We start from the raw sequence: 56,167 nt of genomic DNA on the forward strand, positions 1-56,167 counted from the left end.
CATTTCGGACTGATATACAGAAGCTTACGCTCCTCGTTTTCAGTCACATCGATCTCCAGAACGATGCCTGGTAGTTCTTCTGCGATCATCGCCAGGCGCCCCTGGGAAGATCGGTGCTGCTTTTCAGCCTCCCGCGTATCCGTGAGATCCACATGCACTCCGGACACACGGGTTGGAATGCTGCCGTTCTGAGAATCCGAAATCCAAACCGCGCGAATGGTGCGCAGCGCACCATCAGAACGGCGGATGCGAAACTCTCCGCGACCAACCTGCTGCTCTCCACGCCATACCCGTTCGGCCTCGGCCTTGATGGCGGGAAAGTCTTCAGGAAAGACAAGGGATTCCCAGTCAGAAATCGGCACTAACCCCTGTTCCTCTCCCTGCCCAACAAGGTCGGATTTGTTCAACCCGTAGATCGCCATCATTCCCGCATCAAAAAATGGCCTGGGATCGCCCCTTTTTCTCCGGAATCTCCCCATTCCGGACACCCGCATCGCCAGATCGAGGTTTTCAGCCACCTCATTTGAACTATTTACTTTCGCAGCAAGTCGGGTGGCAACTTCCAAAATCTTCCAGGTGATCAGAATGGTGATCACCCCAGTTACAAAGAAAACGAGAACGACCTGCCAGATCGCCGACAGCTGCAAAGGAACCGGTGAGAAATAGCTCAACTGGATAAAGGGGAAGAGGTACAACAGGGCATAACCAGCCATCAAGGCAAGCAGGGCTGATCGTGGAATCCTGTACCATGACCGGGCGATCGGCAGATAGCTCCCAGCCAACCCAAGCAGCGGGATAGAACACACCATAAAGGTATCAATACCGCTCATCGGCTCACCAATCGCGAGCCGGTAACTCACTGCGCAGACCGGCGCAAACAGGGCACCAACAGGGCCTCCCAGGTAGCCAGCAAACAGGAGCGTCCCGGATATCGCATTCATCACCACCTGTTGAGGTCCAACTGAAACGGAGGTCATGCTCAGGGAGACAATAATCACCCCAAAAAACACACCAATCAGAGCTCTCTGGACCTGATCTTTCCCTCTCAAAAACTCAGAAATGAGTGTCGCAAAGACCAGAACACCTGCCAGCGAAAGGGAAATCAAGCTTTGCAAAAAGAAGGCGAACATTAGATTTCCACGTTGGCGGGTTCTGACCCAGGATCGGGCCGATTAGAGCACCTATACCATTGTAACTGTCAATATTTTGCTCACAATAGTGTTGTGACGTCGCGATCACTCGCACCGAGTTACCCCCGAGGTAAGCGCAGAAAAAACCACAATATTTTAGAAAGTTGGCCAGAAGGTGGCGGTCTGTTCATGAGAGGTCTTGCCTCCAGCCCTGCCTGACGCCGGACTGATTGAGTAAACGTCACAGTTCACACCATCCGCCACTCTAGCGCGGTGGCCATGGTCTCAAACGGCATTCCATTGGAAAAGGTTGCTCAATACCTGGGTCACTCCAATGTAGCCATCACATATCGAACCTATGCAAGGTTTGCCCCCGGTCACCTTCATGACGCAGCAAAAATTTTAGATTTCACTCAGATCCGAAAAGCCCGCTAAAACGTTCTTGGGTTCATGGAACCTAGGAACACTTTGTAGAAAACGCTTCCCCAGAAAGGGAATTGATAATTTTCAAGGGGTTGAATGGTGGGTGATAAGAGATTTGAACTCCTGACATCTTCGATGTGAACGAAGCGCTCTACCACTGAGCTAATCACCCGTTGCGCTGGGTACTACCGTTAGGACTCACTCTGCGCAAGAGGGGCGTCAGAAGAAATATCCGCATCCTGCGCACTTTCTGCACCGTCCCGCGGTTGCTCCAGAGGCTGACGCAGCCGACAGATATGCACAGTGCCATTGCTGCGGGTTTCGCTGCGGTTCAGATGCAATTTTCCAAAAGGTTTGAGGTTGAGATCCCGCCCAGAGGCCACCGTCTCACCAAGAACGGCCAACATCGCCTCCACAACGGGTTTGGCGTCTTTTTTCTTCACCCCAGAACGCAGAACCACTTCTTCGATCAATGCCCGCTTGTTCAGGGGCGGCTCCTTGAGCACCGGTGATGCGGTGACAACAACCGGGCTGGGCTCCTGCCCTGCCGCCAGAGCCTGGGGAGGGGAAACTGTTTTGTCCGAGATATCCAACGCGGGTGATCCTTTGTTTGCCTGCTTAGGAGTTGTGGCCGTTTTTGTCTCGGCCAGTCGTGCCTTGGTTGCCGATTTTGATGGCAAGGTCTTGCGCGCCGTGGTTTTTCTCACCGCTGGCTTGCGACCGCCTGTTTTACTGCTGCTCATGATGCGCCTCAATTATTTGATTTTGCTTATCCATCATCTTGCATCAGGCTAGGCGGTCCCTCTGGGGAAGGCCAGCCACAAGGTTAACAAAAAGTTAACCTGTGACTTTTCCATAGTCAGCCCTCCCGTCCGACCCAACACCTGGCAGCGCGAGTTAAATACGTGGCAGAGCCCTGCGCGCGATCATTGTGCGCAGGGTAAAACTGGAGCGGGTATTTCGAATTCCGGAAACCCGCATCAGACGCTCTTCCAGGAAACGGTCAAAATCGCTCAGATCCTTGGCCACAACCCGCAGCAGGATATCGCGGGTTCCGGTCATCAGGTAGCACTCCATCACCTGATCAAACTTGCTTATGGCGCGCTCAAAGGCCTGAAGCGCATCGGTGGATTGATTGTCCAATTCCACCTCCACAAAGATCGTCACCGGCAGGCCCAGTTTTGCCTGGTCAACTTTTGCGGAATAGCCGCTGATCACCCCGGCCTCTTCCAGCATCGCAACCCGCCGTGCACAGGGGGTGGGCGACAACCCGACCCGCTCAGATAGCTCCGCCATCTTGATCCGCCCTTCGGCCTGTAAGATGGCAATAATCTTACGGTCCACTACGTCCATGGTGATTTCCTTCAAATTTCCACAATTTTTAGCCGGAACCTCCAAAAAAGAAAAGTTCGATATGCGAATTTGGCGAAAACCTTCAGTTGGCCTTGGCTAAACTGGCCCTTCATTCAGGAGGAGCCATCAGATGACAGTCACCGCCGTCGCAAGTACGACCCACGAAGAAATCTACCGCGTTGAGGACAAGGCCTGCGGGCTTGTTGGCTTTATCGCGCTGCATTCCACGCAGTTGGGTCCGGCGGCAGGTGGCCTGCGTATGCGCCCCTATGGCAGCGAAGAAGAGGCTCTGGTTGACGTCAAACGCCTGAGCGAGGGCATGACCTACAAGAATGCGGCGGCGGGTCTGGCGCTTGGCGGCGGCAAGGCGGTGATCATTGGTGATCCTGCGACGCAAAAGACGCCAGAGCTGCTGCGTGCCTTTGCCCGTGCCATTCACAGCCTGGAGGGGCGCTACTACACTGCCGAAGACATGGGCATGAGCCCCGCAGATATGGCCGTTCTAGCGCAGGAAACCCCTTATGTTGCGGGTCTAGCGGATGGAGAGTTTGCCAGTGGCGACCCCTCCCCCATTACAGCACGCGGCATTTTCAACGCCATCCGCACCGCCCAGGCCCATAAGAGCGGCAGCAAGGACCTGACAGGGCTGACCGTTTCGGTGCAGGGGCTTGGTCATGTGGGTTATTATCTTTGTGGCTATCTGCACGAAGCCGGAGCCAAGCTGATCGTCACGGATGTCACCCAAGCACAGATCGACAAGGCTATCGCCGAATTTGCGGCAACTGCCGTTGCGCCGGATGAGATTTACGGGGTTGAGGCGGATATCTTTGCCCCCTGTGCCATTGGCGGCATCCTCAACGCCCAGACTATACCGCAGCTCAAGGTCTCAATTGTCTGTGGTGGTGCCAACAACCAGCTGGCAGGCCCGGCTGATGCACAGGCCCTGCATAAAGCTGGTATTCTATATGCACCGGATTTTGTCGCCAATGGGGGCGGTATCATCAATGTCGCCACCGAAATCGAACAAATCACCAACCGCGCAGACTATGTCGCCGAGAAGCTCTCTGCTTTGGATCTGACCATGGCCTCCATCCTGAACCAGGCCAAAGTGGAAGATCAAAGCCCCGATGCGGTAGCCATCACCACGGTCCTGGCCAAAATGGCAAGGCAAAACGCCGCCTGAACCGGGTAGACCCATAAAAAGCGAGCCCTTGGCAAAGGGGCCAGAACGGAAAGAGTAAAACAAAAACACTACTAAAAAGGGCGGCCCTTTCGGGTCGCCTTCTTTTTTGGGGAACAGGGGCTCCGGTGGAGCGCCTGCAAATCAGGTCCGGACCTTAATGCGCCGGGGCGCCAGAGCCTCGCGTTCCGGCTTCCAGTGCAGCTTTTGCCGCAGCGGCTTCTTCTTCAGCCGCCTCATCCCATTCAATGGCTTCAGGCTGGCTCACCAACGCATGCTCCAGAACTTCGGAAACATGGCTCACCGGAATGATGGTGAGACCTTCTTTCACATTGTCCGGGATCTCGGGCAGGTCTTTGGCGTTTTCCTGTGGGATCAGCACTGTCTTGATGCCGCCACGCAGGGCCGCCAGCAGCTTCTCCTTCAAGCCACCAATGGCCAACGCATTGCCGCGCAGTGTTACCTCGCCAGTCATGGCGATATCCTTGCGGACCGGGATCTGCGTCAGCACCGAAACGATTGAGGTTACCATGGCCAGGCCAGCCGAGGGACCATCCTTGGGGGTGGCGCCTTCGGGAACATGGACGTGGATATCCCACTTGTCGAACTTCGGCGGCTTCACCCCGATCTTGGGCGAGATGGAGCGCACATAGGATGAGGCCGCTTCGATGGATTCTTTCATCACATCGCCCAGCTTACCCGTGGTCTTCATCCGACCCTTGCCCGGCAGGCGCAGCGCCTCGATCGACAACAGCTCACCTCCGACCGAAGTATAGGCCAGCCCGGTGACAACACCGATCTGATCTTCCTTCTCGGCCAGACCATAGCGGTATTTGGCGACGCCCAGGAATTCATCAAGATTCTCAGAGGTCACCGAGACGCTCTCAGCTTCCTTTTTGACAATCTTGGTCAGCGACTTACGCGCGACCTTGGCGATTTCGCGCTCCAGGTTCCGCACCCCCGCCTCGCGGGTATAGACGCGGATGATATCCTTCAGCGCGTCGTCGCTCATCTCAAATTCCTTGGCTTTCAAGCCATGGTTCTTGACCTGCTTGGAGACCAGGTGCTGCTTGGCGATCTCACGCTTTTCGTCCTCGGTATAGCCAGACAGCGGGATGATCTCCATCCGGTCCAGCAGCGGCCCAGGCATGTTGTAGCTGTTCGACGTGGTCAGGAACATCACATTGGAGAGGTCATATTCGACCTCCATATAGTGATCCACAAAGGTGGAGTTCTGTTCCGGATCAAGCACTTCCAGCATCGCAGACGCCGGATCACCGCGGAAATCCTGGCCCATCTTGTCAATCTCATCAAGCAGGATCAGCGGATTGGTGGTCTTGGCCTTCTTCAACGCCTGAATGATCTTGCCGGGCATCGAGCCGATATAGGTCCGACGGTGGCCGCGGATCTCAGACTCGTCGCGCACGCCGCCCAATGAGATGCGGATGAACTCACGCCCGGTTGCCTTGGCCACGGATTTGCCAAGCGAGGTTTTACCAACGCCGGGAGGGCCCACAAGGCAGAGGATCGGGCCTTTGAGCTTGGCCGAACGCTGCTGCACCGCGAGGTATTCAACGATGCGTTCTTTGACCTTTTCCAGACCATAGTGATCGGCATCCAGGATTTCCTGCGCCTTGCCCAGGTCCTTTTTGACGCGCGACTTCACACCCCAAGGAATGCCCAGCATCCAATCAAGGTAGTTGCGCACCACAGTGGCCTCAGCCGACATGGGCGACATGTTCTTCAGTTTCTTCAGCTCGGCATCGGCCTTTTCACGGGCTTCTTTCGACAGCTTGGTGGCGGCGATTTTCTCTTCCAGTTCGGCAATTTCGCCAGCCCCTTCTTCGCCGTCGCCCAGTTCCTTCTGAATGGCCTTCATTTGCTCATTCAGATAATATTCGCGCTGGGTCTTCTCCATCTGGGACTTGACGCGGGTCTTGATCTTTTTCTCGACCTGCAGCACGGACATTTCGCCCTGCATCAACCCATAGACCTTCTCCAGCCTCTCGCTGACAGACAGGGTTTCCAGCAGTTCCTGCTTGCGGTCGACCTCGATACCGAGATGGCCGGCCACCAGATCCGCCAGTTTGGCAGATTCAGTGGTTTCACCAACCGCCGACAGAGCCTCTTCGGGGATGTTCTTGCGAACCTTGGCGTAGCGCTCAAACTCATCGCCAACAGTGCGCACCAGCGCCTCGATGGTGGTGGCATCGCCGGGAATCTCGGTCAGATATTCAGCACCGGCCTCAAAATAGTCCTCGTTCTCAAGGAAATTGGTGATCTTGACGCGTGCATGGCCTTCGACCAGCACCTTTACGGTGCCATCGGGGAGCTTCAGCAGCTGCAGTACATTGGCCAGAACACCTGTTGGGTAGATGCCATCGGTCTGTGGCTCGTCCTCTGCCGGATCAATCTGGCTGGACAGCAGGATCTGCTTGTCATCGGCCATCACCTCTTCGAGGGCGCGCACAGATTTTTCCCGGCCCACAAACAGCGGCACGATCATATGCGGGAAGACCACAATGTCGCGCAGCGGCAGTACAGGATAGGAAGAATTAAGCGGCTCGGTCATACTCGGTCCTTTACTTGGCAAGAGCCCCCGGTCCCGACATTCGGCAACCTCTGGTGCTCTCCTCTTTAGAAGTCTTTATCTGGTACAGCGGTTAACATATTTCAACCGTCGCCCAACAAAGTTGGAGGACACATTGCCCGCAGCCTTGCCGAACCACAAGAGCGCTTTTGGGCAAAAGAGCAGCAAATCAATCTCCGCTACTCCGCGCGGTCAGACAGGTAGTACCCTGCTGCCTTTTGCTGCGCCAAATCCTCCTCCCCCAAGTAACCGCCGCTTTACTTAGTTAGAGGCTGCGCCTTGCACCGCTGGCAGCTCCGCGAGGTCAACCTGTTTTGACTTGCCGCTGTCCAACAGGCCAATGGTGGCCACGGCGCAGGCCAGGACGCCAAAAAAGATCACATGGGCCAAGTTTGCAGAAATCACGTTTTTCATCATTCATCTCCATTCACCGATTAACTGTCCCTCGATCAGAGTGTCCCTTTGCGGCAAAACCGCGGCTCCTTGGGGTCAGACAGTTGAAGAACCGCTCAAATTCATCTCAAATCAGCGGTCTTTGCCCCCCCCCAATCCAGCCGACGAGACGGTCTGCACCGCAGTTACCGAGGCCCGCCCAGCCCGCTTCCGCCCGGGACGCTTGCCTGGCCGACTCCCTGCGTCGTGGCGGTTTGATCCAGAATATTCTGCTGATTTTGCGCGTTCACGGAGTTCTCATAAGCAAACCCACCCCGTGCCCAAATCAAACTGATGACCAGAACTGCACAGGCCAGCCCCAAAGCGGCAGGCGAAAGGCCTTCCGGTCTCTGGCAGGCCTGTTTCCTATCGTGCGTGCTTAGATCAACCATAATCATTACCTCCATGTGCCAAAAACCAACCACAGAGTTCTTCAACAAAAAGGCAGCAATAAGGGCCGCACTCTCGCACGGCCCTGTTTTCTGCATCTAGTTTTAGTCAATCATACCAGATTGGTTTGGCTTACAGGATGGTTTGGTTACAGGGGCTCGATATCGCCCTGGGCACGCTGATCATGGAAGTCTTTCTGCCAGGCTTCAAATGTGCCTGCAGCGATGGCATCGCGCATGCCCTGCATGATGTCCTGGAAGTAATGCAGGTTGTGCCAGGTCAGCAACATGCCCGAGATCATCTCGTTGCTGCGGAACACATGGTGCAGATAGGCGCGGCTGTACTTTGAGCAGGCCGGGCAGCTGCAATTCTCATCCAGCGGGCGCGGATCATCCGCATGGCGGGCGTTCTTGATGTTGACCACGCCGTGGCGGGTAAAGGCCTGGCCCGTGCGCCCCGAGCGCGACGGCAGCACGCAGTCCATCATGTCGATGCCCCGCGCCACAGCGCCAACGATGTCATCCGGCTTGCCCACGCCCATCAGGTAACGTGGCTTGTCCTGGGGCAGGAAACTGGGCGCATAATCAAGGCAATCAAACATTGCCTCCTGTCCCTCGCCCACCGCCAGACCGCCAACTGCATAGCCGTCAAAACCGATCTTTGTCAGCGCCTCGGCGCTTTCCTCGCGCAGATCCTGCTCCAGACCGCCCTGCATGATGCCAAAGAGCGCATGTCCAGGTCGATCGCCAAAGGCCTCCTTTGAGCGTTCCGCCCAGCGCATCGACAGGCGCATGCTTTCAGCAATGCGATCACGGGTCGCGGGCAGCGCCGGGCATTCGTCAAAACACATCACGATGTCAGATCCCAGCAGCTGTTGGATTTCCATCGAACGTTCCGGCGTCAGCTCATGTTTGGAGCCATCGATATGGGACTTAAACGTGACACCCTTTTCCGTCAGCTTGCGCAGCCCTGCCAATGACATCACCTGAAAGCCGCCAGAGTCGGTCAGGATGGGGCGCTCCCAATTCATGAACTTATGCAGCCCCCCCAACCGGTCGATACGTTCTGCCGTGGGGCGCAGCATCAAATGATAGGTATTGCCCAGCAGGATATCAGCGCCGGTCTCGCGCACGCTTTCAGGCATCATTGCCTTCACTGTGGCGGCTGTGCCCACCGGCATGAAGGCCGGGGTACGGATGTCGCCGCGCGGCGTGGAAATCACCCCGGTACGGGCTTTGCCATCTGTGGCTTTCAGATCAAAGGTGATTTTCGGCGCCATTTTACTCTCCTTTGACTGCAGAACCCGGCGCATTTGCCTGATTACGCGCCCTTTGACAAGCCTCAAGCCATCTTGCCAGCCTGCCACGGGCGTACCATACATAACATAAGCCATAATCTTGAAGTCACGCCAGCGTGACCCCATATGTATGCAATAGTACACAACAATTTCTAGGAGGCTCCGGTGAACGAAGATTTTCTCATTGGTCTAATTTCGCAAAACGCCATCTATCTGCTCGGGGCGATCTTCCTGATCGTCATCATCTTCAAAGGCGTTCACATTGTTCCCCAATCGGAAAAATATGTGGTCGAGCGCTTTGGCCGCCTGCATGCGGTGCTTGGACCCGGCATCAATTTCATCGTGCCGCTGTTGGACAGCATTGCCCACAGGATCTCAATTCTGGAGCGCCAACTGCCCAGTGCCAGCCAGGATGCCATCACCAAGGACAACGTGCTGGTTCAGATCGACACCTCGGTCTTCTACCGCATCACCGAGCCAGAAAAGACCGTCTACCGCATCCGCGACGTGGATGCCGCCATTGCCACCACCGTGGCAGGCATTGTGCGGGCCGAGATCGGCAAAATGGACCTGGACGAGGTGCAATCCAACCGCGCCCAACTGATCGGCCAAATCCAGGAAAGCGTCGAGGATGCCGTGGATGACTGGGGCATCGAAGTCACCCGTGCCGAGATCCTGGACGTGAACCTCGATCAGGCCACCCGCGACGCCATGTTGCAGCAGCTGAATGCCGAACGCGCCCGTCGCGCCCAGGTGACCGAGGCCGAGGGCAGCAAACGCGCGGTTGAATTGTCTGCCGATGCCGAACTCTACGCCGCCGAGCAGATCGCCAAAGCCCGCCGCATTCAGGCCGACGCCGAGGCCTATGCCACTGAGGTGGTTGCCAAGGCGATCCGCGAAAACGGCATCGAGGCGGCGCAGTATCAGGTGGCCCTGAAACAGGTCGAGGCGCTGAATGCGCTTGGCAATGGCGAGGGCAAACAGACCATCGTGCTGCCCGCCCATGCAATCGAGGCCTTTGGCGATGCCTTCAAACTGCTGAAAGGTGGCAAATGATGGAACAGGTTGCCGCCTATTGGGAGCTCTGGTGGGTCTGGTGCGCTGCCGCGCTGGTGCTTGCCATCCTCGAGGTCCTTGCCCCCGGTTTTGTCTTCCTCGGCTTTGCCCTGGGTGCCTTGGCCTGCGGCATCCTGCTTGCGGTTCTGGGCAGCGGCGCCCTCGCCCTGCCCGCGCTGATCTTCGTCTTTGCGGCCCTGTCGCTGATCTCCTGGCTGCTGATGCGCCGCTATTTTGCCCTTCCCAAAGGCCAGGTGAAGACCTTTGACACGGATATCAACGATTAGAGCCTCTTCAAGGATATCTGCGCAGTTCCTTTGGCAACTCTCTCCAATCACAGCTGGTCGGTGTTGTTGGAGAGAGCAGTCACTCTGTGAGATGTCACATGCGTCCCGACAACCAACCAAGGGTCCCGCCTGCAGCGGACGGTCGCATTGAACCCAAATTGGGCTGATTTCTGTGATCCGGCGGTTCTGGCTTCTGCACTTCGCTGTGATCAACTCTGGTGTCTAAGAACGTCACAGGGAATCGCGGGGTCGTTTTTGTAGATCTCGGAAACGAAATGCGTCGTGTATCGGACTATGTTTTCGTCGCCGTCAAACAGTCGGTCGCAGACCTCTTGATACTCGACCATATTATGGAAGTTCCCGATAAGCACCGCGTCCAACTCACCTGTTACACCATACGCATACGCAATGGCAGGTTCTGCCTCAACGCGCTTGGAGAACGCCGCTCGCTTCGCGAGATTGTAATCTTTGGTCGTGGTTGTGATGATTGCCTGCAGGCCGCGCCCTAATTTGGCACTATCCACGAGATAGATGTTTTTGGTCAGAATGCCCGCGTTTTGAAGGTCTCGAACCCGTCGCAAACACGTTGAGGGCGTCGAATTGACTACTTCGGCCAATTCCGCGTTTGTTATGTCTCCGCGCCTTTGCAACGCCTCAATGATGCGAATGTTAAGTGAGTCCATAGAGAGCCTGCAATATTATGCCATTTTTCTGGTATCTTTGACCACATCATGCAGAGAAAACCTATAGCTACTATGGAAAACTTCTACGGCTGAACCGAACTGGAGAGATTACATGGCGTTCGAAATAGGCATTGGCCCAAACAACCGAAAATCCGTCTATTTTGACGCGACCGTTGCTGATGGTGTGGCGTGCTTCTCTATTTATAATCATATGCTTATCCCGGCTCATTTTGGAAACCCAGAAGCTGAGTATGATAGCCTGATGAACGGCGTCACGATGTGGGATGTCGCAGCCCAGCGCCAAGTTGAGATTTCTGGGCCAGATGCCGTGCGGCTTATTCAATATTTGACCACTCGCGATATTAGTAAAACAAAAATTGGCCAAGGACGCTACGTTCCGATCTGTAACCACCAAGGCCAGCTGATCAATGATCCGGTTTTGTTGAAGCTCGCGGCTGACAGGTTTTGGCTCTCTATAGCGGACAGCGATATAGAGCTGTGGGCAAGCGCCATTGCAGCCGAGCGCAAATGGGATGTGCAGGTGTTTGAACCGGACGTTTCTCCGCTCGCAATCCAAGGACCATTGGCCAAAGAGCTGGTTTCCAATCTCTTTGGCGATTGGGTCCAAGAGCTGACGTATTTTGGCTTCAAGCAAACTGAACTGCAGGGAATCCCGCTTGTGCTGGCGCGGTCTGGCTGGTCCAAGCAAGGTGGCTATGAGTTGTATCTGCAAGACGGTACGCGTGGCGTTGAACTGTGGAACATAGTTAAAGCAAAAGGGTCTGCATACGGAATTCGCCCCGGCGCGCCCAACGATCTAGAGCGTATCGAAAGCGGGTTGGTTTCATACGGAGCCGATGGGCGTTTGCAAGCGAACTCCTGTAATCCGTTCGAAATTTCTTTGGGCAAGTTGGTTGATTTTGACAAAGCAGATGACTTCGTCGGGAAAGCAGCCCTTCAGAAAATCAAGACAGACGGCGCGAAGCGCAGGCGTGTTGGCTTTGTTATCTCTGGTGCGCCTGTCCCTACCTGCCAGCATTCTCTGGACGTGCAAACCGCGAGCGGGAGTGCTGTTGGTACCCTGAGCGAATTTGTATTTTCCACCCGATTTTCAAAGAACATCGGTGTTGGAATGATCGCGATGGACATAGGAAATGATGCCACAGATTTGGTAATTCAATTGGACGGGGAAACCCGTCAAATTTCTGTTGAGCCGCTGCCCTTTTCTTTTTAGCTAGCGGCGTGGGAAGCCGCCATTCCAAGTGGTGCAGCGAATTCAAGTAAAGCCAACAGAACAGCCATTGTTGCTACCAGCACAGAGGTCCGTTTCTAGAACCTCCAGCTCCAACTCTCGGCTTTCTTTCGCTCCCTCTGGACCTCCCCCCACAGTTTCCCTATATAAACAGTCGGATTAACTGTCAGGGATCGACATGACCAACGCTTCCGAACCGCTCGAAGGTACGCCGCTGATTGCGCCGTCTTCCGTTGAACACCCGCTTTTCGACCAGATTGTCGCGGCCTGTCGCTCAGTCTATGACCCTGAAATTCCGGTCAATATCTACGAGCTTGGCCTGATCTACACCATCGACATCAATGATGAAAACGATGTGCAGATCATCATGACCCTCACCGCGCCCGGCTGCCCGGTTGCCGGTGAAATGCCGGGCTGGATCGTCGATGCGGTTTCACCCGTGGCAGGCGTCAAATCCGTTGACGTCGAAATCACCTGGGAGCCGCCCTGGGGCATGGAGATGATGTCGGACGAGGCCCGTCTCGAGCTGGGCTTCATGTAAGACCGCTCTGCGCAAGCCTGCCAAAGAGGTCACAAAAGCTTCACCGGATCGCGGCAAAGGTTTTACCTTTCGCCGCGATTTCTCTTTTGAAAATCAACTTCTTTGGAGACTTCCCTTGCGCAACCTACTTGCCCTTACGCTGACCGCCCTCACCCTGGCGCCTGCCGCCTCGGCGCTTGACGCAACGCCCTCAGATGCCGGCCTCAGCTATGGTCCGCGCCCGGCCTATTTGATCAACCTGCTGCCCGAGGGGGATTTGAAATCCAAACTGCAGTCCTGCGCCGCACAGACACCTGCCCGTAGTGATTTTTCCATCGGCCACCGCGGCGCGCCGCTCTTGTTTCCCGAACATACCGTGCAGTCCAATACCGCCGCCGCGCAGATGGGCGCGGGCATCCTGGAATGTGATGTGACCTTCACCAAGGATCTGCAGCTGATCTGCCGCCACGCCCAGAACGATCTGCACACCACCACCAATATCCTGACCACCGATCTGGCAGAGACCTGCATCACCCCCTTCTCTCCGGCCAATGGCGACACTCCTGCAACAGCCGAATGCCGCAGCTCGGACATCACCCTGGCCGAGTTCCGCAGGCTGGCGCCTAAGATGGACAGCTTTGACAAGACAGCCACCACCGCAGCAGCCTCGCAGGGCGGCGTTGCCTCCTGGCGCAGCACCCAATACGCGGATGGCGCCACCGCCATGACCCATGCCGAAAGCATCGCCCTGTTCAAATCCTTAGGCACAAAATTCACCCCAGAGCTCAAATCGCCAGCGGTGCAGATGCCTTTCAACGGCTTCACCATGGAGGACTACGCGCAAAAGCTGATCAATGAGTACAAATCCGTCGGCATCCCCGCCTCGGACGTCTGGGTGCAGAGCTTTGATCTCGAAGTGGTGAAATACTGGATCGAGAATGAGCCCGCGTTTGGTGCTCAGGCGGTCTATCTGGATGGTCGCTACAATGGCGATGTGCCCCTGGACCCCAGCAACCCCGTTAGTTTCAGCCCCAGCATGCAGGAACTGGCGGATATGGGCGTGAACTACATCGCCCCGCCCATGTGGTTCCTGGTCACCCTGGAGGATGGCAAAATGGTGCCCTCCGCCTATGCCATCGAGGCCAAAGCCGCCGGGCTCAAGCTGATCACCTGGACGCTGGAACGCTCAGGCCCCCTGACCACGGGCGGCGGTTGGTACTTCCAAAGCGTGCAGCCCGCCGTGCAGAATGCCTCGAGCTATTATGAGATCCTCGACGTTCTGGCGCAGGACGTCGAAATAGAGGGCATCTTCTCCGACTGGCCCGCGACCGTCACCTACTACGCCAACTGCATGGGGCTTTAAGACGCTCTAAAGCCATAAGAGCTATAATTTTGACGGGCCACATCCCCTTGTGGCCCGTTTTGCCTTGCACTGCCTCTTGAGCCTGCGCCCCTGCGCGCCTAGATAGGGTGTAACGCGCGCATTGGAGACACTCATGTTCGGCATTCCCGGCAAACAGGCTGTGACAATCACCCCGAAGGCTGCGGCCCAGATTACCAAGCTGATGACCAGCGGTGGCCATGCAGGCCTGCGCATTGGCGTCAAAAAGGGCGGCTGTGCAGGCATGGAATATACCATGGAATATGTCGACGAAGCGGACAAGAACGACGAGGTGGTCGAGCAGGATGGCGCAAGGGTTCTGATTGCACCGATGGCGCAAATGTTCCTCTTTGGCACCGAGATCGACTATGAAACCTCGCTGCTGGAAAGCGGCTTTAAGTTCAACAACCCCAATGTATCCGAGGCCTGCGGCTGTGGTGAATCCATCAGCTTCAAAGATGTCCCAAGCCTGTAAAACAAAGCAAATCTAGATAACGGGACAGGCGGGGATTTCCCCGCCCTTTCTTTGTCCGATTGCCCCTCCCGATCCGCGGTGCTACCACTTGGCCAGATTTTGAGCAGGGGAACGACAGATGCGGCAGAAACTGGCAGCGGGCAATTGGAAAATGAACGGCACGGGCGCAGTCCTGGCAGAGCTTGAGGCCCTGATCCAGGCGCAAGGCGCAGCCAAATCAGAGCTGCTGATCTGCCCCCCCGCCACGCTTTTGTCCCGTGCAGCAGAGATCGCATCAGGGAGCCACCTTGCCATTGGTGGCCAGGACTGTCACGCGGCCAGCTCCGGCGCCCATACCGGTGACCTCTCAGCCCATATGCTCAAAGAGGCAGGCGCAACTGCCGTCATTCTGGGCCATTCGGAACGCCGCGCCGACCACGGTGAGGGTAGCGAAGGGGTCGCTGCCAAGGCATCCGCTGCCTGGGGTGCGGGGCTTACAGCCGTCATCTGCCTGGGCGAAACCCTGGAAGAACGTGAAGCAGGCGAAACACTGCACGTCATTGGCACTCAGCTTGCCACCTCTCTACCTGATGGTGCCACCGGCGCCAATACCGTCATCGCCTATGAGCCAGTCTGGGCCATTGGCACCGGCAAGGTCCCCAGCCTGGAACAAATTGCCGAGGTGCATGATTTCCTGCGCGCCGAGCTGGCCACAAGATTTGGAGCCGACATGGCCGCGGCCACCCGCCTGCTCTATGGCGGCTCCGTCAAACCCAGCAATGCTGCCGAAATCTTTGCCACCTCCAACGTTGATGGCGCCCTGGTGGGGGGTGCCAGCCTCAAGGCGGCAGATTTCGCCCCCATCATCCAGGCCCTCGACGCCAGCTGAGACCGCAATCCCCCCTTTTCATTTGGCCCCAAATATCCCGGGGGAGCGCCCCAAAGGGCGCGGGGGCAGAGCCCCAATCCCCAGCACAAAAAACGCCCCGGAGATCTTCCGAGGCGTTTTTATTTTCTCTCAGATCACAGCACTAATTGGTAATGATCTCCGGCCCCATCAGTGCATTGGGGATCAATGTGCTGAGCCAGGGGATATAGGTCACCATGATCAGGAAGACAAAGAGCACAGCCAAGAAGGGCAAGGCTGCCCGAACCACCGACATCATCGGCATACCCGCCACCCCGGAGGTGACAAAGAGGTTCAGGCCTACCGGCGGGGTAATCATGCCGATTTCCATGTTGACCACCATGATGATCCCGAGATGGATCGGGTCAATGCCCAGCTCAATGGCAATGGGGAAAACCAGAGGTGCCACGATGACCAGCAGTCCGGAGGGCTCCATGAACTGCCCCCCAATCAGCAGGATCACATTGACCACCACCAGGAACATCACGGGGCCAAATCCGGCCGACAGCATCGCATTGGCAATATGCTGCGGCACCTGCTCATCCGTCAGCACATGCTTCAGGATCAGCGCATTGGCGATTACGAACATCAGCGTAACGGTCAGCTTGCCAGCATCAAACAGCGCCTTCTTGGTGTCCTTGTGACCCCAGACCGTCAGCAAGGCCATGGGCGCCTGCAGCACAGAACGCCGTGGCCGCTCTGCGGTCTCGGCCAGGGGCCCCATGTCGCGATACACAAAAGTAGCAACAAAGAAGGCATAGACAGATGCCACCGCTGCCGCTTCCGTTGGGGTAAAGATCGCATCTTCCTTGTAGAGCCCCAGTTCAGCGGAATACCAGGGGTAGCCATAGATGCCGACCATGATGATCACGATCAGGAACAGCCCCCAAAAGGCCTCGCGGAAGGAGGCACCAACCTCGCCCCAACCGGCCCAGTTGCCCTTGGGCATGTTCTTGATCCGGGCGATCACATAGATGGTCACCATCAGCATCACCCCGGCCAAAAGCCCTGGAATGATACCGGCCAGGAACATCCGCCCCACAGAAACATCCACCGAGGCCGCATAGACCACCATAACGATCGAGGGGGGGATCAGAATGCCCAGCGTCCCCGCATTACAGATCACCCCGGCGGCGAACTCCTTGGTATAGCCCGCCTGGCGCATCGCGGCGATCACGATCGAGCCAATAGCGACCACGGTCGCAGGAGAGGAACCGGAGAGCGCCGCAAACATCATGCAGGCAAAGACACCGGCGATGGCCAATCCGCCCTGAAAATGCCCGACGCAGGCAATGGAGAACCGGATGATCCGCTGCGCCACACCGCCCGTCGACATGAAGGTCGAGGCCAGAATGAAGAAGGGAATGGCCAGAAGCGTAAAGTGACCTTCAAAGGCTTCGAACAGGGTGCCGGCAACCGAGGCCAGCGAGCTGTCGGAATAGATCAGCAGAAACAGAACCGAGCTGAGACCCAGCGAGATGGCTATCGGCACGCCGATCAGCATCAGGCCAATCACCATGGCAAAGAGGAAAATCACGTCCATTAGTCTTCTCCCTCGGTGGCACGCGCTCGGGCCTCATCCAACTCGTCTTCGACCTCATGGCTGGCGACCAGCCGGTCTGCATCCCCGCGCAGTACTTGCAGCGCGGCTTGGGCAAAGCGAAACACCAGCAAGAGCATCGACAGAGGCAGCACCACATAGGGCACCACCTTGGGCAGTTTCTCGTAGGAATCGCCGTAGTTGATCAGATCTTCCAGAAACCGGAAAATGCCGATCATCGGCACATCCTGCACCTCATAAAAACTCTGGCTGCGGGCTTTCATATCAAAGCCGGTGGGAAACCAGCGCCCGGAGGTGGGGGGCAGGTCCGCAAAAACCGCCCAATAGTCATAGGCGCCTTTCAGCAGCAACAGGGAGAACAGCAGGCAGGCGCCAGCCGCGATCAGCGCGACAACCCGGCGCGGCCCCGGGGCCAGGATATTGACGATGGCATCCACGCCCAGATGGGTATGGGTTTTCACCGCATAGGCCGCGCCCAAAAGCACCAGCCAGGCAAACAGGAAGACCGTCAGCTCCAGCGCCCATAAAATGTTGGAGTTAAAGGCAAAACGTGCGATCACATTGGCAAATGTAATCAGCGTCATCAGCCCCAGAAGCAGCGCGATCAGCGTCTCTTCCAATGTGTTGATAAACCCGGACAGGCCGGTTCTTGCCCCCGACATAGTCATCCCCCGATACTGTTGAGAAAGCGTAAGCTCAGGCGGCGGATCCCCACGCCGCCTGAAGGTCCGAAGAGCCCCGACCTCATTGGATCATCTCTTCGGCTGCGGCCCGCCAATGGGGCGGGTCCGCTTGTTAGATCCAATCAATCAGTGATTGGCGTTGATCGCCTGTGCTGCGTCGATCTTGTCCTGACCAACGTCACCGGCAAACTGCTCCCAAACCGGCATCATGGTTTCAACCCAGGCCTGACGCTGTGTGGCATCCAGGCTACGGACTTCGCCGCCGGCTGCAATGATGGCGTCTTTGGCCTCATTGTTGACCTGCGTGGACTCGGCGTTGCGGGTCTGGGTCACTTCACCCAGGATCTGCAGGAACTGCTCACGCACGGGCGCATCCAGGCTTTCCAGCCAATCCACATTGGTCACAACCAGATAGTCGATGATGCCGTGGTTGGTCTCAGTGACACCATCCTGCACCTCAAAGAACTTCTTGCCGTAGATGTTGGACCAGGTGTTTTCCTGACCATCCACAACACCCTGCTGCAGCGCACCGTAGACTTCCGAGAAGGCCATCTTCTGGGGCGAACCACCAATGGCTTCCATCTGCGCCACCAGCACGTCCGAGGACTGCACGCGGAATTTCAAACCATTGGCATCCGTTGGTGCAACCAGCGGCACATTGGCAGACATCTGCTTCATGCCATTGTGCCAATAGGCCAGGCCCTGCAGACCACGGCGCTGCATGCTGTCGAGCAATGCCTGACCATCCTCGGAGGCCTGGAAGGCATCAACTGCGTCAATGTTCTTGAACATGAAAGGCAGATCAAAGAGACGGAACTCCTTGGTGAATTTCTCAAACTTCGACAGCGAAGGCGCGGCCAGCTGTACATCGCCCTGCAACATGGCTTCCAGCACCTTGTTGTCATTGTAAAGCGTCGAGTTTGGATAGACTTCCAGGCACATGGTGCCGTTCATCTCATCGTTGATACGCTGTTCCAGCAGCGAAGCCGCAATCCCCTTGGGGTGCTTGTCGGTGTTGGTGACATGGCTGAATTTGACAACAATTTCACCGTCGTCACAGGCGGCGCTCGCAGCGCCTGCGGTTACTGTCAGGGCCATCGCAGTGGCAGCAGCAGTTACAAATTTCATAGTCATTCCTCCCAGAAGTATCCTGAACCCCCACCTATGGCGGGCGCTTCCCCAACAGGATTGCCAGTTGTGAGGCTTTGCTCAAGAAGTGATTAAAATTTGCAGGATCATCAAAGGGTTTGCATATTTTTCAAACTGTTACTTGAAAACTGAGAGACCCAGCCCCATGCGCGATCTGGTAGCTGTGCGAGATTTCGCACAGGGTATACCGGGGTTGTGCGGTTTTTCGCACAACTTAGAGCAAAAGACCAACACCCAGGGATTCGCCAATCCTCTCTAAAGGCTGTGCCCCAACTAGGAGCGGCGATAATCTTCTGGGCGGATGCCATAGCGGGCCAGTTTGTCGTAGAAAGTCTTGCGAGGCAGTTTCAACGCCTCTGCTGCCGCCGCAGCGCGGCCATTGTGACGTCCCAGTGCCGCAATCAACAAGGAGCGTTCCACCTGAGCCATTTGCTCTGCCAGACCCAGCTCAGCAGCACCACTGACCTCATCCGGCATACCCAGCACAAAGCGCATGGCCGCCGACATCAGCGAGCGTGCATTGCCCGGCCAATCCTGCGCCATCAAGGCCGCCAGATGTTCCTCACTGATTTGTGGCGCATCAATTCCGGCCTGTTCAGCGGCCTGCGCCACATAGAGCCGGAACATCACCGGAATATCACCCGGACGTTCCGCCAGCGATGGGATACGCACCCGCATGCCTTCCAGCCGGTAGTAAAGATCCGCACCAAAACCGCCCGCCGCCACAAGAGCCGCCAAATCAGCAGTGCTGCCTGCGATCAACCGCGTCTCACCACCCTGTTCGATATAGTCCAGCACCGCGTATTGCAACGCTTCCGAGAGGCCCGAAACTTCATCCAGAAACAGCGATCCCCCCGCCGCCTGCTGGCAAAGCTCCTGCAAGTCTGCGGCCTTCAGCCCCGCAGAGGGGGATTTGACAAAGGGTGCCTGCGCCCGTGGGGACATCAAATGGATGACCTCTGCCACCTTGGAAATCCCGCTGCCTGCCGGCCCCGCCACCAGAACCTCTGCCCCGGTTGGAGCAACGGCCCTGACCCGCGCCCGCAGTTCATCCGATTGGGGTGAGGTTCCAAACAACAATCTTGACGCCGGATCGCCCTCTTTCAGCTGCTGTTTGAAATCACGGTTTTCCAACACCAGATGCCGGGTTTTCAGCGCCCTTTGCAGTGCTGCCAACAGGTCCGCCGTGACACAGGGTTTTTCCAGAAACCCAAAGGCGCCCTGCGTCATCGCCTTGACCGCCATGGGAATATCGCCCTCTCCCGTCAGCAGGATCACTGGCAGATCCTCATCAATGCCCTGCACATAGTCTAGCAGATGAAAGCCATCCCGCCCTGGCATGCGGATATCAGACAGGATCACCCCATCAAACTCAGCGGTAATCAGATCCTTTGCCGCCACAAAGGAGCCCGCCGTGATCGGTTCCAGATCATTCAACTCCAGCGTCTGCGCCAGGGCCTCCCGCAGCGCGGCATCGTCATCAACGACCAAGATCTTACGGGTCATGTCGCGGCCCCCTCATCCCAGCGGTCCAGCTCAACGGTGAACACTGCCCCGCGCGCACCATTCCTGCCGTGGATATTGCCGCCAAAGCTTTGCAGCAACCCGTAAGAGATCGACAGGCCCAGCCCCATGCCCTCGGAGCTGCTCACAACCTTGGTCGAGTAGAAGGGATCAAACATCTTCTCCGGTTCTTTGATGCCGGGGCCAATATCCGTCACAGCAACAGCCAGCCGTGTGCCTGCCTCCAGCGTTATACTGATGGCCCGATCTTCCTGCCCCAGCATCGCATCAGCCGCATTGTTGATCAGATTGACAAAAACCTGCGTGAGCCGCACTTCGCCCCCCCAGGCATAGATCGGATCATCCGCCTCTGGCGGGCTCCAGCTGAGCGTCACCGCATCAGTCTCCAGGCGCGAGCCGGTCAGCTCCACGGCGGTATTGATGACCTGCACCAGATCCACCCGCGCCATGGGCTCGTTCTCGTTGCGCGAAAAGGCCCGCAGGTTCTTGATGATCCGCGCCATACGGGCCGACATGCTAGTTATGCGGGACAGGTTTTCCCCCACTCTGTCAATTTGGCCGCGCTGCAAAAACGCCTCACCGTTTTCGGCAAACTGCTGGATCGCCATCAAGGGCTGATTCAGCTCGTGACTGATCCCCGCCGACATCTGCCCCAACGCCGACAGCTTGCCCGCCTGCACCAGCTCTTCCTGTGCCTTTTTCAACGCCGCCTCGGCCTCTTCACGCTCGCTTACTTCGCGCCGCAGCTGGCTGTTGGTGGATTGTAGCGCCCGCGTCCGGGTCTCAACACGGCTTTCCAACACAGCGTTGGCCTCAGCCAGGCTGCGGCGGCGCTCCATCGTCAGGAACAAAAAGGTGCCAAAGGCTAAACATAGGGCCCCCAAAGCAGCGGCCTGAAGCGATGCCAACCTACGGGCCGGAGCCACATCCACCAGGATCTGCCCGGTCAGCCCGATGATGGGCAGTGCCACCGTCAAATGCAGCGCACGGCTCGGCAGGTAAGCACTGCCAGACAGCTTCCAGATCTCATAGCCGCCCACAGATAAAACCTCATAGTCCAGCTGCTCCTCTGCTGGGACTACAGCTCCTTGCCGTTCCCCTGTCTGCTGCCAGAACAGTAGTTCGGGTCGGTTGGAAATAAAGACCTCGTCATGATCATTGGTAAAAAACACTGCCGGCAGGGATCCACGCCAAGTCTGCTCCACGTCCTCCACGTCGGCAACCACCACAAGAACCCCGGACACCCCTGCCCCCGGCGCAAAATTGGGCGCGGCATAAAAATAGGCACGCCGCCCGTTGCCCCTCAGCACATCCGAGCCAATGCCAAGTGCCCCTTGCATGGCTCGCTGGAAATAGCCTTCACCCGCGATATCGCCACCCGTGACCCCTTCGGCTGCGGCCAGCACTTTGCCTGCGGGATCTGCATAGAAAACATCCAGAGCCGAGGTTTTATCGGCGATGCTGCGCAGCACCCGGCGGGCTTCGACGCGCTCCGCCTCAGTCCCTAACTGCTCCAACACGGGGTGATCCGCTGTCAGCACCGCGAGTTCTTGGTAGATCTGCAACTGGGTGCTGACCCGATCAGAGGCCAGAGCAAGATCCGCAACACTGCGCTTGGCCAGGGAATCCAGCGCCTGACGATAGCCATAGATCCAGCTCGCTCCGACTATACAAAACACCGCCAAGGCAAATCCCAGCAGCAATGACCATCTTCGCATCACGTTTTGGCTCTCTCTTGACCCTTGGTATTTTTGCCAGTCTAGCAAGACTGCTCTTGCAAAGACCAGCCATCAAGGCAAAGTCGGGCCATGAAAACAGTCAGCCAATCCCCGACAGATCCAGCCTTTGTGCAAGACCCCTATCCGTTTTATGAAAAAGCCCGCGCCCAGGCTGGGCTGAACTACTGGCAAAACTACGGCATGCCAGCCGCCTTTCGCCGTGCTGCGGTGCATGCGATCCTGCGTGATCGCCGTTTTGGCCGAGAAATGCCGCCAGAAATGGCCAAACCGCCCCCCACACATCTGGCCCCCTTCCTGGCGGTCGAAGCCCATTCCATGCTGGAGGCAGAACCGCCCCGCCATACCCGCCTTCGAAAACTGGTGATGCGCGCCTTTACCTCTCGCGAGGTTCAAGCCCAGGAAACAGGGATCACAGCCCTTTGCCACAGCCTGATTGATGCCTTCCCAGATGATCCTTTTGACCTTCTGTCCGCCTATTGCACCCAGGTGCCCGTCATAACCATCTGCCGCCTGCTCGGGGTGCCTGTCGAGATGGCGCCACAACTCCTGAACTGGTCCCATGACATGGTGGCAATGTATCAGGCCGCCAGAACCAATGACACCGAGCATGCCGCCGCCAGGGCCGCACAGGAGTTCACGGATTTTCTGTCTGACTATGTGCAACAGCGGCGTTCAACCCCTGCTGAAGACCTCATCACCCGGTTGATTGCCGCAGAGGAAGAAGGCGACAAGCTCAGCAATGATGAACTGATCGGCACCTGTATTCTTTTGCTCAACGCCGGCCATGAGGCCTCGGTGCATGCCCTTGGGAACGGTGTCAAAACCCTGTTGCAGCAGGGCTGGGATCCGGCCTGGCTTGCGGCGGAGGGCATTGAAAACCTGGTGGAAGAAGTCCTGCGGTATGACCCGCCACTACATATGTTCACCCGCTACGCCTATGAAGAGATCGACGTCATGGGGCACAGGTTTCAGCGCGGCGATCAGGTGGCGCTACTGCTGGCCTCTGCCAACCGGGACCCGGCAGCCGAAGATGAGGCCGAAGTCTTTGACCCCACGCGCCCGGCCCGCACCAATATGTCCTTTGGTGGCGGCCTGCATTTCTGTGTCGGCGCCCCCCTAGCGCGGCTGGAAATGCAGATCGCCCTGCCCATTCTGTTTGCGCGCTGCCCCAATCTAAATCTCGCCGCAGCGCCGCGCTACAGTAACAGCTACCATTTTCACGGACTCACCCGGCTGATGGTCACCCGCTAGACCCGCCCCGCGGGTCAAGGAGGGCCAAAGGCCCCCGTGCTCCGCACGGCCTGTCCTTGACGCGCAAAAGACATCAAACTGGATATGGCGTCTTCAGGGGCAGACCTGCCCCTGAAGCGCCTCTTAGCAGGTCAAACCAAATCACCCAGCTTCACTGCCGCCTATGTTCTGCGTCGCCGGGCCACAGGCAGAAATAGGTGCGCGGAAGCGCCCCTTTTAGCTATGTCTCAGCTCTCCAGCGGCAGCATGGTGGTGGATTTAATCTCCTCCATCGACAACAGCGCCGTCACATTATGCACCTTCACCTCGGAAATCAGCGCCTGATAGAACACATCATAGGCCCGGGCGTTCTGCACCCGCACCTTGAGGATATAGTCGATATCCCCCGCCAGGCGATGCGCCTCCTGCACTTCTGGGCGATCCTGCAGGGCCTTCAGGAACTTGGCCTGCCAGTCGGCCTCATGCTCTGAGGTGCGGATCAAAACAAAGAAACAGGCCTCAAACCCCAGCGCCTCGGCATCCAGAACAACAGTCTGCTGACCAATCACCCCGGCCTCGCGCAATTTGCGGATCCGATTCCACACTGGGGTCTTCGAACTGCCCACTTGCCGGGCGATTTCATCCAGCGATTGACCGGCATCGCGCTGCAGCTCCGCCAGGATTTTCCGGTCCGTGGCATCGATCCGTACTGTCATTCTCGTTTTCCCTCTGTTTCAGGACCAATCTATCTGCACATCCCGCCTCATGGGACAATGTTCCTTATTTCCCCAAGACTATAGCGCAATAGCGGGAATATTTCCTATATCTACCCTCAAGTCAAACAACAGCAAAGAGGCCTGACATGACCGGTCCAGAAACACATATCGCAAAAGCCACCGCTCACACCCGCAGCGGCATGTGTTGCCTTGTCCAAGGTCAGGTGGCCTTTGCCGGCTCAGGACCCGGCGATCCCGATCTGCTAACGGTCAAGGTCGCCCGCGCTCTGCAAGAGGCCGAGGTGCTGCTTTTTGACCGTCTGGTCAGCGCCGAGATTCTGGCTCTTGCCGGTGAACACACCCTGCTGGAAGACGTCGGCAAAGAGGGTTTTGGCCCCTCGATGAGCCAGGAAGAGATCTGCGCCCGCATGGTGGCCCATGCGCAGGCCGGCAAAAAGGTGCTGCGGCTCAAATCCGGTGATCCCACCATTTTTGGTCGTCTGGACGAAGAACTCACCGCCTGCGAAGAGGCTGGTATCGCCTATCAGATCATGCCCGGCATCACTGCCGCCTCCGCCGCTGTCGCCGGTATCGGCCAAAGCCTGACCCAGCGCGGCCGCAATTCCTCGGTGCGGTTTCTCACCGGCCACGACATGAAGGGCTTTGCCGATCAGGACTGGGCCGCTCTGGCGCGCCCCGGCGAGGTCGCCGCCATCTACATGGGTAAAAAGTCCGCCCGTTTTGTGCAGGGGCGTTTGATCATGCATGGCGCCAATCGCGCCACGCCGGTCACCGTGATCGAAAATGCCTCACGTGCCGATCAGCGCCTCCTTGAGACCACGCTGGACCGGCTGCCAACAGATCTGGCAGCGGCCGCCTTTGACGGCCCCGCCCTCACCTTCCTGGGCCTTGCCCCACGCCAAAGCGTGGCCGCCCTCACCGACCTGAACATGGAGCTTGCATAATGGCCCGCCCCTTTACCCCCAAAGTCATCACCGCCAATGATCTGCTGGAAGGTGACGTAATCTACTTCAAGGCCGACAACAGCTGGAGCCGCGATCTGGCCGAGGCCGAACTGATCGTTGATGAGGCCGAGGCGCAGCTGCGCCTGCTGGATGCTGAAAAGCAGAATATCAAAATCGTTGGCGCCTATCTGGCCGACGCCAAAGCCGGTGAAAACGGCCCCGAGCCAGTGCATTTCCGCGAGGATTTCCGCCGCAAGGGTCCATCCAACTACAGCCACGGCAAGCAGGAGGCCGAAGCCCATGTATAAGTACAACGCTTTTGACGAAGCCTTTCTGGCAGAACGCAACGCCCAGTTCCGCGCCCAGGTCGAGCGCCGCATCGACGGCTCGCTGACCGAGGATGAGTTCAAGCCGCTACGCCTGATGAATGGCGTCTATCTGCAGCTGCACGCCTATATGCTGCGGGTCGCCATCCCCTATGGCACCCTGAATTCAGCCCAGATGCGCGCCTTGGCGCTGCTGGCGGAAAAGTGGGACAAGGGCTATGGCCATTTCACCACCCGCCAGAACATCCAGTACAACTGGCCCAAGCTCAACGACATCCCCGATATGCTGGATGCCCTGGGTGAGGTTGGCCTGCACGCGATCCAGACCTCGGGCAATACCATCCGCAACACAACGGCAGATCACTTTGCCGGGGCGGCTGCGGATGAGCTGACGGATCCGCGCCCCTATGCGGAGCTGATCCGCCAGTGGTCCACCGACCACCCCGAATTCCAGTTCCTGGGTCGCAAGTTCAAGATCGGCATCACCGGCAGCCCCAATGACCGCGCCGTGGTCAAAGCCCATGACGTGGGCCTGCGCATGGTGGAAAAAGACGGCGAGATCGGTTTTGAAGTCATCGTTGGTGGCGGCCTTGGTCGTACGCCGATGGTTGGCAAAATCATCCGGGATTTCCTGCCACAGGCGGATTTGCTGCCCTATCTGGAATCCGTGCTCAGCGTCTATAACGTGCTGGGACGCCGTGATAACAAATACAAGGCCCGCATCAAGATCACCGTTCAGGAAAACGGCATCGAGAAGATCCGCGAGCTGGTCGAGGCCCGCTTTGCGGAGCGCAAACCTGAGTTTGACGGCACTGACCAAGAGCTTCTGGCCGAGATCAAGACCCATTTCACTCCGCCTGCGTTGCGTGCAGGGGCAACCGATGCCTATCAGGCGGCCTATGATGCGGATCCAGTGTTCCGCGCCTGGGCGGATACCAACCTGGCCGAGCACCGTGATGCAAACCATGCCATTGTCACTATCTCGATCAAAAAGCATGGCGACACCCCCGGCGACGCCACTGCCGAACAGATGCGGGTGATGGCGGATCTGGCCGAAGAGCTTGGTTATGACGAGCTGCGCATCAGCCACCAGCAGAACGTGATCCTGCCGCATGTCCATAAAAACGACCTGCCTGCGATCCATGCCCGTTTGAAAGAACAGGCCCTGGCCACCGCCAATATCGGTCTGATCTCGGATATCATCGCCTGCCCCGGCATGGATTACTGCGCCCTTGCCACGGCACGCTCGATCCCGGTGGCGCAGGAGATTGCCACCCGTTTTGAAGACCTGAAGCTGGAGCATGACATCGGTCATCTGCAGATCAAGATCTCAGGCTGCATCAATGCCTGCGGCCACCACCATGTGGCCCATATCGGCATTCTCGGGCTGGACCGCGCCGGAGTGGAAAACTACCAGATCACGCTGGGCGGCGACGCCACCGAGACCGCTGCCATCGGCAAACGCACCGGTCCCGGCTTTGCCTATGACGAGATCGTCCCGGCCGTCGAGCGCCTGGTAGAGGCCTATATGGAAATCCGCACCGACGAGACTGAGACCTTCCTGGAAACCTATCGCCGTCTCGGCATGGAGCCCTTCAAGTCCGCGCTCTACCCCGAGGCTCAGAAAAAGGTGGCATAGCCCCATGGTGAACCTTGAAACTGATACCAACGCGCCAGCAGATGTTTCTGCGGCACAAAATGTCCTGAGCACAAAGGTCGCGAGTCTCAACGCCCGCTACCGCCACCACTCTGCCACTGCGGTGATGCAGGGCGCGCTGAATGACGCTGGCCATATCGCGCTGGTTTCCAGCTTTGGCGCTGAATCCGTGGTGCTGTTGCATATGGCCGCCGTCATCGACCCGATGGTGCCGGTGATCTTTGTGGATACCGAGCTCTTGTTCACCGAAACGCTGGTCTACCAGCAGGAGGTCAGCGAAAGGCTGGGTCTGCGCAATGTGCAGATCGTCAAGGCCGCAGATATCGCGGCCAAAGACCCCTATGGTGCCCTGCGCTTTAGCGATACGGATGCCTGCTGTGCGCTGCGCAAAACCGCGCCCTTGCAGACGGCGCTGGAGGGCTTTGACGGCTGGATCACCGGGCGCAAACGCTTTCAGGCCGGCAGCCGTGCAGCGCTGGATTTCTTTGAAGTGGAAGAAACCGCCCAGGGCGCAACCGGACGTATCAAGATCAATCCACTGGCCCATTGGGCGCCGGAAGATGTGCGCGCCTATATGACCGAGAACCGCCTGCCGCGTCACCCGCTGGTGGCCAAGGGCTACCCGTCGATCGGCTGTGCCCCCTGCACCAGCCCGGTTGCCGCAGGCGAAGATCCCCGCGCCGGACGCTGGCGTGACCAGAACAAAGAAGAATGCGGCATTCACGTTGTGAACGGCCAATTCATCCGCACAGGAGCATGAGTGAGATGACTGTACTTGTAACCGACGCGGGCTTTGGCCCCGAAACCTGGACCGCAGGGTTTGAGGTGGACACGGCCCTGGATCTTGCCTCTGACGCAGATCCGGCGGGCCTCGCTGACAGCATTGACGGGGCTGAGATCATTCGCATCGATTTCCCCAGCTTTGCCGATGGTCGCGGCTTTACCCTGGCGCGTCAGCTGCGGCTGATGGGCTATACGGGTCGTTTGCGTGCCAAGGGCCATGTGCTGGCCGATCAATATGCCATGGCGCGGCGCACCGGCTTTGACGAGGTAGAGATCAGCGATGAGCTCGCCGCGCGTCAGCCGCAGGAACAATGGCTTGCCCGTGCCCAATGGGGCGCCCACAACTACCAGGCCCGCCTGCGCGGTGGCTCTGCCGCCCGCTAAGCCAGCCCCTCTCCTGTCAGACCGCTCTTGATCTGCACCTCCCCTCGCGTCAGCGACGCTGCGGAGGTGCAGATTTCAGGGCTTCCCCTGACCTACATCAAAGATTAATCAGAGGTGCCGGTTTAAGTGACCGGTAGTGCAACCGATGAACGAGATTTCACCTGTGACCGAAGCTGCGACCGATACGCCTGTAAAGGCCACCCCCGCCCTGCCCGATGCCCAGACTGTCACCGAGGTGAAGCACTGGACCGACAAACTGTTCTCTTTCCGCGTAACCCGCCCTGCCTCGCTGCGGTTCCGCTCAGGTGAATTTGTGATGATTGGCCTGATGGGCGAGGTCAATGAAAAGACCGGTAAGCAAAAACCACTGCTGCGCGCCTATTCCATCGCCTCGCCCTCTTGGGATGAGGAAATGGAGTTCTACTCGATCAAGGTCGAAGACGGGCCACTGACCTCGCGCCTGCAGCACATCAAACCCGGTGACGAGATCATTCTGCGCCCCAAACCGGTCGGCACTCTGGTGCATGACGCGCTGATCCCTGGCAAACGCATCTGGTTCTTTGCCACCGGCACCGGCTTTGCGCCCTTTGCCTCGCTGCTGCGCGAACCCCAGACCTATGAAGACTATGACGAGGTCATCATCACCCATACCTGCCGCACCGCCGGTGAGCTGACCTATGGCCGTGAGCTGATCGAGGGCCTGAAGACCGATGAGCTGCTCAATGAGGTGATCGGGGAAGGCTTCTGGAAGAAGATCAAATACTACCCCACCACCACCCGTGAAGAGAGCCCCAAGATGGGTCGGATCACCGATCTGATCAATTCCGGTGAGGCCTATAAGGATCTAGATGTGACACCGCTGTGTCCCGATAATGACCGGGCGATGATCTGCGGCAACATGGCCTTTAACCTTGAGCTGAAAGACATGCTGGAAAAGGCCGGCCTTGAAGAAGGCGCCAACTCCAAGCCCGCACAATATGTCGTAGAGAAAGCTTTCTTGGACTGACCCTCATAGGGCTTCCACAAAGACTGGAAACACCACGCCAGAATGAAAACGGGCAGCCTCCTGAGATGGAGGCTGCCCGTTCTACGTTTGTAACGCCGTTTAGGCCTAAGGGCGGCTATTACAGCCCCATTGCTGCCTTCACCTGGTCCAGCACACCAGAGAGCAGCTCAGGATTGTCTTTGGCCTTGGTCAGGGCGGTGTTGAGCATGGTTTTCTTCAGCCCGTCCAGCTCCGAGCCGTTGATCATCTCGATCACCTTGTCGAAGTCAAAGCCGTCGAGGGTCAGGTATTCACTCATACCTTCCAGAGCAGAGCTGGATCCGGCGGCTGTTTCGGTGGCTGTTTCAGAAACAGCTTCGGTGACAGCCTCTGCGGCTTCGGTCGCGGTTTCAGTTGCTGTCTCTGTCGCGGTTTCCGTGACAGCCTGTGTTGCAGTGTCAGTCACAGCAGCGGCTGCATCAGACGCAGCCTCAGTTGCTGTCTCTGTTGCAGCTTCCACAGCGGTGCTGGCGCTTTCAACCGCAGCCTCGGTTGCGGCAGTGGCAGCGGCGCTCGCGGCCTCGGTTACAGATGCACCAGATTCTACCGCCTCAGTGACGGCTTCAACGGCGGCTTCACCAGCTTCAGATGCAGCTTCGGTGGCGGCTTCTGTAACCTCTTCCACGACGCTTTCGGCGGCCTCGGACGCGGTCTCAGTTGCCGTTTCAACGGCTTCCTCAACGGCGGATGCCGCCTCTTCGGCGACCTCTTCCACCTGTTCGGTCACGGTCTCCTCGACCACCTCTTCAGTTACGGCTTCAGCTGCGGCTGGCGCCTGCTCTACAACGGCAAGCGGCGCATCGGCTTTCTGGCTTTGGACATAGAAATAGCCCCCCGCCGCAACTACACCCAATCCCAAAATAACAAAAATCGGCTTCATGCCCTGTCTCCTTTTTTGCGCTGCATCCTTGCAGGCTTGATATCAGTGAGGTGCGCTGCCCGGCCCGTTTTCACAAGGGGGAATAACCGGTCCACTGTCTCATTTGCCTCTTTTCAGCCAAACTCCGCCGGAAGACTCACCCCACGGCTCACACGGCTAGTCGCATGCAGGGTGGACAGTTTTGCACTTCAACGGGTATTTGACATTAGCCATATGATCACGGAACCTGCGATCATCGGCGAAAATCCTCGATCCTGCCGCCAAAAAGCGACAAACTCTTGGGAAATCGCTCCTGGCCGCTCTGGTTGCGCCTTGAAACCTTTTACCGTTCCGTTTAAGTTCCGTGCTCGAAATTCGGCAATAATCAAAGGATCAAAGCCATAGCCCGCAGACCTCATAATGCGCCGCCGCAACGAGATACCGGCCCGCGCACGAACGAAAAAATTCGCGCCTCTGAAATCCGCCTGATTGGCGCTGATGGCGAAAATGTCGGGGTCGTGCACCCTGCCAAGGCTATGGACATGGCGAATGAGGCCGGTCTTGATCTGGTTGAAATTTCGCCAAACGCAACCCCTCCTGTCTGCAAAATCATGGACTTTGGTAAGTTCAAATATGAGCAGCAGAAACGAGAAAGCGAAGCGCGCAAAAAGCAGAAAATCATTGAAGTCAAAGAGGTCAAATTCCGGCCCAATACTGACACCAATGACTACGAAGTCAAAATGCGCAACGTCTATAAATTCCTGGAAACTGGCGACAAGGTGAAAATCACCCTGCGGTTCCGCGGCCGCGAAATGGCACACCAGAATCTGGGTCGCCAGTTGCTGGAACGTGTTGCCGAAGACGTCAAGGATCTGGGCAAGGTTGAAAACATGCCCAAAATGGAAGGCCGCCAGATGGTCATGATGATCGGGCCGCTGCCTCAAAAGTAAGTCCAGATTTTCTTTGGATCTAAACCGCCTCTTCCAGTTTCTGGAGGGGGCGTTTTTTATGGGCGATCGGGTCTGCGCATCTTGACACATGCTAACTTTGGAATATTTATTACCTACAGATCAAACCAGTCAGGCCCAGCCACATACCAGGCCCATAGACCTCAAAATAAGGAGTTCCCCATGTGGGAAGAACGTTTTGCCACCTCCGAGGACTATGTCTACGGGACCGCCCCTACGGGATTTCTGATCGCACACAGCTCCTACCTCCTCCCCGGTCAAAAGGCGCTATCCATTGCCGATGGCGAGGGGCGCAATTCGGTCTATCTGGCGGAACAGGGCCTTGATGTCACAGCTCTGGAATTTGCACCTTCTGCCCTGGCCCAGGCCCGCAATGTCTTTGTTGACTACCGCGCCTGCGATATCCTGACCGACAGCTGGCAAGAGACAAATACCTATGACCTCGTCTTAGCGGTCTTTGTGCAGTTCACCGGCCCAGAAGGTCGCGCGCGCCAATTTGACGGCATGAAAGTCAGCTGCAAGCCCGGTGGCCTGGTGATGATCCACGGCTATACCCCAAAGCAATTGGAGTTTGGCACCGGAGGCCCACCCTCTGAACAAAACATGTATACTGAAGCACAGATGCGCGCTGATTTTGCCGGTTGGGACATTCTTGAATGCACAAGTTATGAGCGCGAGGTGCAAGAGGGGGCTGGCCATTCCGGCATGTCCGCCCTGTTGGATTTTGTCGCCCGCAAACCGAGCTAACGCAAACTCGCTGGATTTCACAACCATAGCCATCCGAAACTCAAAATATTTTGGGTCATCCTTGCGCCAATCTTGAGCCGTCGTTAACGCCTCTTTGCTATCACCTCAGGCGATAACAAGTGTGATGGTATTAATGCAAAGTCTGACTGATATTCAAAACCGGGCCTTTATGGCCATCGGCCCCTCCCGCATCGCCGCTCTGTCGCTCTTGGTTCTGATGACAAAAGACGACGGCGAGAAGGCGCAGACCGCGCGTCAGCTATCGATTGATCGTGTCACTGCAGCGCATGAGATGCTGGGCACAAAACTTCCCGAAATGCTGCGAGCCAGCAACCACAGTTTTCCGCCAGAACTAGAACAGCAACGACAAGCCTGTTTTGAGGCCCTGACACCATTGATCGAGGTTCTCAAAGAGCCCGGCAAGGCGCAATCATCCGAATTTTCCGACCATTGCCTCTACCACCTGGAGCCACTGGTCTCCAGCTTCCTGAAAGAGATGACTGAGCATTTGAAGGAGAGCCAAAAACAGCTAGAGATTCTGCGTCAGGAAGACATGCTCAAGGCCATCGCCAATGCCGAAGTTGTCGGGAAAAATATCCAGCTGATTGCCTTCAATGCCTCCATCGAAGCAGCGAGAATAGGCGATCTCGGCAAAGGTTTCACCGTGATTGCCTCGGAAATTCGTGACCTTTCAGGCAAGACCCAGAAGTTTCTCGATAACATCTCAGGTCTATTGCGCCAGTAATTGCAGCGCAAAAGGCCCAGGCAGGATATCTCACCTGGGCCTTAGTGTTTTTAGACGGCAGCAGCCACTGCGCGCTTGGTGAGCACGGCAATCAGATGCGCTCGATAGGCCTTGGAGCCATGGATATCGGCCATCATGCCCTCGGCCTCAACGCTGAGCCCATCCAGTGCCTCGGCACTGAAATTCCCACTCAACGCCGCTTCGGCCTCCGACCAGCGAAACACCCCATCCTCTGAGGCACCTGTCACGGCGACCCGCACCCCATCGGCGAACTTGGCCACAAAGACCCCCACCAGAGCAAAGCGCGAGGCAGGCTGGACAAATTTCTGATAGTTTGCCACCTCCGGCACCGGCAGACGCACCTGGGTCACAATCTCCCCCTCTTCCAGTGCGGTGGTGAACAGCCCATCAAAATAGTCGTCCGCTGCGATCTGGCGGGCATTGGTGACGATGGTGGCGCCACTGGCCAGAGCTGCCGCCGGATAACAGGCCGCCGGGTCATTGTTGGCAAGCGAGCCGCCAATGGTGCCGCGATTGCGCACCGCCGGATCGCCAATATTGCCCGCCAGTGCGGCCAGAGCCGGATAGCTCTGCGCCACCTCGGCAGCGACCACACCGTGCGGGGTTGCCCCACCAATGCTGACAACACCAGCCTCCACGCTGATCCCCTGCATCTCGGCAATGCCGCTCAGCAACACCAGCTTTGAGGGGCTTGCCAGGCGTTGCTTCAGGGTCGGGATTAGGGTTTGCCCCCCACCCAGCGCCTGGGCGTCTTCCTCGCCCAGCGCAGCAACCGCCTCGGTCAGGGTTGCAGGTTTCACCAAGTCGAATTCATACATTGTTCACTTCCTTTCACACTCGGGATCCGGCCTTCATTTGGCCTGAAATATCCCGGGGGTGCGGGGGCTGGCCCCCGCCTATGCTGTCTGCGGGGATCCCTCCCCGCATGATGACGATTACCCCTGCATGGCCTGCCAGACCCGCGCCGGGCTCAGCGGCATATCCACATGAGTTACATCCTTGCCCATGGATTGCAGGGCATCGACCACCGCATTGACCACCGAAGGCGGCGAGCCGATCGCTCCGGCCTCACCGCAGCCCTTCACCCCCAGGGGGTTATGGGTACAGGGGGTCTGGCAGGAATGATCGACCTGATAAAACGGCAGATCATCCGCCCGTGGCATGGCATAATCCATATAAGAGGCCGATAGGAGCTGCCCGTCCTCATTATAGACTGCACCTTCCAGCAGTGCCTGACCAATGCCCTGACCAATGCCACCATGCACCTGACCTTCGACAATCATCGGGTTCACCACATTGCCAAAATCATCGGCAGCGGCAAAGCGTTCGATGCTCACCTTACCAGTCTCAGGGTCCAGCTCCACCTCACAGGCATAGGCACCCGACGGATAGGTAAAGTTGGCCGGATCATAAAAGGCCGTCTCTTCCAGACCGGGCTCAATGTCTTCCAGTGGGTAGTTATGCGGCACATAGGCCGCCAGGGTTACATCGCCCCAGGCCACGGATTTATCCGTGCCTGCCACGCTAAAGGCGCCATCTTTCAGCTCCACATCGGCCTCGGCGGCCTCCATCAGATGGGCCGCGATCTTCTTGGCCTTGGCGATGATCTTCTCGGTGGCGCGCACCATGGCCGAACCGCCAACCGCCAGCGAGCGGGAGCCATAGGTGCCCATGCCCATTGGAGTATTGGCGGTATCACCATGCACCACTTCCACCATGCTCTCGTCAATGCCGATCATCTCGGCAATCACCTGCGGAAATGACGTCTCATGCCCTTGACCGTGGCTATGCGAGCCCGTCATCACCACCAGACCGCCAGTGGCATTCACCCGCACCGTGGCGCTTTCATAAAGCCCCGCACGGGCACCGAGCTGCCCAACCAGGTTACTGGGGGCAATGCCGCAGGCCTCGATATAGCAGTTCACACCAAGACCACGGACCTTGCCCCTGGCTTCGCTGGCGCTGCGACGGGCGGCAAAACCCGCAAAATCGGCAATCTCTTCCAGCTTGTCCATGGTTGCGTTGTAATCCCCCGTGTCATATTCCACCGCCACCGGGGTGGCATAGGGGAATTCGGTGATGAAGTTCTGCCGCCGCAGGGCCACCGGGTCGACGCCCAGTTCGCGCGCCGCCTTGTCGATGACCCGCTCCAGCTGATAGGTCGCCTCGGGGCGACCCGCACCGCGATAGGCATCCACCGGCACCGTATTGGTGAACACCGCCTTGACGTTCACGTAGATCGCCGGGGTCTTGTAGTTACCGGCCATCAGGGTGCCGTGCAGCCAGGTCGGAACCGAAGGCGCAAAAGTCGACAGATATGCCCCCATATTGGCATAGGTATCGGTGCGCAGCGCGGTAAAGTTGTTGTCCGCGTCCAGTGCCAGCTGAATGGTGGAAACATGATCGCGCCCATGCGCATCCGAGATAAAGGCCTCTGACCGCGTGGACGTCCATTTCACCGCCCGGTTCAAGGCCTTGGCCGCAAAGGTACAAAAGGCCTCTTCGGCGTAATGGAAGATCTTGGTGCCAAAACCGCCGCCCACATCCGGCGCGATGACGCGCAGCTTGTGCTCAGGGATGCCCAGCACAAAGGCGCCCATCAGCAGGCGGATCACATGCGGGTTCTGGCTGGTGGTATAAAGCGTGCTGTCACCGGTTGCGCGGTTGAAATCGCCCACGGCAACGCGCGGCTCCATCGGATTGGCGATCAACCGGTTGTTGACCAGCTCCAGCGTTGTCACATGGGCCGCATTGGCAAAGGCCTCTTCTACCGCTGGCTTGTTGTCTTCGGGAAGGCTCCAGTCATAGCAAAGGTTGGAGGTCAGATCATCATGGACCTTGGTTGCGCCCTCCTGCACAGCCGCTTTCATGTCGATAACCGCTGGCAGCTCTTCCATGTCCAGCTCGATCGCCTCTGCAGCGTCGCGCGCCTGTTCGGCGGTATCGGCCACAACTGCGGCAATGGCATCGCCCACATAGCGCGCCTTGCCCTGAGCCAGCACCGGATGGGCCGGCTCCTGCATCACTTCGCCATGTTTGTCGGTGATCTGCCAGCCGCAGGGAATACCGCCCACACCTTCAAAATCGGCGCCGGTGAAAATCCGCACCACACCCGGCATCGCCGCAGCGGCCGTGGTGTCAATCGAAGTGATCCGGCCATGCGCCATATCCGAGCGCAGGAAATGCACATAGGCCTGACCGTTAAGGTTAATATCGTCTGTGTAATTGCCGGTTCCTGTCAGGAACCTGACGTCCTCGCGCCGCTTTGGACTGGCGCCGATGCCACTATCTTTAGGCATATTCAAATCTCCTCCCTGGAGGGTGCAGCCGGTGGTGCACCTCTTGGTTATGCAGTTTGATCTTTGCGTCTTGATATTCACATGGGCCGCACCTCCCAATGAGGCCCAGGCGTGCAGCCCTATTCAGCGGCTATGGCCGAGACGTCCTGGCCCGATGCCGCCATGATCGCCTTGACGATATTGTGGTAGCCGGTGCAGCGGCAGATATTGCCTTCGAGATACTCACGGATCTCCTGCTCGCTGGGCTTTGGGTTCTCTTTCAACAGCGCCGCTGTCGACATCACCATGCCCGGCGTGCAAAATCCGCACTGCAACCCGTGGTGGTCCTGAAAGGCCTGCTGAATGGTGTTGAGCGTGCCATCCGGTGCCGCCTGCCCTTCAATTGTGGCCACCTCAGCGCCTTCGGCCTCGACGGCCAGCATGGTGCAGGATTTCACCGCGACGCCGTTTACATGCACAACGCAGGCACCACATTGGCTGGTATCACAGCCCACATGAGTTCCGGTGAACCCCAGTTCTTCGCGCAGGAACGACGACAACAGCGTGCGTCCCTCTGCCTCACCGCTGGCGGCCTTGCCGTTCACGGTCATTGAGACCTTGGTCATGACTTCCTCCCGTTTTGCTAGTTTTTTTCTGGCTGTTAGGAGTTAAACACGGGATGCCCGCTGCGCGAACCCCCGAAGTCGTTTCGTTGCGTAACAATTTTACCGCTTGGCAAAATTCTGCACGCAGCCAAAGCGCGTAGGGTCAAATTTTCCCGCGTCAGCTGGCCAGCACAGGCAAATCAGGACAATCCGGCCCAATTCCGCCTGGTCCAGGCCCATCTTACCCGAAAGTAACTGTCAATCAGAGCGCCGCGGCATGGGGCGGGTGGGGATCTCTTTCAGCAGTCCCCCCACGCCCATTGCCGCGATATCAGCGCTGGTCACGGCGCAACCACAGAGCACCCGCTCCAACACCCAATCCGCACCATTGAGCGCCGGAGAGCGCGCGCAGCCCGGCAGACCAATCACAGGGCGGCCCTGATACTCCCCCAGAAACAACAGATTGCCCGGGTCCACCGGCATGCCAAAACGGGTCACACTGCCCCCCGCCCGGCGCAGCGCCTGCGGCGCCACATCCATCGGGTCCGAGGTGGCAGAGCCTGTCAGGATCAACAAAACCTCTCCCGGGACCTCGGCCAGCGCCTCGGCCAGTTCCGCCTCGCGATGCGGCACCACAACACGGTCACTCAGGCTCAGCCCCATGCGGTGCAAGCGCCCGGCCATTGATCGCCGCCCTTTGTCCGGCGGCATCTCCCGGCTGACTCGGGTTTCGATCAGGCTGGCCGAAGTAAAGACTGGCGGCAAAACCCTTATTGCGCCTGCCGCGCCTGCCCCTGCCTGCTCCAGTGCCGCTGCCTTAACCCCGTAGGAGATGATCTTGATGGTCGCTATCATCCCCTCCGCGTCAACCCGGTGGTAATCCGGCACGGTGGCAATGGTGATCATCGGATCAACGCTGTTCAGCGCCTCCAGCGCAGAACGGTCCAGCCTGACCAGCCCCGCGCCCAGCGCATAGAGATTAACCCGGCCAGCCCCGGCACCAGAGATGCGAATGCCCTGGCCCTGCTCATCCGGCACCAGCGCCTGCGCTAGCGTCAGGGCAGCAGCGTCTTCGTGCAGATCGCCCTCTTCCAACTGCGCCACCGTGATCTCGTCATGGCCTTCGGCCGCTAGATCCGCCAAGTGCTGCGCATTCAGAGTGGTGCCCTTGGCGATACGGTAGCACAGCCCCTTTGCATAGGGCGGCTGACCAGCCTGCATCGAATGAGCCAGGATCGCCCCCTCTGCCTTCACCAGCTTGACAGCGCCGAATTTCATGTTGCTTTCCCGCGTAGCACCGCTGTCATCTCCGCCAGGATCGCAATGGCGATCTCTGCCGGCCCCGCCGCCCCGATATCCAGCCCAACGGGGCCGTGGATGCGGCCGAGGTCCTGCTCGGTAAAACCAGCTGCCAGCATCCGCGCGATCCGGGCTGCATGGGTGCGTTTGGAGCCCAGTGCGCCAATATAAAAACAGTTTTCCCGCAGCCCCGCCTCCAAAGCCGGATCATCCAGTTTGGGATCATGGGTCAGCAAAACCAGCGCCGTGCGGGCGTCCAGTCCCAGTGTCGCCACGGCCTCATCTGGCCAATCGTCAAGCAGAGTGACCCCGGGAAACCGCTCTGGCGAGGCAAAGGCCGCACGCGGATCAATCACCGCAGGGTCATAGCCCGCCAGCTGCGCCATCGGCACCAACGCCTGGGCAATATGCACCGCGCCGACCACCACCAGCCGCAGCGACGGATTGTGTACGGCCACAAAGGTCTCGCCATCTTCCTCCACGCCGGACCGGTCCAGCCGCATCCGGTCTGGGTAGTGGTCGCGCAGCAAGGCGCCTTTGCCAGTGGTAAGATTGACCTCATAGGTCAGTTGTTCGCGGGACTGTTGCGCCGCCACCAGATCCCGCAGCACGGAAACAGGCAGGGAGCCACCTACGGGTTCGACCAAAATGCGAATGGTGCCGCCGCAGGCCAGCCCAACGGCAAAGGCATCGCCATCACTGACGCCATACTCCAGCACCCGGTGTTTTCCATCCGCCAGCGCTTCCTGCGCTTCCATCACCACCGCGCCTTCGACACAGCCGCCCGAGACTGATCCCTCGAGGCGGCCATCACCGCTGACCACAAGCTGTGCCCCAACACGGCGCGGTGCCGACCCCCAGGTCTGCACCACTGTTGCCAATGCAGCACCATGCCCGGCCTGATGCCAGCCCAATGCGATCTCCGCCGCGCTGGCAGGGATTTTTGAGCTGCCTGTAGTATCTGGGGTCTGGGTCATGCATCCTCCGCTCAGGCTTGAATTTACTCTTTTCAGCCCAGAGTGTGCGCATCCCTCATAGGGGTTTCAAGCCGCAATGCCGTGAGAGGCAAAAAACATAGCGGCACCTGCACAGAAGTTGCAGATGCCTCCAGATGCATTTGAATTCCAAGTTCCACCCCCAAAAGGCGCGTCCAGTTCAAGCTGCTTCAGGGCGACGGCCCCTTAGTCTGCGGGCAGAGCACCAGCGTCACGGGCAATAATCCGTTCAGGTGAAATAAGGCAATGATAATAAAGGCCGCCCCAGAAAGAGCCCCCTGCTTTCCAATTCATTGACATTGTTCACCTACTACATTCTCTCATTGAAATGTAGTGGAGCGGAACACGGGTGGACTGAACGCAATCAAGTTCTTTTCACTTGCGGAATTCACCTAACATTGGGATTTTACCCAATCTCCGCTACCATTGACAGAGCCTGTAGGGAGAAGAGTGTCATGTTTCGAAAAATCAGCCTATTCTGCCTAGCCCTGTTTGCGGCCCTGCCCGCAGCCGCACAGTCCATTTCCAATCATTTTGAAAAACACAGCGACAGTTGCTACCAGCGGTTTTACTCCGCCAGCCATCTGGCCAGCCATCCGGTGCAAAAGGTCGAGGCCATTCAGCTGTCGCATTTCAACCATGAGAGCCGCGCCATGCCCGGGGGGGAGATGAACCTGCGCATCGCAGTGCGGCTGCGGGGGCGCTCCACCTGGCAAACCCCGGTGATCTGCAGGTCACAGGGCAACCGGCTCTCCTGTGGGGTCGAATGTGACGGGGGACGCTTTGACGTGGTGGTCAAGAACGGTTCCTCGATCCTGATCACCGGTGGAACGGATATCTATTTCTCCGATTGCAATGCCAAGCCGCGCATTCTAGAGCGTGCGCCCGACGACAAGGTCTTTATGCTACACCGCCAACCGCTGTCCAACTGCCGCCCCTAGGCCTCCTGCCTAACTTGTGCCATCAACCGGGTCTTTTCGCCTGCATCACGCTCATCACTGATCCCCTGCACCAGATCCTCGAGCGAGGCAATGGAATGACCCGCGCGAAAGCTGTCCACATGGGGCAGCATGGCGCGAATGCCCTGAGCCTTGGCGGCAAAGCCATCCCAGCGCAGCAAGGGGTTAAGCCAGATCAGACGGCGCGCTGACAGGTGCAGCCGCTGCATCTCATGCGCCAGTGCCTTTGGGTCGTCCCGGTCCAGCCCGTCGGTGATCAGCAGCACCACGGCGCCCTGCCCCATGACCCGACGCGACCAATCGCGGTTGAACTCGTGCAGGCAGGCGCCGATCCGGGTGCCGCCCTCCCAATCCTGCGCCTCGGCGCCTGCCGCCGCCAGGGCTGCATCCACGTCGCGCGTCGCCATATGGCGGGTGATATTGGTCAGCCGGGTGCCAAAGGTAAATCCATGCACGCGGGCCCAACCCGCGCCTTTGGCATTGGCCACCGCATGCAGGAAATGCAGCACGATGCGGCTGTACTGGCTCATCGAGCCGGAGATATCGCAGATCACCACAAGATTGGGCCAGCGATGGCGCCGCTTGGCCCGGGCAATGGATTGGATATCGCCGCCCCGGCGCGCCGCCTCGCGAAAGGTGCGTCGCCAATCCGCCCTATCCCCGGATTTTGCCGCCATTAACCGACGCGATAACATCGGCTGCACCGGCAGTTTGATCTGGGCCAGCAGCCTCTTGGCCTGGGCCACTTCATCGGTGCTCATCTGTTCAAAATCCAAAGACCGCAGCCGCTCTTCTGAGGAGATCGTCAAAGAAGCGTCGACCTCAATTTCACTGCCGTCTTCCTCCTGGAGTTCGGGGGTATCCACATCCTGATTTGCGCCCTCCAGCAGCGCCTCGGCGGCGCGCTTTTCACCAGGTTTGGCGGCCTGTTCTTCCTGCACGCCCTTAATCGCTGGCAACAACGCCGCCATCATGCGTTCCAGAAACCGCGGATCGCGCCAATAAAGGCGGAATATCTGGGCAAAGACCACGCGATGCTCGGGCTTGGATACAAAACAGGCATGCAGCGCCCAGTAGAAATCCTGCCGCGAGGTGAAACCCGCCGCCGCCACTGCCTCAACCGCGTCGATCACCCGACCCGGCCCGATAGGCAGGCCTGCTTTGCGCAGAGCACGGGCAAAATGGGTGATGTTCTGCGCCAGTTTGGGGTTCTCTGGCAGGCTCAGCTCTGGCAGCTCGACCATTTAGACCTCGTCCAGGTCGGCACGGGCCTGATCCAGAATGCGCTTGGCCTCGGACCCCTGCAACTGGGAGATATCATCCTGATATTTCAGGATCGCCCCCAGTGTATCGGCAATCACCGCCGGCGAGAGGTCAATCACATCCAGCGCCAAAAGGCAGTTTGCCCAGTCGATGGTTTCGGCCACACCGGGTTTTTTGAACAGATCCTCGGTGCGCAGCTGCTGTACGAAGGCCACCACCTCGCGGCTGAGCTGCTCGGAGGCATCCGGCGCGCGCATTTTCAGGATTTCCACCTCGCGGTTAAAATCAGGATAGTCGACCCAGTGATACAGGCAGCGCCGCTTCAGCGCATCATGCACTTCGCGGGTGCGGTTCGAGGTCAGCACCACGATGGGCGGCTCTGGCGCCTTGATGGTGCCAAGCTCCGGGATGGTCACCTGAAAATCGCTGAGCGCTTCCAGCAGGAAGGCCTCAAAGGGTTCGTCCGTGCGGTCCAGCTCATCAATTAGTAGAACTGGCGGACCATTCTCATCCGGGCGCATGGCCTCCAACAGGGGCCGTTCCACCAGGAATTCATCCGAAAACAGCTCGGTTTGCAGACTGGCGCGATCCGCGCCCCCGGCAGCCTCGGCGGTACGAATGGCCACCATCTGGGCCGCAAAATTCCACTCATATACCGCAGAAGAGGCATCCAGCCCTTCGTAGCATTGCAGCCGGATCAACCGTCGCCCAAAGGCCGCCGCCAGTGCCTTGGCAATTTCGGTCTTCCCGACCCCGGCCTCGCCTTCCAGAAACAGGGGACGACCCAGTTTCAGCGACAAAAACACAATGGTCGCCAGCGGACGACCACAGACATAGCCCTGTTCTGTCAGCATCTGCTGGACGTGATCAATCGACTTTGCCTGTATCATTGGAAACCCTTCATCTGCCCGGCGCCCCTCTGGCACTTTGGTTCACCGCAACAGGCCATGTGGCGCGGTTTGGGTCAAGTCCATGAGACCTGCCGTTGCGTCCCTTCGCGCGCGCCTGCGCCCTAAATGATAACAACAGGTCCCAGAGGCAACACTCTTGCGACAGTGCAGTGCCCGGCGCCGCGCAATGATTGACCCCAGCCCCCGGCAATGCAAAACTGCCGCCAACAAGATAAGGCGCTCAACAAAGTAGCGCATTGAGGCAGACGGGTTTGAAACCCACAATCAGGCGCAGAAGACAGGACCTGTCCCTGTGCGAGCATATGAGGGGGGATGCGATATGCGCATCACCGCAGTCACCTGCGTGAAAAACGAAGGCCCTTTCCTGCTGGAGTGGATCGCCTTCAATCGTCTGATCGGCGTCACGGATTTTCTATTTTATTCAAATGATTGTACCGATGGCACCGCCGAGTTGCTGGACGCATTGGCAGCACGCGACATGCTCACCCATCTGCCCAACCCGGCAGAGGGGCGCAATTACCAGATGGAGGCTCTGAAAGATGCCGCCCATCAGCCCCTCGTGCAGGATGCCGATTGGATCTGGATCGCGGATGTGGATGAGTTCCTCAATATTCATGTGGGCGACCACAGCATCCCGGCCCTGATAGAGGCCTGCAAAGATCCCAAGGCTATTTCGATCAGTTTCCAGTTCTTTGCCAATGATGGAATTGAAGATTTTGTCGATGCGCCGGTGATTGCTCAGTTCACCCATTCACACAATCCCGATATCTGGTGCGCCGAGACGGCCATCGAGGTTAAAAGCCTGGTACGGCAGGACTTCCCGCTGAAATACTTCGGTGCCCACCGGCCCTTTTTCAAAAAGAACCTGCCGCCTCGGAAATATCCACGCTGGAGCGATGGGGCCGGGCGCGATGTGCCGCATAAGTTCCTTGTGGCTGACAACCCGCGCCGCATTCGCAAGTTCCCGGCCAAGGGCAGCCGCGCCTTTGCCACCCTCAACCACTATGCCCTGCGCTCGCTGGACAGCTATTTGGTCAAGAATGACCGGGGTGATGTGAACCGCGAGCACCGCGCCTTTGATGACAGCTACTGGCGTGAACGCAACGATCCCGCCTTTGAGGATCTCTCGATCCAACGCTACATGCCAGAGCTGACGGCAGCGCTGGAGGCGTTAAAATTCGATCCGGAGATTGCCCAATTGCACGCCACCTGCGTGACACGGCACCTGGAAAAACGCGATGCGCTTATGGCGCAGCCCAGCTATCAGGACATGCGTTCGCAGCTCCTGGCGACATCCACCCTGCCGCCCAAAGAAGAGGCGCTGCTGGAAGATCTGGGACTCTCCCCCAGCCAGACAGTGTGAGGGATGGCAATATGGAGCTAAAAGTTTTCAACCTCGGCCTGCCCAAATCGGGCACTACCACGCTGAACAAAGCGCTGACCCAGGCGGGCTATACCGTCGCGGATCATCGCTTAAAAGCGCGTGAAGAGGATCGCCCCGGCAAACGCCGCGTCTTTGTTGGCTCACTGCTTTACAAGGGGCTCTATGAGACCGGCGACCCAATGGCCTATATGAAGGACTATGATGCGGTCTCTGAGATCAGTTTTATCCATGGCAAATTCTCGGTCTGGCCGCAGTTTGATTTTGCCCTGATCAAGACCCTTCAGGATCTCTACCCGGAGCTGCGTTTCATCGCCACAAGGCGCGATGCCGAGAGCCATTCAAAATCAATCATGGCCTGGAACAATCTGGGCAGTACCCGATTACCTGGCAGTACGGTTCCCGGCCTGCCCATCGGCTATGGCAAGACCGCGGACCAGCAGATGTTATGGATCGACGGTCATTACGAGGCGCTGAAACACTGGTTTCGCGATGATCCCCGCTACCTGGAAATCAACGTGGCTGCGCCAGATGCGCAAGAGAAAGTCAGTGCTCATCTGGGGCGCGATCTGCCCTGGTGGGGCAAGGCCAATGTCAATCGGAAGGCGCAGAACAACTGATGCGGATCTATCTTCATATCGGCCTTGAACACACCGGCGCAGACCGGCTGCAAAAAATCATGGCAGACAAGCGGGACCAGCTGCGCAGCAAGGGTGTTTTGTTCCCGCGATCACCGGGCAGCAAAAACCACACCCGCCTGTTCATGGCGGTGACGGACCCTGATCACGTCGACCCGCTGCGCTATAACCGTGGCTATATCACCGCTGAGAAGCAAAATCGCCTCTACCAGACCCTGGAGCAGGAGCTGCAGCAGGAGGTCACGCAGGCCAAGCCTGACATCCTGATCCTGTCGGCCTCGCAGCTTGGCAGCAAATTGCATCGTCAAAGCGAGCTGGAGCGGTTGAAAGCCCTGCTTGCCCCCCTGTCTGACGACATTCAGGTTGTCGCCCACATCGATACCCCCGCCCGCGCCTTGGTGCACCATTACGGCTCCCAAATTCTGGAGGGACGCGATCGCTCGCTGTCACAGGAACTGGATCTGTGTGCAGGTTCAAACTGGTGGTCAGCCGCCCTGCAGACCTGCCCGCCAATGGACCCGCAGGCCGGTCAGTTTGAAGAAACCCAAGGCGCGCCCTTCTGGCTCGACTACCCGGCATTGCAGGCCCATTGGGAAGCGGTGTTTGGGGTTGGCTGCTTTAGCTTTCGCCCCTACGACGAAGACGCGGTCTACGGCGCCGAAGCCCCCAGTGAGATCTGCACCGCCTTTGGTATCGCAAGCCAGATCGGCCGCAGCCCGCTCGGCAAGGTCCCACAACACCCCTCGGCCAGTTGGCTGGCCCGCAGCCGACAGCTCAACATCCTGCTGTTGCAACTTCTGGCCCAGCGCAGCAAAATCCTGCCCCGCCAGCTGTGGCGCAGTTTCCTGAACGAGATTGCCATCGAAGGCGCCCCCATTGATCCCGCAACACTGGCGCCGGTGTCTCGGTTCTTTGCGGCGGCGAACCAGGATCTGGCAAAGCGCCACCCGGCGCTGAAGGCTGCCAAATTTGGCACCGATGAGCCAGCCACCGGTGAGACCGCGGACAAGGCAGCCAGCTGGCAGGAGGCCGCGCCTGAGCGCGGATTTCGTGCCTCGCAATATCTGTTGACCTTCATGCGCCGGATCAACAAGGCCACCAAGGAAGAGATGGAAGGCAAGGGCAGCGATCTGCAAGGCATGACCAAAGCCAAGGCGCCGCAACAGGAAACCCCCACCGCAACGGCCCTCAAGGTGATGACCCCGCGGGCCTTGGAAAACTTTGAGATGCTGCAGGGTTCCCCCTTTAAGCCGCACAACAATCTTGGCCAAAAAGGCGAGGACCTGCCGCAGCCCCCCTATAGCGAGATCCAACCGCGCCAACTGCCAGAAGGCAGCTCTGGCAATGTCATCGTTGGCTGCATGAAGAACGAGGCCCCCTATATTCTGGAATGGGTCGCCTATCACCGGGCCATGGGGGTGGATAACTTCTTGATTTATACCAATGGCTGCGAGGACGGCACCAGCGAGATCCTCGACCGGTTGCAAGAGATGGGCCTTCTGCAGCATCGCAACAATGATGATTGGAAAGGCAACTCGCCGCAGCAACATGCGCTCAATCAATCCCTGAAAGAGCCGGTGATCAGAGACGCCGACTGGATCATCCATATTGACGTGGATGAGTTCATGAACGTGCGCTGCGGCAATGGCACCCTGCAGGACCTGTTTGACCGGGTCCCGGACGCCAGCAATATCGCCATGACTTGGCGACTGTTTGGCTCCAACGATGTGATCAGCTTGAAGGATGAGTTTGTCACCGGACAGTTCGACGCCTGCGCCCCCAAACATTGCCCCAAACCACATACGGTCTGGGGGTTTAAAACCATGTTCAAAAACATCGGCGCCTATCAAAAGATCAGCTGCCACCGCCCCAACAAGCTGGAAGAAGAGTTTCGCAGCAAGGTGAAATGGGTCAATGGCTCGGGCAAGGATATGACCTCAGAAGCCGCGGATAATGGCTGGCGCAATTCCCGCAAATCCATCGGCTATGATCTGATCCAGCTGAACCACTATGCGCTGCGGTCTGCCGAGAGTTTCCTGGTGAAACGCCAGCGTGGTCGCGCCCTGCATGTGGATCGCTCGATCGGGATCAACTACTGGATCCGCATGGATTGGAACGACCACCGCGATGTCACCATCCAGCGCAATCAACCACGCCTACAGGCCGAATATGACCGTCTGATGCAGGATGACCAGCTGCGCGACTGGCATCAAAAGGGGCTGGAGTGGCACCGTGCCAAGGCAGATGAGCTGCATGGCATGGAGGAATTCGAAGAGCTTTACCAACAAGCTCTGACCCTTAAACTGACCGCAACCGAACGCGTCGCCTATGCGCTGGCGCTTGATGTGGAGAGCTGAGCCATGACTGAGACCGTCGAAAAGCAGAAAATGTTGAAATGCCGCGGTATGCGCTTTCCATTGGACCGCGCCATCTTGCCGCCACGCATCCGCGCCTTGCTGCGCGAAGGCAACTATGAAGCCAAAGAGGCCACCGCTGTGCGCAAGCTGGTCAAGGCTGACGATGTGGTAATGGAACTGGGCGCAGGCATTGGCTTCATGTCGACCCTGGTCGCCAAGAAAACTCCGGCCAAATCGGTGCATTCCTTTGAGGCCAACCCGCAGTTGATGCCCTATATCGCGCAGGTGCATTCCCTGAACGAAGTGACAAACGCCCATGTGACCAATGCTGTTCTGGGAGACAAGGATGGCACCGCGCCCTTCTATATCCGCAAGAACTTTCTCGCCTCCTCCCTGGACCCGATGGAAGATGCGGCAGACTGCACCGAGGTCGAAGTCCCAACCCGCAATGTAAATGCGGTGATCAAGGAGCTGCAACCCAGTGTCTTGATCTGCGACATCGAAGGCGCCGAGGCGGATCTTTTGCCCAAGATGGATCTCTCTGGTCTGCGCGCTGTGGTGATCGAAACCCACCCGCAATGGATCGGCAAAGAGGGTATGCAAAAAGTGTTTCGCTGCCTGGATGCGGCGGGTTTGGTGTTTTTCCCCCGCTGGTCGCATGGCAAGGTCGCTGTGTTTCGCTCTGATTGGTGACTGATGCGTTTTCTGGCAATCCTCACCGTTCGCAACGAAGGTGCCTTCCTGCTGGAATGGCTGGCCCACCACCGGGCTGTTGGGTTCACCGATTTTCTCGTTTTTTCAAATGATTGCCAGGATGGGACCGATGCCATTCTGGACAGGCTGGATGAGCTGGGTCAGCTCACCCATGTGCGCAACGACGGCCCCTATGGCAAGGGCGGCATCCAGTTCACCGCGATGAAACAGGCCGACAAACACCCGCTGATGCAACAGGCAGACTGGGTGCTGGCTCTGGATGTGGATGAGTTTGTCAATATCAAGACCGGCGATGGCACCCTGACCGACCTACTGGCAGCCCTGCCGCAGGCCGATGCTGTGACCCTGACCTGGCGCCTGTTCGGCAATGCCGATATCCTGCGTTTTGAAGACGCCCCGGTGACCGAACTGTTTCGCCGCTGCGCGCCGGAGGTCATGCACTGGCCCTGGCGTGCCTCCATGTTCAAGACGCTCTATCGCAACAATGGCACCTATCGCAAAACCGGTGTGCACCGGCCGCGCGACGTCAAGAACCCAGAACAGCTGGAGGCGTTTCGCTGGTTTGACTGTGAGGGTCGCGAGCTGGGTGAGGCCTTTAAGACGCGGCGACTGTTTTCCAATTATGGCCGCAACAACTACTCGCTGGCGCAGCTCAACCACTACCCGCTGGGCGCAATGGAAAGCTATATTCTAAAGGCGGATCGCGGTCGCGCGGTACATTCGGACCATATGTTGGGAACTGATTACTGGGTGGAGCGCAACTTCAACACTGCAAATGACGCCTCGATTGATCGCTACGCCCAGGCCCGCCAAGACCTGGAACAACAGCTACTGGCAGACAGCAAGCTGGCCAAACTGCGCACAGAGACGGTGGCCTGGCGACAAGAGAGGTTCCGCGAATTGATGCAGCTGGAACCCTATCGCGCCCTGTTTTCCCGCCTGCTGATGACGCCCCCCTCACGCCCGATCAATGCGGTAACCGCCCAGACACTGACAACCTTTGCCAATCTGGGTCGCGCTGCGCAAAAAGCCGCCGCCAAGGCGCAGCAGCCGTCAGACGCTGACAACTGAACACCGCCACCCCACATTCTGGTGCAACCTCCTGCCACCGGAAACCTTTCAGTTTTGCGTTCTGACGGGTGCAATCTCCCAGAAGGGACAGCAAAGCGACCAGAGTTTTTCCAATTTTGGCCGCATTCCTTGCCTAAATCTTAGCCTTAGCGACCGCTGTAATGGTTTGTGTAAGGAAAGTTTGGTTATGCAAGAGAACCTCGAGATCTTGGACGAAGACCTGTCCGGTCTGAAACCCGCCCAGTGGGAGAAGCGTCTTGCTGCCATCACCGAGGAGCTGGGCATGTTCCAGCCTCTGGGGCCCAAACACTGCGCCACCTTTCTGGATCAGGGCAATACGCTTTTGGTCACTTTTGAAACGGTCCAGGGCATTCACAATCTGTCAAAACTGGCACAGCCCCTGGGCTTTGACATGGTCAAAAGCCAGGGCTGGTCGCATCTGGGCCTGCTCTCCAGCGGCGACACCTGGTTTCGCAACGAACGGGTCTATGGCTTTTTTGACCAGCTGATCGATGATGGTTTCTTTGACGAGTTTGACAATGTGATCTTTTATGGCGCTGGCCCCTGCGGCTATGCGGCTGCGGCCTACTCGGTTGCATCCCCCGGCGCGACAGTGGTCGCGATCCAGCCGCAGGCCACTCTGGACCCGCGGATGACCGAATGGGACGACCGCTTTGTGGAAATGCGCCGGGTCTCCTTTACAGATCGCTATGGCTACGCGCCCGACATGCTGGATGCTGCCAAACAGGCCTTTGTCTTTTATGACCCCTATGAACAGCTCGACGCCATGCATGCGTCCCTGTTCAGCCGCAAAAACGTCTCTCGCTTGCGGGTGCCCCACCTCGGCGCCGCGGTGCAAACCCGCATGATCGAGATGGGTATCCTCAACACGATATTGGAAAAGGCCGCCTCCGAAGAATTGACCGACGCCCTGTTTGCCCAGCTGTTCCGGGCACGACGTGACGATTCTTCCTACCTGCGCGCCCTGATGGCACGCCTGGATCAGCAGGATCGCCCCTTCCTCCAGGTTCTGTTGTGCCGCAATGTGCTGGCCCGCGCCCGCGCCCCACGCTTTCGCCGCCGCTTGCAAAACCTGGAACAACGCGCCGCAGAGGGCGAATTCGAGCTCCCGTCGAATCTCTAATCTCGTCCCGTCTTTACAAAGGCCGTCGCCGCAAAACCTGCACCTTTGACCTGAAACAGGCCACAGGGGTGTAGAAATGCGCGCTCTGGATGTTGTGCCGCAGCCCCCGGCTTCTTTCCCTTTTGCCGCAGCTGTGCTAACGCGGCGCCATGACCCAGCACCAGATTCAAAGCCTCACCCTGACCCGCCCCGATGACTGGCATCTGCACCTGCGCGATGGCGCAATGCTCCAGGCCGTCCTGCCCGAAACCGCCCGTGATTTTGGCCGTGCCATCATCATGCCAAATCTGGTCCCGCCAGTGGTAACCGGTGCCCAGGCCGCCGCCTACCGCGACCGTATTCTGGCCGCCCTGCCTGAAGGCATGGTTTTTGAGCCTCTGATGACTCTCTATCTGACCGAGGATACCGACCCGGCAGATGTGGCCGCAGCCCATGCCTCGGGTCTGGTCAAAGCCGTCAAGCTCTATCCAGCGGGCGCCACCACCAATTCCAGCAGCGGCGTCAGCAATTTCGACAATGTCCGCCCGGTGCTGGAGAAAATGGCCGAAATCGGCCTGCCACTCTGTACCCATGGTGAAGTCACCGACCACGACATTGATATCTTCGACCGCGAGGCGGTCTTTATCGACCGTGTCCTCGACCCGATCCGCCGCGCCACTCCCGGACTGCGGGTGGTGATGGAACATATCACCACCAAAAACGCTGCCGATTATGTCGCCAGCCAGGATCAGGACCTCGGGGCCACCATCACCACCCATCACCTGATCATCAACCGCAACCATATCCTGGTGGGCGGCATCAAGCCCCATTACTATTGCCTGCCGGTGGCCAAACGCGAAGAGCACCGCTTGGCGCTGCGCGCGGCCGCCACATCCGGAGATGCGCGCTACTTCCTCGGCACCGACTCTGCACCACATGTGGACGCCGCCAAAGAAAGCGGCTGTGGCTGTGCGGGCTGTTTCACCGCCACCAACACCATGCCGCTGCTGGCCCATGTCTTTGAGGAAGAAGGCAAGCTGGAGAACCTGGAAAAATTCGCCAGCCAGAACGGCCCCGCTTTCTACCGCCTGCCAGAGAACCCAGACCAAATCACGCTGGTCAAATCCGAGAGCGCGACCCAGTTCCCGGCCAAGATCGCCTCTGATGACGGCCCCGTCACCCTCTTTGACCCTGGCTACCCGATCTACTGGTCGGTGGCCTGACCGCCCCCCGCAGCCGATATCATCTTTCCCCAAATATTCCCGCCGGAGGCATCCGCCCTCGTCTCTGGCGCCCAGGCTTTCGAAGGATAGACCATGATCCCGACCTCCTACCCCACCCGCGAAGAAATCGCCCGCCTCTCAGCCCGGATGCTGCTGGAAATCGGCGCTGTGAATTTCAACGCGCGTGAGCCCTATACCCTGGCCTCCGGCCTGCCCTCGCCCAGCTATGTGGACTGCCGCAAGCTGATCTCCTTCCCGCGCATCCGCACCACCTTGATGGATTTTCTCACCATCACCGTGATGCGCAACGCCGGTTTTGAAGCCTTCGACAATATCGCCGGCGGCGAGACCGCAGGCATTCCCTTTGGTGCCCTGGTGGCCGAGCGCATGGCGCTGCCCATGACCTATGTACGCAAAAAGCCCAAAGGCTACGGCCGCAACGCCCGCATTGAAGGCGTGATGACGGAAGATCAGCGCGTCTTGCTGGTGGAAGACATGACCACCGATGGCGGCTCCAAACTGTCCTTTGTCGATGCCATCCGCGAGACCGGCGCCAACTGCGGCCACACAGCCGTAATCTTCTATTATGACATCTTCCCCGAAACCACCAAGCGCCTGGGCGACCACGGGGTTGAGCTGCATTATCTTTGCACCTGGTGGGATGTTCTGGCCGAAGCCAAAGAACAAAAAGCCTTTGACGCAGAGACCCTGACCGAGGTTGAGAGCTTCCTCAAGGATCCGCGCGCCTGGCAAGAGGCCAACAAAAAGACCTAGGTCGCAAAAATCCGCCGATCAGTGAAAAGGTCGTTCCAACAGGGAACGGCCTTTTCTGTTGCAGGTATAGGTTTTGCGCCGGAGACCTGAGGCCAGCTAAAGCTATCCCCGGCTTATCCACAGAGATTTCCCGATACCAAAACGTGGCAAAGCGCTTTACAACTTGCGCTCAAAGCAAAGAGAGCAGCAATGAACGATATTCCCCCCAGCGCGCCCCTGCCGGACGAAATGCCTGACCATATCTCCAGCGAAATGCCGGATGAGATGGCGCATGACATGGTGGGCGATGCCGTCCCGGTTGGGCAGGCTTTGGCGCCGATTGGACAAAGTGGCATGGCTGTTGCCTCGGCAACGAATGTTGAGGCCGCAATCGAACTACCGCATTCGGTCGAGGCCGAACAGCAGCTCTTGGGCGCGATCCTGACCAACAATGATGTTTATGACCGTATTGCCTCGATCATCAATGCCACCCATTTCTACGATCCGGTCCACACTCGCATCTATGAAATTGCCGCAGCGCGGATTTCCAAAAACGCCCTGGCCTCGCCGGTAACACTCAAGGCCTTTATGGAGGATGACGAGGGGCTGAAAGAACTCGGCGGCCCTGCTTATCTGGCCAAACTGGCGGGCGCGTCGATCTCCGCCTTTGCGGTACGCGACTATGCGCAGATGATCTATGATCTGGCGATCCGGCGCGAACTCATTGCCCTCGGCCAAAGCATCGCCGACAAGGCGCGTCGCGTCGATGTGGCCTCCGAACCCAAGGAGCAAATCGTCGAGGCCGAACAATCGCTCTATCAGCTGGCCGAACAGGGCCAGACTGAAAGCGGCTTTAAAAGCTTTCTCAAGGCCGTAACTGAGGCAGTCAATGTCACCAATGAGGCCTATCAGCGTGGCGGCGGCATGGCCGGCGTTTCCACAGGCCTGGCCGATCTCGACAAACAGCTCGGCGGCTTGCACCCCTCGGATTTGCTGATCCTGGCGGGGCGTCCCTCGATGGGGAAAACCTCCCTGGCCACCAACATCGCCTTTAACGTCGCCAAGGCCTATAAAAAAGGCACCAAACCCGATGGGACTGAAGGCGCCATTGATGGCGGCGTGGTTGGCTTTTTCTCACTCGAGATGTCCGCCGAACAGCTGGCGGGCCGGGTTCTGGCCGAGGCAAGCGAGATTTCCTCTCACAAGATCCGTCAGGGTGACATGACCGAGGGCGAATTCCGCCGCTTTGTTCAGGCCGCCAAGGATCTGGAAAGCTGCCCGCTGTTCATCGACGACACCCCTGCCCTGCCGATCTCGCAGCTGGCGGCGCGCGCAAGACGTCTGAAACGGACCCATGGGTTGGATGTTCTGGTGATTGACTACCTACAGCTCTGCCGCGGCATGGCGGAAAACCGGGTGAACGAGATCGCCGAGATCTCGATGGGGATGAAGGCCATCGCCAAGGAGCTGCAGATCCCTGTGATCGCCCTGTCCCAGTTGTCGCGTCAGGTGGAAAATCGAGACGACAAACGCCCGCAGCTGTCGGATCTGCGGGAATCCGGCTCGATCGAACAGGATGCCGACGTGGTGATGTTCGTGTTCCGCGAGGAATACTACAAGGAACGCGAAAAGCCCGGCGATCACGAGCTGGACAAGATGGAAGAGTGGAAAACCGCGATGGAGCGGCTGCACGCCAAGGCCGAAGTCATCGTCGGAAAGCAGCGTCACGGCCCCATCGGCACGGTAGAGCTGTCCTTTACCGCCGAATTCACCCGCTTTGGCAATCTGGCCAAGGAATGGCAGAATGGCCCACGCGAAGACGAGTATTGAGGCGGATCAGTCCAGGTTGATAACAAGCGCCTGACCCTGGGTGGGTGCAAAGCGCCCTCCCGTGGGGAGGGTCGGGCGCTGCCCTGCATCCCGCCGGGTGGTGTCTCCATGAGCGCACCTCTCTTTCCTGTCTGCCCGGTGACAAACTAAAACCAACGCTCGTCTCCTAAACTGGCCCTTGGGCCAATTTCTGCTTCGCGCCCACTTCGACGGATGCTGCGCAATGGGCGAAGGTCTGCTTCAGTAGCAATCCCCTCTGATCACCCATGAATCAACAGTCTTGAATATATAGAATGAACCTGCATCGCCGAGAAACATTTTGCCTTTGTCGGTCGTGTCGACTTGAAAGAAGAACTGCGCATCTTTTGGCCAATCAGCACCCTGAATCCATGTAGGCCAACCGCCAACTTTTACCGGGTACTTGTTGCGAAGTTCGTAATATCGATCAGATGAGTATTTGCTTTTAAAGAACCAATCATCTGCGGAAGCTTGCGCAACATTTGTTGGCAGTTCGTCGGCCATGTCTTCCCAGCTTGGTTGTTCAGATATCGTTTCACGCCAGAAAATTGGAAAAGTGGGTAGCTCAGAGCTTTCTCTGTAACCGACCCCAAGAGGGACAAGATTATAGATGTCAGTGTACGTCCGAACAAGAAACCCATTGCCGTTTTCTGCACCCCAAAAGGTTGATGATTGCAAATCCATCCAAATATTTATGACTGCAAACCCTTCGAAGGCGGGAGGAATTTCTGGTAATTCATCAACACGAATTTGCAGCACAGGATGCATAGCCCGCCCCGATTGGCTGCATACTGGGACATCCTCATCTTGCGCACCTAGAAAATTTCCACCCCACCAGCTCGCAGCCCTATTTCCCTCTTGGGGTTTCCTCCCGCCGATCTCCCCGAGAATTGCAGTTGTCGCCAGTTCATCCAGCCGATTCACAGCAGTTTGTTTTTCCTGCTGTGTGGGTTCGGCAGCCTTGGTGTCCGAGATCTTAGGTCGGGCAACTGGTTGGGAAAATAGAGACTTAACCCAGTCTAAAAATGGCATGTCATCTTCTTCCTAGAACTATCGTCTGCTTAATATCTGGAAAGGCTATAGAACGATAGCAGTCATTCGCGCTGTTACAGAGAATGGCAAGAAGGTCCGCATAGCTGCCCTTCAAGGATCGCAACAATCAAGTGTTTCACCAATTACCAAAGCGCCGCTTTGGCAGCGCCCGAACCGCCCCCACGGGGCGGGCGCTTCGCTTCCCCCCTCGGTTCGGACGCGGTGGCCTTCTGAAATGGTCCAATGGCGATTTGGCCCTTGTCTTGGACACTGGACACCTTTGGTGCCCCAAACCAGCCACAAGCCGCCCAATGCCATCACACCTAGCAGTTTTCCCCACGAATTCCTCTTGACCCCTGCCCTGCGCATGTCAAGAACGGGGCATGAGCACGGCTAAACTGACAATCAATCTCGATGCGCTGGTGACCAACTGGCAGAATCTAAACGCCATGACCAACTGCGAAACCGCAGCCGTGGTCAAGGCAAACGGCTATGGGCTGGATGCAGGCCGCGTGGCCAAGGCATTGGCCAAGGGCGGCGCGCGCAATTTCTTTGTCGCCGCCGCCGAAGAAGGCGTAGCGCTGCGCCGCGCCCTCGGCCCCGGTCCCGGCATTTCGGTGTTTTCCGGCCATATGGAGGGCGACACCAAGCTGCTGAAGGAATTCCAGCTGGCGCCAATGTTGAACTCGCTGGACCAGATGCTGCGTCATTTCGAGACCCTGCCCGGCCATACCTTTGGGGTGCAGCTGGACTCTGGCATGAACCGCCTCGGCATGGAGCCCGCCGAATGGGCCGCCGTGCGCGATATCGCCCTGGGGCAAAAACCCGTGCTGCTGATGTCGCATCTGGCCTGCAGTGATGAGCCGGGTCATCCGATGAACGCCCAGCAATTGCAGACCTTCCGCGAAATGACCGATGGGCTGGAAGTACCGCGCTCATTGGCGGCCACCGGCGGCATCATTCTGGGGCGCGACTACCACTTTGATCTCTGCCGTCCGGGCGTGGGTCTTTATGGCGGCGAGCCCTACGGCGATGCGGTTCCGGTGGTTCAGCTGGACCTGCCGGTCATTCAGATCCGCGATGTAGAGCCCGGCGAAAGCGTCGGCTATGGCAATGCCTGGGTAGCCCAGGTGCCCAGCCGCATCGCCACTGTTGCAGCCGGCTATGCCGATGGGCTGCACCGTGCCCTGATGAACGGCGGCATTGATCTCTTTGCCGGAGACATTCGCTGCCCGGTGGTGGGCCGTGTTTCGATGGATCTGATCACCGTGGATGTTACCGCCCTGGCCGAGGTGCCTGCCAGCCTGACCATCCTCAACGAGGTGCAGACCGTCGACACCCTGGCCGAAGCTGCCGGAACCATCGGCTATGAGGTACTCACCTCAATGGGCCATCGCTACGCACGGACCTATCAAGGATGAACCCTTTGAGCCTACTGGCCCGGCTGGGTCGCGCCTCACTGGCGGCGCTGGCCATGATTGGACGAGTGGCCCTGTTTGCCATCTCGACCTTCACCCATATGCTGCGCCCGCCCTATTACCCGCGCGAGCTGGCCCTGTCCTTACTGCAGATCGGCTGGCTGTCACTGCCCGTGGTAGCGCTGACGGCGGTCTTTACCGGCGGCGCGCTGGCCCTGCAGATCTATGCCGGTGGTGCGCGGTTTAATGCCGAAGCCGTGGTGCCGCAGATCGTTGCCATTGGCATGGTGCGTGAACTGGGTCCCGTCCTGGTTGGCCTGATGATAGCCGCCCGGGTGACCTCTTCGATCGCTGCAGAGATCGCCACCATGAAGGTGACTGAACAGATTGATGCCCTGGTGACGCTCTCGACCAATCCGATGCAATATCTTGTCGCGCCGCGGGTGCTGGCAGCGCTGCTCACAGTGCCGCTGCTGGTTGGTGTCGGTGATATCATCGGCATTGCCGGAGGTTACACAGTCTCGGTTCATAACCTGGGGTTCAATTCGGCGGCCTATCTGAAAAACACCGTCGACTTCCTGGAGCCGCTGGATGTGATCTCCTCTTTGGTCAAAGGCGCCTTCTTTGGCGTCATCGCCGCCACCATGGGCTGCTACTACGGCATGCAATCCGGCCGTGGTGCCCAGGGCGTCGGCCGCGCCACCAAAGCCTCGGTCGAGGCCGCCGCAGTGCTGATCCTGGCGACCAACTTTATCCTCACAGGGGTGTTCTTCTCGCTATGACAGCCATGACACAGGGCAAGCTCCCCCACCCGATGATCAAGATGGACCAGGTTCACAAGGCCTTTGGAGACAATCGCGTG

Annotated in this window: 56 protein-coding genes, 1 tRNA gene and 1 pseudogene (2 of these 58 cut by a window edge); 33 read left to right on the plus strand and 25 right to left on the minus strand. The window is 58.2% G+C overall.

From position 1 onward, the window contains the following. A protein-coding gene (locus tag ED661_RS16245) for a PAS domain-containing protein (protein ID WP_122075039.1) crosses the window boundary here: on the minus strand, nucleotides 1–1,130 show its beginning. Its footprint begins 1,456 nt before the window's first position; 1,130 of the gene's 2,586 nt are visible here — the first part of the coding sequence; it begins with the start codon at nucleotides 1,128–1,130; its stop codon lies beyond the left edge, outside the window. 252 nt (nucleotides 1,131–1,382) lie between these two features. Here ED661_RS16245 and ED661_RS16250 point away from each other — a divergent pair. Beyond that, nucleotides 1,383–1,565: pseudogene (locus ED661_RS16250) on the plus strand (tyrosine-type recombinase/integrase); the annotation flags it as partial. A gap of 85 nt (nucleotides 1,566–1,650) precedes the next feature. On the opposite strand, the gene ED661_RS16255 reads toward ED661_RS16250, so the two are convergent. Continuing rightward, nucleotides 1,651–1,725, minus strand: a tRNA-Val gene (locus tag ED661_RS16255). A 19-nt stretch (nucleotides 1,726–1,744) separates the two neighbouring features. Next, nucleotides 1,745–2,146, minus strand: a complete 402-nt coding sequence (locus tag ED661_RS16260) for an HU family DNA-binding protein (protein ID WP_254054865.1) — start codon at nucleotides 2,144–2,146, stop codon at nucleotides 1,745–1,747. On the opposite strand from ED661_RS16260, the gene ED661_RS22280 reads away from it, so the two are divergent. Then, nucleotides 2,130–2,348, plus strand: a complete 219-nt coding sequence (locus ED661_RS22280) for a hypothetical protein (protein ID WP_254054866.1) — start codon at nucleotides 2,130–2,132, stop codon at nucleotides 2,346–2,348. The genes ED661_RS16260 and ED661_RS22280 overlap by 17 nt on opposite strands. Nucleotides 2,349–2,450: 102 nt before the next feature. On the opposite strand, the gene ED661_RS16265 is transcribed toward ED661_RS22280, so the two are convergent. Next, the gene (locus ED661_RS16265) at nucleotides 2,451–2,906 is read right to left on the minus strand and encodes an Lrp/AsnC family transcriptional regulator (protein ID WP_122075045.1); all 456 of its coding nucleotides are present in this window, start codon (nucleotides 2,904–2,906) and stop codon (nucleotides 2,451–2,453) included. Between the two features lie 130 nt (nucleotides 2,907–3,036). Between ED661_RS16265 and ED661_RS16270 the strand changes: the two genes are divergently transcribed. Beyond that, the gene (locus ED661_RS16270; protein WP_122075047.1) at nucleotides 3,037–4,089 is read left to right on the plus strand and encodes a Glu/Leu/Phe/Val dehydrogenase dimerization domain-containing protein; all 1,053 of its coding nucleotides are present in this window, start codon (nucleotides 3,037–3,039) and stop codon (nucleotides 4,087–4,089) included. A 154-nt stretch (nucleotides 4,090–4,243) separates the two neighbouring features. Here the strand turns inward: ED661_RS16270 and lon are convergent, their stop codons facing one another. The 4 genes from lon to tgt form a co-directional block, all read right to left on the minus strand. After that, on the minus strand, nucleotides 4,244–6,658 hold the full coding sequence (lon, locus tag ED661_RS16275) for an endopeptidase La (protein WP_122075049.1): 2,415 nt from the start codon (nucleotides 6,656–6,658) through the stop codon (nucleotides 4,244–4,246). Between the two features lie 279 nt (nucleotides 6,659–6,937). Then, nucleotides 6,938–7,090: a hypothetical protein gene (locus ED661_RS21970; protein WP_162930154.1), complete on the minus strand. Its 153-nt coding sequence runs from the start codon at nucleotides 7,088–7,090 to the stop codon at nucleotides 6,938–6,940. 164 nt (nucleotides 7,091–7,254) lie between these two features. Then, nucleotides 7,255–7,596 (minus strand): RebB family R body protein, encoded by a 342-nt coding sequence (locus tag ED661_RS22430; RefSeq protein WP_216822459.1) that lies wholly within the window; start codon nucleotides 7,594–7,596, stop codon nucleotides 7,255–7,257. A 50-nt stretch (nucleotides 7,597–7,646) separates the two neighbouring features. Next, the gene (tgt, locus tag ED661_RS16285) at nucleotides 7,647–8,777 is read right to left on the minus strand and encodes a tRNA guanosine(34) transglycosylase Tgt (RefSeq protein ID WP_122075051.1); all 1,131 of its coding nucleotides are present in this window, start codon (nucleotides 8,775–8,777) and stop codon (nucleotides 7,647–7,649) included. Nucleotides 8,778–8,960: 183 nt separating this feature from the next. Between tgt and ED661_RS16290 the strand changes: the two genes are divergently transcribed. Together ED661_RS16290 and ED661_RS16295 are read left to right on the plus strand one after the other, a co-directional pair. After that, nucleotides 8,961–9,851 (plus strand): SPFH domain-containing protein, encoded by an 891-nt coding sequence (locus tag ED661_RS16290; RefSeq protein ID WP_009808833.1) that lies wholly within the window; start codon nucleotides 8,961–8,963, stop codon nucleotides 9,849–9,851. Beyond that, on the plus strand, nucleotides 9,851–10,138 hold the full coding sequence (locus ED661_RS16295) for an NfeD family protein (RefSeq protein ID WP_122075480.1): 288 nt from the start codon (nucleotides 9,851–9,853) through the stop codon (nucleotides 10,136–10,138). Before ED661_RS16290 ends, ED661_RS16295 begins: the two co-directional genes overlap by 1 nt. A gap of 209 nt (nucleotides 10,139–10,347) precedes the next feature. Here the strand turns inward: ED661_RS16295 and ED661_RS16300 are convergent, their stop codons facing one another. Further along, nucleotides 10,348–10,821: an Lrp/AsnC family transcriptional regulator gene (locus tag ED661_RS16300; RefSeq protein WP_122075053.1), complete on the minus strand. Its 474-nt coding sequence runs from the start codon at nucleotides 10,819–10,821 to the stop codon at nucleotides 10,348–10,350. 112 nt (nucleotides 10,822–10,933) lie between these two features. Between ED661_RS16300 and ED661_RS16305 the strand changes: the two genes are divergently transcribed. The 5 genes from ED661_RS16305 (at nucleotide 10,934) to tpiA (ending at nucleotide 15,317) form a co-directional block, all read left to right on the plus strand. Then, entirely contained in the window at nucleotides 10,934–12,055 is a 1,122-nt protein-coding gene (locus ED661_RS16305; RefSeq protein ID WP_122075055.1) for a glycine cleavage T C-terminal barrel domain-containing protein, read from the plus strand. 196 nt (nucleotides 12,056–12,251) lie between these two features. Beyond that, nucleotides 12,252–12,614: an SUF system Fe-S cluster assembly protein gene (locus ED661_RS16310; RefSeq protein ID WP_122075057.1), complete on the plus strand. Its 363-nt coding sequence runs from the start codon at nucleotides 12,252–12,254 to the stop codon at nucleotides 12,612–12,614. A gap of 115 nt (nucleotides 12,615–12,729) precedes the next feature. After that, complete coding sequence (locus ED661_RS16315; RefSeq protein WP_216822460.1) at nucleotides 12,730–13,956, plus strand: glycerophosphodiester phosphodiesterase family protein; 1,227 nt, start codon at nucleotides 12,730–12,732, stop codon at nucleotides 13,954–13,956. Between the two features lie 133 nt (nucleotides 13,957–14,089). Then, nucleotides 14,090–14,449, plus strand: coding sequence for an iron-sulfur cluster assembly accessory protein (locus tag ED661_RS16320; protein ID WP_122075059.1), 360 nt, complete (start codon nucleotides 14,090–14,092; stop codon nucleotides 14,447–14,449). A 118-nt stretch (nucleotides 14,450–14,567) separates the two neighbouring features. Further along, nucleotides 14,568–15,317 carry a triose-phosphate isomerase gene (gene tpiA, locus ED661_RS16325; RefSeq protein ID WP_122075061.1) on the plus strand — a complete coding sequence of 250 codons (750 nt, stop codon included), beginning with the start codon at nucleotides 14,568–14,570 and terminating at the stop codon, nucleotides 15,315–15,317. A gap of 142 nt (nucleotides 15,318–15,459) precedes the next feature. Here the strand turns inward: tpiA and ED661_RS16330 are convergent, their stop codons facing one another. The 5 genes from ED661_RS16330 to ED661_RS16350 all read right to left on the minus strand — a co-directional run bounded on the left by ED661_RS16330 (nucleotide 15,460) and on the right by ED661_RS16350 (nucleotide 21,970). Next, on the minus strand, nucleotides 15,460–16,878 hold the full coding sequence (locus ED661_RS16330; RefSeq protein WP_122075063.1) for a TRAP transporter large permease: 1,419 nt from the start codon (nucleotides 16,876–16,878) through the stop codon (nucleotides 15,460–15,462). Continuing rightward, nucleotides 16,878–17,558 (minus strand): TRAP transporter small permease, encoded by a 681-nt coding sequence (locus ED661_RS16335; protein ID WP_122075064.1) that lies wholly within the window; start codon nucleotides 17,556–17,558, stop codon nucleotides 16,878–16,880. Before ED661_RS16335 ends, ED661_RS16330 begins: the two co-directional genes overlap by 1 nt. 147 nt (nucleotides 17,559–17,705) lie before the next feature. Next, the gene (locus ED661_RS16340) at nucleotides 17,706–18,707 is read right to left on the minus strand and encodes a DctP family TRAP transporter solute-binding subunit (RefSeq protein WP_122075066.1); all 1,002 of its coding nucleotides are present in this window, start codon (nucleotides 18,705–18,707) and stop codon (nucleotides 17,706–17,708) included. 294 nt (nucleotides 18,708–19,001) lie between these two features. Then, a complete protein-coding gene (locus tag ED661_RS16345) occupies nucleotides 19,002–20,234 on the minus strand; it encodes a sigma-54 dependent transcriptional regulator (RefSeq protein WP_122075068.1) in 1,233 nt (410 codons plus the stop codon). Next, complete coding sequence (locus ED661_RS16350) at nucleotides 20,231–21,970, minus strand: ATP-binding protein (protein ID WP_122075070.1); 1,740 nt, start codon at nucleotides 21,968–21,970, stop codon at nucleotides 20,231–20,233. Before ED661_RS16350 ends, ED661_RS16345 begins: the two co-directional genes overlap by 4 nt. Before the next feature lie 90 nt (nucleotides 21,971–22,060). Between ED661_RS16350 and ED661_RS16355 the strand changes: the two genes are divergently transcribed. Continuing rightward, complete coding sequence (locus tag ED661_RS16355; RefSeq protein WP_122075072.1) at nucleotides 22,061–23,242, plus strand: cytochrome P450; 1,182 nt, start codon at nucleotides 22,061–22,063, stop codon at nucleotides 23,240–23,242. 227 nt (nucleotides 23,243–23,469) lie between these two features. On the opposite strand, the gene ED661_RS16360 is transcribed toward ED661_RS16355, so the two are convergent. After that, a complete protein-coding gene (locus ED661_RS16360; protein ID WP_122075074.1) occupies nucleotides 23,470–23,937 on the minus strand; it encodes an Lrp/AsnC family transcriptional regulator in 468 nt (155 codons plus the stop codon). A 146-nt stretch (nucleotides 23,938–24,083) separates the two neighbouring features. On the opposite strand from ED661_RS16360, the gene cobA reads away from it, so the two are divergent. From cobA to ED661_RS16390, 6 genes are all read left to right on the plus strand, one after another. Beyond that, complete coding sequence (gene cobA, locus ED661_RS16365) at nucleotides 24,084–24,902, plus strand: uroporphyrinogen-III C-methyltransferase (protein ID WP_122075076.1); 819 nt, start codon at nucleotides 24,084–24,086, stop codon at nucleotides 24,900–24,902. Beyond that, nucleotides 24,902–25,210: a DUF2849 domain-containing protein gene (locus ED661_RS16370; protein WP_122075078.1), complete on the plus strand. Its 309-nt coding sequence runs from the start codon at nucleotides 24,902–24,904 to the stop codon at nucleotides 25,208–25,210. Before cobA ends, ED661_RS16370 begins: the two co-directional genes overlap by 1 nt. Beyond that, entirely contained in the window at nucleotides 25,203–26,867 is a 1,665-nt protein-coding gene (locus ED661_RS16375; protein ID WP_122075080.1) for a nitrite/sulfite reductase, read from the plus strand. Before ED661_RS16370 ends, ED661_RS16375 begins: the two co-directional genes overlap by 8 nt. Nucleotides 26,868–26,871: 4 nt before the next feature. Further along, entirely contained in the window at nucleotides 26,872–27,645 is a 774-nt protein-coding gene (locus ED661_RS16380) for a phosphoadenylyl-sulfate reductase (RefSeq protein ID WP_122075082.1), read from the plus strand. A 5-nt stretch (nucleotides 27,646–27,650) separates the two neighbouring features. Continuing rightward, on the plus strand, nucleotides 27,651–28,052 hold the full coding sequence (locus ED661_RS16385) for a DUF934 domain-containing protein (protein ID WP_122075084.1): 402 nt from the start codon (nucleotides 27,651–27,653) through the stop codon (nucleotides 28,050–28,052). 145 nt (nucleotides 28,053–28,197) lie between these two features. Beyond that, nucleotides 28,198–29,058 carry a ferredoxin--NADP reductase gene (locus ED661_RS16390; protein WP_122075086.1) on the plus strand — a complete coding sequence of 287 codons (861 nt, stop codon included), beginning with the start codon at nucleotides 28,198–28,200 and terminating at the stop codon, nucleotides 29,056–29,058. 118 nt (nucleotides 29,059–29,176) lie between these two features. Here ED661_RS16390 and ED661_RS16395 read toward each other — a convergent pair whose 3' ends face one another. Then, a complete protein-coding gene (locus ED661_RS16395; protein WP_122075088.1) occupies nucleotides 29,177–29,977 on the minus strand; it encodes a hypothetical protein in 801 nt (266 codons plus the stop codon). Between the two features lie 188 nt (nucleotides 29,978–30,165). Further along, nucleotides 30,166–30,480, minus strand: coding sequence for a hypothetical protein (locus ED661_RS22285; protein ID WP_254054867.1), 315 nt, complete (start codon nucleotides 30,478–30,480; stop codon nucleotides 30,166–30,168). On the opposite strand from ED661_RS22285, the gene infC reads away from it, so the two are divergent. From infC to ED661_RS16410, 3 genes are all read left to right on the plus strand, one after another. Next, entirely contained in the window at nucleotides 30,421–30,906 is a 486-nt protein-coding gene (infC, locus tag ED661_RS16400) for a translation initiation factor IF-3 (RefSeq protein WP_371412457.1), read from the plus strand. The two genes, ED661_RS22285 and infC, sit on opposite strands and share 60 nt — an antisense overlap. 180 nt (nucleotides 30,907–31,086) lie before the next feature. Further along, nucleotides 31,087–31,671, plus strand: a complete 585-nt coding sequence (locus ED661_RS16405; protein WP_122075092.1) for a bifunctional 2-polyprenyl-6-hydroxyphenol methylase/3-demethylubiquinol 3-O-methyltransferase UbiG — start codon at nucleotides 31,087–31,089, stop codon at nucleotides 31,669–31,671. Nucleotides 31,672–31,804: 133 nt separating this feature from the next. Further along, nucleotides 31,805–32,416, plus strand: a complete 612-nt coding sequence (locus ED661_RS16410; RefSeq protein ID WP_122075094.1) for a methyl-accepting chemotaxis protein — start codon at nucleotides 31,805–31,807, stop codon at nucleotides 32,414–32,416. A 50-nt stretch (nucleotides 32,417–32,466) separates the two neighbouring features. On the opposite strand, the gene ED661_RS16415 is transcribed toward ED661_RS16410, so the two are convergent. The 5 genes from ED661_RS16415 to ED661_RS16435 all read right to left on the minus strand — a co-directional run bounded on the left by ED661_RS16415 (nucleotide 32,467) and on the right by ED661_RS16435 (nucleotide 38,596). Further along, entirely contained in the window at nucleotides 32,467–33,255 is a 789-nt protein-coding gene (locus ED661_RS16415) for a xanthine dehydrogenase family protein subunit M (RefSeq protein ID WP_122075096.1), read from the minus strand. A 117-nt stretch (nucleotides 33,256–33,372) separates the two neighbouring features. Continuing rightward, a complete protein-coding gene (locus tag ED661_RS16420; protein ID WP_122075098.1) occupies nucleotides 33,373–35,736 on the minus strand; it encodes a xanthine dehydrogenase family protein molybdopterin-binding subunit in 2,364 nt (787 codons plus the stop codon). 119 nt (nucleotides 35,737–35,855) lie between these two features. Then, nucleotides 35,856–36,341, minus strand: a complete 486-nt coding sequence (locus tag ED661_RS16425; protein ID WP_122075100.1) for a (2Fe-2S)-binding protein — start codon at nucleotides 36,339–36,341, stop codon at nucleotides 35,856–35,858. 237 nt (nucleotides 36,342–36,578) lie between these two features. After that, nucleotides 36,579–37,598 (minus strand): molybdopterin-binding protein, encoded by a 1,020-nt coding sequence (locus ED661_RS16430; RefSeq protein ID WP_122075102.1) that lies wholly within the window; start codon nucleotides 37,596–37,598, stop codon nucleotides 36,579–36,581. After that, nucleotides 37,595–38,596: an XdhC family protein gene (locus tag ED661_RS16435; RefSeq protein ID WP_122075104.1), complete on the minus strand. Its 1,002-nt coding sequence runs from the start codon at nucleotides 38,594–38,596 to the stop codon at nucleotides 37,595–37,597. The genes ED661_RS16430 and ED661_RS16435 overlap by 4 nt, the downstream gene beginning before the upstream one ends. 473 nt (nucleotides 38,597–39,069) lie before the next feature. Between ED661_RS16435 and ED661_RS16440 the strand changes: the two genes are divergently transcribed. Further along, complete coding sequence (locus ED661_RS16440) at nucleotides 39,070–39,555, plus strand: hypothetical protein (RefSeq protein ID WP_122075106.1); 486 nt, start codon at nucleotides 39,070–39,072, stop codon at nucleotides 39,553–39,555. On the opposite strand, the gene ED661_RS16445 is transcribed toward ED661_RS16440, so the two are convergent. Beyond that, on the minus strand, nucleotides 39,552–40,817 hold the full coding sequence (locus ED661_RS16445; RefSeq protein WP_122075108.1) for a VWA domain-containing protein: 1,266 nt from the start codon (nucleotides 40,815–40,817) through the stop codon (nucleotides 39,552–39,554). The genes ED661_RS16440 and ED661_RS16445 overlap by 4 nt on opposite strands. Then, nucleotides 40,818–41,726 (minus strand): MoxR family ATPase, encoded by a 909-nt coding sequence (locus tag ED661_RS16450; protein ID WP_122075109.1) that lies wholly within the window; start codon nucleotides 41,724–41,726, stop codon nucleotides 40,818–40,820. A 340-nt stretch (nucleotides 41,727–42,066) separates the two neighbouring features. On the opposite strand from ED661_RS16450, the gene ED661_RS16455 reads away from it, so the two are divergent. The 9 genes from ED661_RS16455 to ED661_RS16495 all read left to right on the plus strand — a co-directional run bounded on the left by ED661_RS16455 (nucleotide 42,067) and on the right by ED661_RS16495 (nucleotide 52,837). After that, entirely contained in the window at nucleotides 42,067–43,110 is a 1,044-nt protein-coding gene (locus tag ED661_RS16455; RefSeq protein WP_122075111.1) for a glycosyltransferase family 2 protein, read from the plus strand. Between the two features lie 11 nt (nucleotides 43,111–43,121). Then, nucleotides 43,122–43,748: a sulfotransferase gene (locus ED661_RS16460; protein WP_122075123.1), complete on the plus strand. Its 627-nt coding sequence runs from the start codon at nucleotides 43,122–43,124 to the stop codon at nucleotides 43,746–43,748. After that, entirely contained in the window at nucleotides 43,748–46,123 is a 2,376-nt protein-coding gene (locus tag ED661_RS16465) for a glycosyltransferase family 2 protein (protein WP_122075125.1), read from the plus strand. Before ED661_RS16460 ends, ED661_RS16465 begins: the two co-directional genes overlap by 1 nt. A 3-nt stretch (nucleotides 46,124–46,126) precedes the next feature. Then, nucleotides 46,127–46,816, plus strand: a complete 690-nt coding sequence (locus ED661_RS16470) for an FkbM family methyltransferase (protein ID WP_122075126.1) — start codon at nucleotides 46,127–46,129, stop codon at nucleotides 46,814–46,816. Between the two features lie 3 nt (nucleotides 46,817–46,819). Further along, nucleotides 46,820–47,908, plus strand: coding sequence for a glycosyltransferase family 2 protein (locus ED661_RS16475; protein WP_122075128.1), 1,089 nt, complete (start codon nucleotides 46,820–46,822; stop codon nucleotides 47,906–47,908). Between the two features lie 187 nt (nucleotides 47,909–48,095). Beyond that, nucleotides 48,096–49,052: a phosphoadenosine phosphosulfate reductase gene (locus ED661_RS16480; protein ID WP_122075130.1), complete on the plus strand. Its 957-nt coding sequence runs from the start codon at nucleotides 48,096–48,098 to the stop codon at nucleotides 49,050–49,052. Between the two features lie 149 nt (nucleotides 49,053–49,201). After that, nucleotides 49,202–50,254 (plus strand): dihydroorotase, encoded by a 1,053-nt coding sequence (pyrC, locus tag ED661_RS16485; RefSeq protein WP_122075132.1) that lies wholly within the window; start codon nucleotides 49,202–49,204, stop codon nucleotides 50,252–50,254. A gap of 93 nt (nucleotides 50,255–50,347) precedes the next feature. Continuing rightward, entirely contained in the window at nucleotides 50,348–51,028 is a 681-nt protein-coding gene (locus ED661_RS16490; protein ID WP_122075134.1) for an orotate phosphoribosyltransferase, read from the plus strand. A gap of 333 nt (nucleotides 51,029–51,361) precedes the next feature. Beyond that, the gene (locus tag ED661_RS16495) at nucleotides 51,362–52,837 is read left to right on the plus strand and encodes a replicative DNA helicase (protein ID WP_254054875.1); all 1,476 of its coding nucleotides are present in this window, start codon (nucleotides 51,362–51,364) and stop codon (nucleotides 52,835–52,837) included. A 240-nt stretch (nucleotides 52,838–53,077) separates the two neighbouring features. On the opposite strand, the gene ED661_RS16500 is transcribed toward ED661_RS16495, so the two are convergent. After that, nucleotides 53,078–53,887 (minus strand): DUF1963 domain-containing protein, encoded by an 810-nt coding sequence (locus tag ED661_RS16500; RefSeq protein ID WP_122075138.1) that lies wholly within the window; start codon nucleotides 53,885–53,887, stop codon nucleotides 53,078–53,080. Nucleotides 53,888–54,270: 383 nt separating this feature from the next. Here ED661_RS16500 and alr point away from each other — a divergent pair, with 383 nt between their 5' ends. The 3 genes in view from alr to ED661_RS16515 are tightly spaced (at most 32 nt apart) and all read left to right on the plus strand, a layout consistent with a single transcriptional unit that may run on beyond the window. After that, nucleotides 54,271–55,308, plus strand: a complete 1,038-nt coding sequence (gene alr, locus ED661_RS16505; protein WP_122075140.1) for an alanine racemase — start codon at nucleotides 54,271–54,273, stop codon at nucleotides 55,306–55,308. Beyond that, entirely contained in the window at nucleotides 55,305–56,087 is a 783-nt protein-coding gene (locus ED661_RS16510) for an ABC transporter permease (RefSeq protein WP_122075142.1), read from the plus strand. The genes alr and ED661_RS16510 overlap by 4 nt, the downstream gene beginning before the upstream one ends. 32 nt (nucleotides 56,088–56,119) lie before the next feature. Further along, nucleotides 56,120–56,167 carry the start of an ABC transporter ATP-binding protein gene (locus tag ED661_RS16515; RefSeq protein WP_122075483.1) on the plus strand. Its footprint extends 699 nt past the window's final position, so 48 of the gene's 747 nt are visible here — the first part of the coding sequence; its start codon is at nucleotides 56,120–56,122; the stop codon falls past the right edge of the window.

Origin of the sequence: Pseudophaeobacter sp. EL27, from assembly GCF_900313025.1 — a bacterium.
GTDB lineage: Bacteria > Pseudomonadota > Alphaproteobacteria > Rhodobacterales > Rhodobacteraceae > Pseudophaeobacter.

Bases quoted from the DNA above. Each gene is read 5' to 3' on its own strand.
- ED661_RS16410 (WP_122075094.1), top strand. From the start codon at position 31,805: ATGCAAAGTCTGACTGATATTCAAAACCGGGCCTTTATGGCCATCGGC.
- ED661_RS16270 (WP_122075047.1), top strand. From the start codon at position 3,037: ATGACAGTCACCGCCGTCGCAAGTACGACCCACGAAGAAATCTACCGC.
- ED661_RS16345 (WP_122075068.1), bottom strand. From the start codon at position 20,234: ATGACCCGTAAGATCTTGGTCGTTGATGACGATGCCGCGCTGCGGGAG.
- ED661_RS16390 (WP_122075086.1), top strand. From the start codon at position 28,198: ATGAACGAGATTTCACCTGTGACCGAAGCTGCGACCGATACGCCTGTA.
- ED661_RS22430 (WP_216822459.1), bottom strand. From the start codon at position 7,596: ATGCAGAAAACAGGGCCGTGCGAGAGTGCGGCCCTTATTGCTGCCTTT.
- ED661_RS16310 (WP_122075057.1), top strand. From the start codon at position 12,252: ATGACCAACGCTTCCGAACCGCTCGAAGGTACGCCGCTGATTGCGCCG.
- ED661_RS16435 (WP_122075104.1), bottom strand. From the start codon at position 38,596: ATGACCCAGACCCCAGATACTACAGGCAGCTCAAAAATCCCTGCCAGC.
- ED661_RS16360 (WP_122075074.1), bottom strand. From the start codon at position 23,937: ATGACAGTACGGATCGATGCCACGGACCGGAAAATCCTGGCGGAGCTG.
- ED661_RS16375 (WP_122075080.1), top strand. From the start codon at position 25,203: ATGTATAAGTACAACGCTTTTGACGAAGCCTTTCTGGCAGAACGCAAC.
- ED661_RS16445 (WP_122075108.1), bottom strand. From the start codon at position 40,817: ATGGTCGAGCTGCCAGAGCTGAGCCTGCCAGAGAACCCCAAACTGGCG.
- ED661_RS16330 (WP_122075063.1), bottom strand. From the start codon at position 16,878: ATGGACGTGATTTTCCTCTTTGCCATGGTGATTGGCCTGATGCTGATC.
- ED661_RS16425 (WP_122075100.1), bottom strand. From the start codon at position 36,341: ATGACCAAGGTCTCAATGACCGTGAACGGCAAGGCCGCCAGCGGTGAG.
- pyrC (WP_122075132.1), top strand. From the start codon at position 49,202: ATGACCCAGCACCAGATTCAAAGCCTCACCCTGACCCGCCCCGATGAC.
- ED661_RS16500 (WP_122075138.1), bottom strand. From the start codon at position 53,887: ATGCCATTTTTAGACTGGGTTAAGTCTCTATTTTCCCAACCAGTTGCC.
- ED661_RS16385 (WP_122075084.1), top strand. From the start codon at position 27,651: ATGACTGTACTTGTAACCGACGCGGGCTTTGGCCCCGAAACCTGGACC.
- ED661_RS16370 (WP_122075078.1), top strand. From the start codon at position 24,902: ATGGCCCGCCCCTTTACCCCCAAAGTCATCACCGCCAATGATCTGCTG.
- ED661_RS16300 (WP_122075053.1), bottom strand. From the start codon at position 10,821: ATGGACTCACTTAACATTCGCATCATTGAGGCGTTGCAAAGGCGCGGA.
- ED661_RS16295 (WP_122075480.1), top strand. From the start codon at position 9,851: ATGGAACAGGTTGCCGCCTATTGGGAGCTCTGGTGGGTCTGGTGCGCT.
- ED661_RS16460 (WP_122075123.1), top strand. From the start codon at position 43,122: ATGGAGCTAAAAGTTTTCAACCTCGGCCTGCCCAAATCGGGCACTACC.
- cobA (WP_122075076.1), top strand. From the start codon at position 24,084: ATGACCGGTCCAGAAACACATATCGCAAAAGCCACCGCTCACACCCGC.
- ED661_RS16440 (WP_122075106.1), top strand. From the start codon at position 39,070: ATGTTTCGAAAAATCAGCCTATTCTGCCTAGCCCTGTTTGCGGCCCTG.
- alr (WP_122075140.1), top strand. From the start codon at position 54,271: ATGAGCACGGCTAAACTGACAATCAATCTCGATGCGCTGGTGACCAAC.
- ED661_RS16465 (WP_122075125.1), top strand. From the start codon at position 43,748: ATGCGGATCTATCTTCATATCGGCCTTGAACACACCGGCGCAGACCGG.
- ED661_RS16430 (WP_122075102.1), bottom strand. From the start codon at position 37,598: ATGAAATTCGGCGCTGTCAAGCTGGTGAAGGCAGAGGGGGCGATCCTG.
- ED661_RS16415 (WP_122075096.1), bottom strand. From the start codon at position 33,255: ATGTATGAATTCGACTTGGTGAAACCTGCAACCCTGACCGAGGCGGTT.
- lon (WP_122075049.1), bottom strand. From the start codon at position 6,658: ATGACCGAGCCGCTTAATTCTTCCTATCCTGTACTGCCGCTGCGCGAC.
- ED661_RS21970 (WP_162930154.1), bottom strand. From the start codon at position 7,090: ATGAAAAACGTGATTTCTGCAAACTTGGCCCATGTGATCTTTTTTGGC.
- ED661_RS16475 (WP_122075128.1), top strand. From the start codon at position 46,820: ATGCGTTTTCTGGCAATCCTCACCGTTCGCAACGAAGGTGCCTTCCTG.
- ED661_RS16470 (WP_122075126.1), top strand. From the start codon at position 46,127: ATGACTGAGACCGTCGAAAAGCAGAAAATGTTGAAATGCCGCGGTATG.
- ED661_RS16350 (WP_122075070.1), bottom strand. From the start codon at position 21,970: ATGCGAAGATGGTCATTGCTGCTGGGATTTGCCTTGGCGGTGTTTTGT.
- ED661_RS16490 (WP_122075134.1), top strand. From the start codon at position 50,348: ATGATCCCGACCTCCTACCCCACCCGCGAAGAAATCGCCCGCCTCTCA.
- ED661_RS16495 (WP_254054875.1), top strand. From the start codon at position 51,362: ATGGCTGTTGCCTCGGCAACGAATGTTGAGGCCGCAATCGAACTACCG.
- ED661_RS16320 (WP_122075059.1), top strand. From the start codon at position 14,090: ATGTTCGGCATTCCCGGCAAACAGGCTGTGACAATCACCCCGAAGGCT.
- ED661_RS16510 (WP_122075142.1), top strand. From the start codon at position 55,305: ATGAACCCTTTGAGCCTACTGGCCCGGCTGGGTCGCGCCTCACTGGCG.
- ED661_RS16455 (WP_122075111.1), top strand. From the start codon at position 42,067: ATGCGCATCACCGCAGTCACCTGCGTGAAAAACGAAGGCCCTTTCCTG.
- ED661_RS16335 (WP_122075064.1), bottom strand. From the start codon at position 17,558: ATGTCGGGGGCAAGAACCGGCCTGTCCGGGTTTATCAACACATTGGAA.
- tpiA (WP_122075061.1), top strand. From the start codon at position 14,568: ATGCGGCAGAAACTGGCAGCGGGCAATTGGAAAATGAACGGCACGGGC.
- ED661_RS16405 (WP_122075092.1), top strand. From the start codon at position 31,087: ATGTGGGAAGAACGTTTTGCCACCTCCGAGGACTATGTCTACGGGACC.
- ED661_RS16480 (WP_122075130.1), top strand. From the start codon at position 48,096: ATGCAAGAGAACCTCGAGATCTTGGACGAAGACCTGTCCGGTCTGAAA.
- ED661_RS16380 (WP_122075082.1), top strand. From the start codon at position 26,872: ATGGTGAACCTTGAAACTGATACCAACGCGCCAGCAGATGTTTCTGCG.
- ED661_RS16395 (WP_122075088.1), bottom strand. From the start codon at position 29,977: ATGAAGCCGATTTTTGTTATTTTGGGATTGGGTGTAGTTGCGGCGGGG.
- ED661_RS16340 (WP_122075066.1), bottom strand. From the start codon at position 18,707: ATGAAATTTGTAACTGCTGCTGCCACTGCGATGGCCCTGACAGTAACC.
- tgt (WP_122075051.1), bottom strand. From the start codon at position 8,777: ATGGCGCCGAAAATCACCTTTGATCTGAAAGCCACAGATGGCAAAGCC.
- ED661_RS16305 (WP_122075055.1), top strand. From the start codon at position 10,934: ATGGCGTTCGAAATAGGCATTGGCCCAAACAACCGAAAATCCGTCTAT.
- ED661_RS16420 (WP_122075098.1), bottom strand. From the start codon at position 35,736: ATGCCTAAAGATAGTGGCATCGGCGCCAGTCCAAAGCGGCGCGAGGAC.
- ED661_RS16355 (WP_122075072.1), top strand. From the start codon at position 22,061: ATGAAAACAGTCAGCCAATCCCCGACAGATCCAGCCTTTGTGCAAGAC.
- ED661_RS16450 (WP_122075109.1), bottom strand. From the start codon at position 41,726: ATGATACAGGCAAAGTCGATTGATCACGTCCAGCAGATGCTGACAGAA.
- ED661_RS16265 (WP_122075045.1), bottom strand. From the start codon at position 2,906: ATGGACGTAGTGGACCGTAAGATTATTGCCATCTTACAGGCCGAAGGG.